Genomic DNA, 41,052 nt, shown 5'->3' on the forward strand with positions numbered 1-41,052 from the left:
GGCGGGCCGGCGGGCGTCGTCCGCCTCCGGGCCGCCGGCGGCGGCCTCCGGGCCGCCGTCGGTCGCGGCCGGAGCACCGTCCACCGCGGCCGGACCGCCCCGGCGCTGCGCCCGGCGCTCGCGCAGGGACTCCTTGGTGCGCTCCACCATGGTGTAGAGCGTCGGCACCAGCACCAGGGTCAGCAGCGTCGAGCTGAGCAGACCGCCGATGACCACGATCGCCAGCGGCTTCGAGATGAAACCACCCTCGCCGGTGAGCCCCAACGCCATCGGCAGCAGCGCGAAGATGGTGGCGACCGCGGTCATCAGGATCGGGCGCAGCCGGCGCCGGCCACCCTCGACCACCGCCTCGGCCACGCCCATCCCCTGCGCCCGGTACTGGTTGATCAGGTCCAGCAGCACGATCGCGTTGGTCACCACGATGCCGACCAGCATGAGCACGCCGATCAGCGCCGGCACGCCCAGCGGGGTGCCGGTGGCCAGCAGCAGCCCGATCGCGCCGGTGGCGGCGAACGGGATCGAGATCAGCAGGATCAGCGCCTGGGTGAGGCTCCGGAACGTCGCCACCATGATGAGGAAGACGATCGCGATCGCCGCCAGCACGGCCAGCCCCAGGTCACCGAAGGCCTCCTCCTGGTCGGCGCTGACGCCGCCCACCTCGAACGTCGCCCCCGCCACGTCGATGTCGTCCAGCCGCTTCTGCAGCTCCTGGGTCGTCGCGCCCAGGTTGGCGCCGGTGGCCGTGCCGGTCACCGAGACGCTGCGCTCGCCGTCGATCCGGGTGACCTGCTGCGGCCCCTCGGCCTGGACCACGTCCGCGATGTCGTCCAGCTTGACCGACCCGACCGGCAGGGCGCGCAGCTGCTCCACCGTCGTCGGCGGCGTCGCGGAGGTACGCAGCACCACGTCCCGCTGCCCGCCGTCGAGCGCCACCTGACCCAGCGGGGCACCCCGGTACGCCTGCGCCACCAGCTGCCCGACCGCGGCCTCGGTCAGCCCGGCCCGCGCGGCGGCGACCCGGTCGACGGTCACGTCCACCCGCGGCACCCGCGCGGCCAGGCTGGTGGAGACGTCCTCGACGTCCGGCGTGCCGGCCATCGCCGTACGGGCCGCCTCCGCGGCCCGGGCCAGCGCCTCGGGATCGGTGGCCTGGACGACCACCTCCAGCTGGTTGGCGGACGCGCCGCCCTCACCGCCGCCGAAGCTGAGCTCACCGGCCTCCGGGCCGAGGGTGTCGAACTCGCGGCGCAGGATCTCCCGCATCTCCTTGGCGTCGGTGTCGCCACCGAGCGCCACCGACCAGGTGGCGACGTTGTTGCCGCCGCCGCCCTGCCACGGGTTGTCGCCACCGCCGGCCGTGACCTGGTACGTCTCGACGCCGTCGGTGCGCTCCAGCACCGCCTCCACCCGGCGGGCCGCCTGGTCGGTGCCGGCCAGACCGGTGCCGGCCGGCAGCTCCTGGGTGATGTTCAGGGTGTCCTGGCCCGAGTCGTCCAGGAAGTTGGTCTTCAGCTGGCTGGCCAGCCCGAAGGTGCCGAGCAGCACCAGCACCCCGAGCCCCACGGTGATCCACCGGGTCGCCCGGGTACGGGTGGCGAACCCGATGGCCGGCAGGTACGCCCGCTGCAACGGGCTGCGCAGCTCCTTCTCCTCGGCGGCGCGGCGGGCCGCGGCGTCGTCCACCCCGCCCCGCGGCGGCTTGAGGAACCAGTACGCCAGCACCGGGATCACGGTCAGCGACACCAGCAGCGAGGCGAGCAGGGCCACCGTCACGGTGATCGCGAAGGGCGCGAAGAGCTGCCCGACGAAGCCGCCGACCAGCGCGATCGGGGCGAAGACGGCGACCGTGGTCAGGGTCGACGCGGTGACCGCGCCGGCCACCTCGCGGACCGCGCCGAGGATCGCGTCGCGCTTCGGCTCGCCGTACTCCAGGTGTCGTTTGATGTTCTCCAGCACGACGATCGAGTCGTCGACCACCCGGCCGACCGCGATGGTGAGCGCGCCGAGGGTGAGCAGGTTGAGCGAGTAGTCGCCGATCCAGAGAGCGATCAGCGCCACCACGACGGAGAGCGGGATGGAGACCGCGGTGACCACCGTCGAACGGATCGACAGCAGGAAGACGAGGATGACCACGACGGCCATGAGCAGGCCGAGCAGCCCCTCCGTGGTCAGGCTCTCGATCGACTTCTCGACGAACGGGGCCTGGTCGAAGACCACGGTCAGCTCGCTGCCCGAGGCGGACTTCAACTCGGCGAGCCGGTCCCGGATCTCGTGCGAGATCTGCACCGCGTTGCCGTCCGGGGCCGCGGTGACCGCGATGCCGAGGCTGTCCTGGCCGTTGGTCCGGGTGATCGCGGTGGCCGGGGCGAGCTGCTGCTCGACGGTGGCCACGTCGCCGAGCCGGACCGGCGCCGCCTTGGGCCCGGCCGGGGCGAGGACGATGCCGCGCAGGTCGTCGAGAGTGGCGATCGGCGTGCCGACCTGCACGGGCAGCGCCCGGGTGCCGTCGACGACCGTGCCGGCCGGCACCGCGACGCCGTTGGTCTTCAGCGCGGTGCCGATCGCGGTCGGCGAGAGCTTCGCCGCGGCCAGCTTGGCCACGTTCGGGGTGACCACCACGATGTCGTCCCGGGTGCCGGTCACCTCCACCGTCCGGACGCCCTCGATCGCCTCCAGCTCCGGTACGACCGTGTCCCGCAGCCGCTCGGCCAGCGCCCCCTGGTCGGACCCGCCGGCCGCGGCGAGCACCACCGCGGGCAGGTCGTCGGTGCTGCCGGCGAGGACCTGCGGGTCGACGTTCTCCGGCAGCTGCGCGTCGATCCGGCTCAGCGCGGTCTGCATCTTGTTGACCACGTCGTCCAGGTCGGTGCCGAACGCGTACTGCACCTGGATGGTGGTCAGTCCCTCCCGGGAGGTGGAGGTGAGCTTCTCCAGCCCCGGGATGCCCTGGAGGGCGTTCTCGATCGGCTCGGTGACCTGCGACTCGACGATCTCGGGGCCGGCGCCGGGGTAGGGGGCCACGATGAAGGCGGCCGGGAACTCCAGCGACGGCAGCAGCTGTTGCTTCAACGACGGTACGGCGAAGGCGCCGAACGCCGTGATCACCACCGCGACTAGTGCGACGAGCCCCCGATTGGCGAGGCTGAATCTGGCGAGCAGCGACATCAGCGTGGTCACTCCTGGGAGAGGGTGCGTGCGGGAGGGGTACGGGAAGTGTGCCCGACCCGACCCGCATCACCCGCAGCCGGGTCGCCGCCGGCGGGGGCGCCTCAGGCCAGGTCGAGGGAGCGCGCCGCGGCGAGGACGTCGTTGGCGATGGTGACCGGCGCGGGCGCGGTGGAGATGGCCCACTCCGGGTCCTTCAGACCGTGCCCGGTGACCGTGCAGACCACTGTGGAGCCGGCCGGGATCCGCCCCTGCGCCGCCTGCTGGAGCAGGCCGGCCACGCTGGCCGCGCTGCCCAGCTCGACGAAGGCACCCACCTCGCGGGCGAGCAGCCGGTACGCCGAGAGGATCTCCCGGTCGGTCACCGCGGCGATGAGTCCCTGCGAGGCGTCCCGGGCGTCCACGGCCTTGGTCCAGCTGGCCGGGTTGCCGATCCGGATGGCGGTGGCGATGGTGGAGGGCTCGTGCACCACCTGCCCGGTCACGATCGGCGCGGCCCCGGCGGCCTGGAAGCCGTACATCTTCGGGGTGCGGGTGGCGTTGCCGGCGGCCAGGTCCTCGCCGTAGCCCATCCAGTACGCGGAGATGTTGCCGGCGTTGCCCACCGGGAGACAGTGGATGTCGGGGGCGTCGCCGAGCGCCTCGACGATCTCGAAGGCGGCAGTCTTCTGGCCGTGCAGCCGGTCCGGGTTGACCGAGTTGACCAGCGCCACCGGGAAGTCCTGGGCGAGCTTCGCGGCCAGCGACAGGCAGTCGTCGAAGTTGCCCTGCACCTGGAGCAGCTTCGCCCCGTGCACGAGCGCCTGGGCCAGCTTGCCCAGCGCGATCTTGCCCTGCGGCACCAGCACCGCGCAGGTGATCCCGGCCCGGGCCGCGTACGCCGCGGCGGAGGCGCTGGTGTTGCCGGTGGAGGCGCAGATGATCGCCTTGTCACCGGCCTCGATCGCCTTGGAGACCGCCACGGTCATGCCGCGGTCCTTGAACGAGCCGGTCGGGTTGGCCCCCTCGATCTTGAGGTACACGTCGCAGCCGAGCCGGGCGGAGAGCACCGGCGCGGGCAGCAGCGGGGTGTTCCCCTCGTGCAGGGTGACGACGGGAGTGGCGTCGGTGACCGGCAGCCGGTCCCGGTACGTCTCAATCAGACCACGCCACATGTCGTTCTCCTCGCTCCCACCGCCGGCGTCCCGCCGGGGCCACGTCAAGCCTGGACCAGCCGCCCGGATCGGCTCCCGGCGCATCCGCCCCTAACCACAGGGCGGGACAGGATCACTGCCCGCCCTCGACCCGCAGCACGCTGGCCACCGAGCGGACGATGTCCAGGCCGCGCAGCTCCCGTACGGTCGCGGCCAGCGCGGCGTCCGGGGCGACATGGGTGACGATGACCAGGTCGGCGTCGGAGCCCTGCCCGGCCGGCCCGCCGCCCGCCGGCCCCTGCCGCACGGTGGCGATGGAGACGTCGTGCCGGGCGAACACCCCGGCCACCGCCTCCAGCACACCCGGGCGGTCGGCCACGTCGAGGCTGATGTGGTAGCGGGTCAGCGCCTCCCCCATCGGCCGCACCGCCAGGTCGGCGTACGCCGACTCGCTGGCCGCCCGCGCCCCGGCGAGCCGGTTGCGGGCCACCGCGACCACGTCGCCGAGCACGGCGCTGGCGGTCGGCGCGCCCCCGGCGCCGCGCCCGTAGAACATCAGCTGGCCGGCGGCCTCCGCCTCGACGAAGACGGCGTTGAACGCGTCGCCGACGCTGGCCAGCGGGTGGGCCAGCGGGATCATCGCCGGATGGACCCGGACGCTGACGGTCTCCCGACCGGCGGCGTCGGCGCCCCGGGCGGCGATGCAGAGCAGCTTGATGGTGCAGCCCATCGCCTTGGCGCTCGCCACGTCCGCGGCGGTCACCTCGGTGATCCCCTCGCGGTGCACGTCGGCCGCGCCGACCCGGGTGTGGAACGCCAGCGAGGCGAGGATCGCCGCCTTGGCCGCGGCGTCGAAGCCCTCCACGTCGGCGGTCGGGTCCGCCTCGGCGTAGCCCAGCTCGGTGGCCTCCTCGAGGGCCTCGGCGAAGCCGGCGCCGGTGGCGTCCATCGCGGAGAGGATGAAGTTGGTGGTGCCGTTGACGATGCCGGTGACCCGGTTGATCCGGTCCCCGTGCAGCGATTCGCGCAGCGGGCGCAGCAGCGGGATCGCCCCGGCGACCGACGCCTCGTAGTAGAGGTCGGCGCCCCCCTCGGCCGCGGCGTCGTGCAGCGCCGCGCCGTCCTCGGCGAGCAGCGCCTTGTTGGCGGTGACCACGCTCTTGCCGGCCCGCAGCGCCTCCACCAGCCAGGTGCGCGCCGGCTCGATGCCGCCGACCACCTCGACCACCACGTCCACGTCGTCGCGCTTGATCAGCCCGAGCGGGTCGGTGGTGAACAGGTCCGGGTCGACCGGCAGGTCGCCGCGGTCGCGGCCCACCCGGCGTACGGCGATGCCGGCGATCTCCAGCGGAGCGCCGATCCGGGCGGCGAGGTCGGCCGACTGCTCGTGCAGCAGCCGGATCACCTCGCTGCCCACGGTTCCGCAGCCGAGCAGCGCCAAACGCACAGGTGACGTCATCCCACATCCAAAGCGAGCAGGTCCTCTTCGGTCTCCCGCCGGACGATCAGCCGGGCGTGGCCGTCGCGCACCGCGACCACCGGGGGTCGGGGTACGTGGTTGTAGTTGCTGGCCATGCTCCGGCAGTAGGCACCCGTGCCGGGCACCGCGACAAGATCTCCCGGCTGCACATCGGCGGGCAGGAATTCATCCTTCACCACGATGTCCCCGGACTCACAGTGCTTTCCCACCACGCGGGCGAGCATCGGGGCGGCCACCGACGCCCGGTTCGCCATCGTGGCCGAGTACGAGGCGTCGTAGAGCGCGGTGCGGATGTTGTCGCTCATCCCGCCGTCGACGCTGACGTAGGTGCGGATGCCGTCCACGTCCTTGACCGTGCCGACCTCGTAGAGGGTGAACACGGCCGGCCCGACGATCGCCCGGCCCGGCTCGATCGACAGGTGCGGCACGGCCAGCCGCTCGGCGGCGCACTCCGAGTCGACGATCTTGCGCAGCCGCTTCGCCAGCTCCTGCGGCGCGGCCGGGTCGTCCTGGGTGGTGTACGCGATGCCGAAGCCGCCGCCGAGGTCCAGCTCGGGCAGCTCCACCCCGCGCGCGTCGCGGATCTGCGCCTGGAGGGAGAGCACCCGGCGGGCGGAGACCTCGAAGCCGTTGGCGTCGAAGATCTGCGAGCCGATGTGCGAGTGCAGGCCGCGCAGCTCCAGCACGCCCTCGTCGAGGATCTTGAAGGCGGCGGCCGCGGCCGCCCCGCCGGCGAGGGAGAAGCCGAACTTCTGGTCCTCGTGGGCGGTGGCGATGAACTCGTGGGTGTGCGCCTCGACGCCGACGGTGACCCGGACCATCACCTTCGGGCGGACGCCCCGCTCGCGGGCCAGCGCGGTGAGCCGGTCGATCTCGGTGAAGGAGTCGACGATGATCCGTCCCACCCCGGCGTCCAGCGCCCGGGTCAGCTCGCGCGTCGACTTGTTGTTGCCGTGGAAGCCGATCCGCTCCGCCGGCATTCCGGCCGACAGCGCGGTGGCCAGCTCGCCGCCGGTGCAGACGTCGAGGTGCAGCCCCTCCTCGGCGATCATCCGGACCACCGCCCGGCAGAGGAACGCCTTGCCGGCGTAGTAGATGTCCTCGGTCGGGAACGCGGCGCGGAAGTCCCGGCAGCGCGAGCGCAGGTCGTCCTCGTCGAGGACGTACACCGGGGTGCCGAACTCGGCCGCGATGTCGTGGACGCCGAGGCCGGCGACGGTGAGGGCACCGTCCGCCGCCCGGGCGACGTTGCGCGGCCAGAGCTCCGGCACCAGGGCGTTGACGTCGCCCGGCGGACGCAGCCAGGGCGGCCGGCTGCCGATGTCGCCGTGCAGGGCGCCGGCCTCGTGAGCCCGCATCACCGATCTCCGCTTCGCGACTCCGGGGCTCGCAAGCTCACTCCTCGCGCTCGCACGCGATCACATCCTCTCGGGGGCGGAGACGCCCAGCAGTCGCAGGCCGTTGGCGATCACCGTGCGGGTGGCGTCGTTGAGCCAGAGCCGGGTGCGGTGCAGGTCGGTGACCTCCTCCTCGCCACGCGGCAGGATCCGGCAGTTGTCGTAGAACCGGTGGTAGGCGCCGGCCAGCTCCTCCAGGTAGCGGGCGACCCGGTGCGGCTCGCGCAGCTCCGCCGCCGCGGCGACCACGGCGGGGAACTCGGCGAGCGCCTTGAGCAGCTCGTTCTCCTTCTCGTGGTCGAGCAGCTCGGGGCGGAAGCTGTCGGCGTCGCCCCGGGTCAGGCCGACCTCGGCGGCGTTGCGCCCGACGCTCGCCGTCCGGGCGGCCACGTACTGCACGTAGTAGACCGGGTTGTCGCGGGTGGCCCGGGTCCACAGCTCCACGTCGATGTCGATGGGCGAGTCGCTGGAGTAGCGGGCCAGCGCGTACCGGGAGGCGTCCACGCCGATCGCCTCGACCAGGTCCTCCAGCGTGACCACGGTGCCGGCCCGCTTGCTCATCCGCACCGGCACGCCGTCGCGGACCAGGTTGACCAGCTGGCCGATCAGGATCTCCAGGTTGCGCTCCGGGTCGTCGCCGAAGCACGCCGCCATCGCCTTCATCCGACCGATGTAGCCGTGGTGGTCGGCGCCCAGCATGATCACGACCCGTTCGAAGCCGCGCTCGCGCTTGTCGAGGTAGTAGGCGCAGTCGGCGGCGAAGTAGGTCCACTCGCCGTTGGACTTGCGCAGCACCCGGTCCTTGTCGTCCCCGAAGTCCGTGGTGCGCAGCCAGGTGGCGCCGTCGGCCTCGAAGAGGTGTCCCTGCTCACGCAGCCGGTTGAGCGCGTGGTCGAGCTCACCGCGGTCGTGCAGGTCCTTCTCGTTGAAGTAGGTGTCGAACTCGACACCGAAGCCGCGCAGCGAGGACTTGATCTCGGAGAACATCAGCGCGACACCCTCGACCCGGAAGACCTCCTGGGCGGTGGCGTCGTCCAGCTCCAGCAGGTCCGGCCGGACGCGCTGGACGGCCTCGGCGATCTCGTTGATGTACGCGCCGGCGTACCCGTCCTCGGGGGCCGGCTCGCCCTTGGCGGCGGCGAGCAGGGACCGGGCGAACCGGTCGATCTGGGAGCCGGCGTCGTTGAAGTAGTACTCCGTGCCGACCTCCGCGCCGGTGGCGCGCAGCAGCCGACCCAGCGCGTCGCCGACCGCGGCCCACCGGACCCCGCCGATGTGCACCGGGCCGGTCGGGTTCGCGGAGACGAACTCCAGGTTGATCTTCAGGCCGGCGAGCCGGTCGCTGCGGCCGTACTCCGGGCCGGCCTCGACGATCACCCGGGCGAGCTGCCCGGCGGCGGCCGCGTCCAGCCGGATGTTGAGGAAGCCCGGGCCGGCGATCTCCACCGACTTGACCCCCGCGGCGCGGCCGAGCTGCTCGGCGAGCGCGGCGGCCAGCTCGCGCGGCGGGACCCCCACCTTCTTGCTGAGCTGCAACGCCAGCGTCGAGGCGTAGTCGCCGTGCTCGGGGTTGCGCGGTCGCTCCACCGCCGTCCGCGCCGGGAGCGCGGCCGGGTCGAGGCCCCGGTCGGTGAAGACGGCGTGGGCTGCGGAGAGGACGACCTCAGCGAGTTCTGCAGGAGTCACTGATCCATGTTATCGGGGGTAGACTCGGGAACTCGGCGGCGACCCAGCGTGTCACCCGGCCCGCCAACTCCCCTGACCGACCGACCTGACGAGGAACGATGAGCATCAGCACCCCGGGCGGCCCCGAGCGCCGTCCGACCGTGGTCAGCACCGGCAAGAAGCCGGCGGCTGGCCGGCCCGCGTCCGGCGCCAAGCCCGGGGGCGGCAAGTCGACGGGCACCCCTCGCCCGACCTCGGGAGGCAAGGGCCCCCGTAAGCCGGTCACCCCGGTCAAGGTGAGCAGCGGCCGGGCCTGGGGGCCGATCGCCCTGTTCGTCGCCGTCGGCGTACTGGCCGTCGCGATCATCGGGTACGGCTCGTACGCGGCCTTCAAGGGCTCCCGCAGCTGGGAGGACCGGGCCGCCGACATCAGCGGGATCGTCAACTACCGCGAGAAGGACCCCGAGAGCCTCAAGTACGAGAGGCACACCTCCGGCCCGCTCCAGTACAAGTACAACCCGCCGGTCGGTGGCGCACACAACAACGCCTGGCAGAACTGCATGGGTGAGGTCTACGACGCCCCGATCGCCAACGAGCACGCGGTGCACAGCCTGGAGCACGGCGCGGTCTGGGTCACCTACCGGTCGGACCTGCCGAAGGACCAGGTGGAGAAGCTGGCCGACCGGGTGCGCGGCACCGAAAAGATGATGATGAGCCCGGTCGAGGGCCTCGACAAGCCGGTGTCGCTGCAGGCCTGGGGCTACCAGCTCAAGGTCGACGACGCGGGCGACGGGCGGATCGACGAGTTCATCAAGGCGCTGCGGGTGAACGCCTCCATCGAGGGCCCGACCGCCCTGTGCAACCAGGGCATCACGGCCACCGGCACCACTCCGCGCGACCTCCAGCCGACGCAGTAAGGGAACACCCCTGATGTCTGCTTCCGCCATGACGGAGGACGAGACCACCGCGACCCCGGCCGTCGACACCGACGGCCGGGGGACCACCCGCCGCACCGGCAGCCTCGCGCTGCTCGCCGCCGTCGTGGTCGGCCTGCTCCTCGGGTACGCCGGTGGCCTGCTCACGCCCGGGCTCGTCCGCCCCGGCGACACCTCCGTCGAGGCGGGCTTCGCCCGGGACATGACCACCCACCACACCCAGGCGGTGGAGATGGGCCTCACCGCGTACCGCTCGGCGACCCTGCCGGCGGTGCGTCAGATGGCGGTCGACATCGCGACCGGGCAGCAGGGCGAGATCGGCGCGATGCAGACCTGGCTGCGGCAGTGGGGGCTGGCCCCGACGGGCTCGGAGCCGCCGATGTCCTGGATGCCCGACGGCCGGGAGACGCTCCGCGACGGGCTGATGCCGGGGATGGCCTCCAGCGAGGAGATGAAGGCGCTGCGCGAGGCCCAGGGGATCGCGGTCGACCAGCAGTTCCTCAAGCTCATGATCGACCACCACCTGGGCGGCATCCACATGATCGACGCGGTGCTGGACGCCACGGACGACCGCGAGGTGGTCCGGCTCGCCACCACCATGAAGTCGACCCAGCAGAACGAGCTGAACAACCTGTTGGACCTGCAGAAGCAGGCGAAGGGCTGAGGCAACCGGCACCCGCGAGGGCCGTCCTCTCGCCGGTGGAGAGGGGGCGGCCCTCGTCGTCACGGCGCCCCTCCCGACCGCCGGTGGGTTCACCGGCGCAGCGGCACCCCCTGCGGTAGGAGGGTGCGGTGCCGGCCGGAGCCGGCCTCCTGCCACCAGGGTCCACCACTACCGTCCCGCCGCACCAGCAACAGCAGCCCCAGCAGCAGCCAGACGGCGGTGGCGCAGCGGTTCGCCGTCAGGGCGGGCAGCCCGAACGACGCGCCGATGACCACGAGGACCAGCCCGCCGGCCAGGCCCGACTCGGGGCGGCCGTTGCGGACGCCGGCCCAGCCGACGAGCAGCGCCGCCAGCAGCGCGGTGTGCAGGGCCACGCCGAACAGCCCGGCCATCACCAGCACCTCGACCCACCCGTTGTCGTAGGCCATCTGCAACCCGCCGAGACCCACCCCGAACGTCGGGGAGATGGCGAACATGATGTCGACGACGTCCTGCAGCGTGGACTGCCCCCCGAACCGGCCCGCGGTGTAGACCCCGACCTGGTCACTGCTGCCACTGCTGCCCGGGAGCAGGCGCAGCGCGAAGCTCTGCCCCTCCCACTGGTCGAGGTACCGGCTCGCGACGAGGTGGGCGGCGACCGTGGCCGCGCCGACCGCGGCCAGGCGGCGCCACCGGCCGGGGGCGAGCAGCGCGTACGCGATGGCGACCGGGACACCCACCAGCAGGAACACCTTCGACACCGACAGGACCCCGCCGACGGTCAACGCCAGCAGCGCCACCGTCAGGCGGCCGATGTGCTGCTGGTAGAGGTAGAGGGCGGCGAGGACGGCGACGGAGTACACCAGGCCGGCCTCGGCGGGCTGGTTGAAGATGCCCGAGTAGCGGCCGAGCTGTTCGGCCCGGTCGGCGACGCTCTCCGCCTCACCGAACAGCCGGAACGGGGCCAGCACCCGGGTGTCGTCGCTGGCGGCCGAGTGGATCGCGAGCAGCGCGTTGCCGGCCATCGCCCACACCACGGACGCGCAGACGGCGCGGAGCATGCGGCCCGGGTCCGCGCCGGCCCCGACCAGCATCCCGACGACGGCGACGACCGCGATCGGCAGGAGCACGTTGTCGAGGCCGGCGAGGATGCTGCCCGGGCGGTACAGAGTGTGGTTCGGCGGCGGGAGGAGCACCCCGGACGCGGCGACCGCGATGAGGGTCAGGTGCGCCGCGGCCACCCACTGCGCCGTGCCGGTGAGGCGGACGCGCATCCAGAGCCCGAACAGGAACAGGGCCGCGACCGCCCCGTAGACGCCAACCTGTTCCGTCCGCAGACCCGGCGCGAGGTACGGACCGAACGCGCCGAGGGTGAGCGTCACGACGCACAGCCGGGCCCAGCGGGTGGTTCTGGGGGACGCCGGGCCGGGGCGCGGCGGCAGATGGAACGTCACACAGGTGCAACGACAGGTCTCGCCCGCCGACACCGTGCGGCGAGCAGCCGCCGCTCCCGCCGAACCCACGCGGGCAGGCCGCTGCCGGTCCGATATGCACCTTCTAGGCCTCGCACCCCTTTAGGACGCTTCATCGCTTTAGGTGGACTTGATGAACCTTTTCAGCCATATAGCGTGACCGGTCGTGATTCGGGCTCGTTGCGCAGGACGTGGGGGTTGCACTCAGAGACGCGCGGCGCTCGGTCACCAGCTGGTGCCGGCGCCACACCATCGGCGGTGACGGAGCGGTGGCAGCCGTCCGTCGCGGACACCGGCAGGGCGAGTCCGGAACGCTCAGCCGCGACCAGGAACTGGAACTGATCGACGCCCTGCGGGGCGTCCATCCCGACGCGTTCGGGCTGGACGAGGAGCTCTGGACGCGACAGAGCCTCAGCCTGCTCATCCAGCGCCAGTTCGACCTGGCGATGGACTCCGGCATGGTCGGGGCGTACCTGCGGGCCTGGGGGTTGGGTCCGCGGGAGCCGCGGGAGCGGGCCTGCGGGCTCTGCGTCGGCGCGGTGGAGCGCTGGGTACGCAGCGAGTACCCGGCCATCACCCGGGCCGCCCAGGAGCACGCCGCCGAGGTCTACTGGATCGGCCGGGTACGCCTGCGGGGCACCATGCCGGCCGCCGACGTCATCTCGGCGGTGTCGTCCCGGGGCCGGGTCCGGTTCATGGTGACCACGCCCGGCGTCGACGCGCCGCTCCCCCGCGACTTCGTGCTGCGGCTCAGCGGCACCGAGGAGCGCACCGTGCACCTGATCGTGGACGGCTCCTGGCCTCGCAACGAGTGGCCCCGCCGCCTGCCCCGCCGCATCGCCCTGCACCCCCTGCCCAGCTGCGGCCGCGCCCAGGCCGCCGCCTGACCGGGCAGGTGGGCGACACGGAGAGAAGCAGCGGATACCGATTCGGCGATCGGTGGGGGCGTTTGCTAGTCTTTCCGAGTCGCTGAGCCCCCGTAGCTCAGGGGATAGAGCACCGCCCTCCGGAGGCGGGGGCGCAGGTTCGAATCCTGCCGGGGGCACCACAGATGCGAAGAAGCCCGGACCAGTTGGTCCGGGCTTCTTCGCGTTGGACGCTAGCCCCTCATTCCAGGTCATCCATGCTCAAGAGCCTGACGAGTGGACGGTTCGCCGACAACATGAACTCGATCGCCTCGTCGAGGGTGTCGCCCAGATGCCAGATCACGCCGGGTAACGCGGCTACCACCAGTCCGCTGGCGCCGAAGTAGACGTGCGACCGGCAGAGCCACCACCCCAGTGGACTGAAGGTCGTGCCGAACATCCTCTCCAGCCGCCGGCACTCGTCCCGGTTCCTCGTGCCGACTCCCAGCGGGTCGACGATGAACGGCTCATCGTTCTGGAAGTCCACGCCCCTCACCACGACCGGACCCACCCGCAGTCCGACGAGGGAGGCCAGAACCTCGATCGTCCTGTCATCCAGCCGGTAACCGAGACGGGAGAGTCGAGACGCGTGATCCGCGATGTCCACCCTCCGCTCACTCGACCACCCGCGCTCCGCCAGGGCGGCCCTGGCAGCCGGACCCAGCGACAGCTCCACCGATGCCCACTCCTCCTCCACGATCTGGAGCGACGTCGCCCGGGTCAGCCGCCGCCGGACTCGCGCCGGGCCCTCGCGCGCCGTTTCCCCTCGTGCATGGCCTGCACCCGGGCCACCGGGATGGTCCTGCCCTCGGCCACCAGGTCGTCCGGGAGCCGCTGCGGCGCCGGCATCGCCTCGGCCCACGGGTCCGTGTCGGCGAGCAGTGCCGGGACCGTCCGCACCGTGAAGTCCGCCGGGCTCACCGCGTCCAGGTCGTCCCAGGCCACCGGGAACGAGACCGGCAGGCCGGGCCGCACCCGGGGGCTGTACGTGGCCACCACGGTGGCCCCGCCGGCCCGGGTCGCGTCGACGAAGACCCGCCCGCCCCGGTCCTGGCGGATGAAGGCGGTGGTGGCGAGCGCCGGGTCGAGCCGTTCCGCGTGCCCGGCCAGCGCCCGGGTGGCGGCCGCCGCCTCCTCGGCGCTGGTGCCCGCCGCGACCGGCACGAAGACGTGCAGACCCTTCGCGCCACTGGTCTTCACCGCCCCGGCCAGCCCCACGTCGGCGAGCGCCCGCTGCACCAGGCGGGCCGCCCCGACGACCGCCGTGAAGGCGTCCCCCTCCGGCGGGTCCAGATCGAGCACCAGGTGGGTGGGGTGCTGGGAATCGGCGACGGTGCTCAGCGTCGGGTGGTACTCGATCGCCCGCTGGTTGGCGAACCAGAGCAGGGTCCGCCGGTCGTCGCAGAGCGCGTACGACACCTGCCGGTGCGACGCCTCGGCCCAGACCGAGGTGCGGCGCACCCACTCCGGGGTGTACTTCGGCAGGTTCTTCTGCATGAACGGGTCCTGGCCGCGCAGCAGCCGGATCACCGACAGCGGCCGGTCCCGCAGGCCGGGCAGGATCCGCTCGCGCACCGCGTCGAGGTAGTCGACCAGGTCCCGCTTGGTGACGTCCCCGCCGGCGAGCAGCGGCTGATTCAGACTGGTCAGCCCGACCCCGTCCCGTGTCTCCTCCGCCCCGCTCATCACGTCACCCTCCCCGCCGCAGCGGCCCCGGTCAACCGGACCGGCCGACGGATACCTCCGTGGAGCGATGCCCCGGCCGACGGCGCGGTCATAGCGTCACCGCATGTCCCGACCTCACGGTAGATCAATCCCGGTGCCCCGGCTGCTCGGCGCGGCGCTGGCTCTCTTCGGCGTCTTCGTCCTCTTCGGCGGGCTCTTCGTACCCCTGCACGTGATCCTCCGCGAGCCGGCCATGGTGCCGGCGCCGGAGTCCTGGGTGGCGGGGTGGCTGATCCTGCTCGGCCTGGCTCTCGCCGCATGGCCCCGGCGCGACCGGCCGGGGACGTGACCTCCCGCCGTCGCTTCCTCCGCCTGGCCGGCCTGGCCGGGCTGGCCACCGTGGTCCCCGCGGGCGCGCTGGCCGGGCACGTCTGGGTCACCGCCGGCCGCGGCAACGTCGGCCGGGTGCGGTTCGAGCGGCCGTTGGCCGTACCGCCGGTCGCCACGCCCCGCCGGGACGCCGCCGGTCGCACCGTCCACGAGCTGGCCCTGCGCGCCGGCACCACCGAACTGCTGCCCGGACGGAGCACCCCCACCTGGGGCGCCAACGGCAGCTACCTCGGCCCGACCCTGCGGATGCGCCGGGGCGACGTGGTGGCCCCCCGGGTCCGCAACGACCTGCCGGAGGCCACCACCCTGCACTGGCACGGGATGGAGCTGCCGGCCGTCGCCGACGGCGGCCCGCACCAGCTGGTCCCGCCCGGCGACACCTGGCAGCCGTCCTGGCGGATCGACCAACCGGCCGCCACGCTCTGGTACCACCCCCACCCACACGGCTCCACCCGGCACCACGTCCACCGGGGCCTGGCCGGGATGATCCTGGTCGACGACGACCGGGCGACGGGTCTACTCCCGGAGCGCTACGGCGTCGACGACATTCCCCTGGTCCTCCAGGACCGGACCGTGACCGACGACGGCGGTACGGACACCGACGGCATCGACTTCGGCGGCACCGACATCGTGGGACTGCTCGGCCGGGACGTCTTCGTCAACGGCACCTGGGGGCCGGTGCTCCGGGTGACCACGCAGCGGATCCGGTTGCGGGTGCTCAACGCCTCGAACGCGCGGGTGTACGACCTCGCCCTCGCCGACGGGCGCCCCTTCCACCTGGTCGGCTCCGACCAGGGGCTGCTGCCCGCGCCGGTGGAGACCGACCACGTCCGGGTGAGCCCCGGCGAACGCGTCGAGCTGGTGGTCGCCGTCCGGCCCGGGGAACGGCTGCTGCTGGTCAGCCGCCCGCCCGAGCTGGGGGCGAACGTGCTCTACGACCGGCTGGCCGGCGGCGACAACGAGTTCCACCTGCTCCTGCTCGCCGCCGACGGGCAGCTGGCGCCGTCGGCCCCGCTGCCGGCGCGCCTCCCGGCCGCCGCGCCGGTCGCGCCGCCGCCCCCGGGCCGCCCGGACCGACGGTTCGACCTGGGCGACTTCACCATCAACGGCCGGACGATGGACCTCGGCCGGATCGACTTCGCGGTGCCGCTCGGTACCACCGAGCGGTGGCGGATCCGGAACCGGCAGGGGGTGCCGCACAACTTCCACGTGCACAACGCCGCGTTCACCGTCAGCGGGGCGACCGCACCCGACATGCGCGGTCGCAAGGACACCGTCTTCGTCGCGCCGGGCGCCGAGGTGACCCTCCTGGTCAGCTTCGGACAGCACGCCGACCCGACCCGGCCGTACATGTTCCACTGTCACCTGTTGGCGCACGAGGACGCCGGCATGATGGGACAGTACGTCGTCGTAGCGCCCGGGACGGAGGACCAGGTGAACCCGACGAACCCGATCCCGCACCCGCACCCGCACCCGCACCCGTGAGGCTCCGGGACACGGCGGCGGCCGGCCTCGTCGCCGGGTCGGTCTGGCTGGCGGTGGACATCGCCGTCGAGCCGGCCAGCCGGTCGCCGGGGCTCGCCGGCTGGGCTCTCGGCGGGGTGCTGGGCGCCCTTCAGCTCGCCGGGCGGCGTCGGCCGGTGACGGTGCTGGCGCTCTCCGCCGCGGCGGTGGTCGCCTACCACCTGGCCGGCTACCCGGCGATCGGGCTGGGCTGGCCGTTGCTGGTGCCGTACGCCCGGGCCGCCACCGCCGGCCGGCTGCTCCCCGCCGCACTGGTCGCCGTCCTGATCAGCGTCGGCGACGTGGGGTGGCGGACCGGCGTCGAGGGCGAGGCGGCCCTGCCGGTCCTCGTCGGTGAGGCGCAGACGCTGATCGTCGTCGGCCTGGCGCTGGCGGTCGGCGAGGCCGCCTGGCAGCGGCGTCGCTGGGCGGGCGAGGTGCGGGACCGGCTCGCCCGGGCCGCCGAGGAGAACCGCCGGGTGGCCGCCCAGCGGATGACCGAGCAGCGCCTCGCCGTCGCGGCGGACCTGCACGACGTGGCGGCCCACAGCCTGGTGGTGATCGGGCTCCAGCTGCGGATCGCCGAGGAGACGGTGACCGTGGACCCGCCCGCCTGCCGGGCGGCGGTCGCCGCGGCGCTGGCCGCCCACGACGAGGCGCTGCGGGAGACGACGAGGACGGTCCGGCTGCTGCGCGGCGGGAGCGACGAGGACGGCGTGGCGCCGCTCGCCCCGGCGCCCGGCCTGGCCGACCTGGACCGTCTCCGCGCGGTGGCCGGGGCGGCGGGGGTGGAGCTGGAGGTGCGGGTCACCCCCGGATCCGAGCTGACCGGCTCGGTGGCGCTCGCGGTCTACCGGATCTGCCAGGAAGCGCTGACCAACACCATCCGGCACTCCGGCGCCCGGCGGGCCCGCCTGCTGGTGGAGAACGCCGGGGACGGGGTGCACCTGCGCTTCGACGACGACGGCCGCCCCGGCGCACTGCCCGCGCAGGGCGGCCACGGCCTCGCCGGGATGTCCGACCGGGCGCGCAGCGTCGGTGGTCGACTGCGGGCCGGGCCCGGCCCGGAGCGGGGATTCCTGGTGGAGGCGTGGCTGCCGGCCGAACCGAGGGTGTCCCGGTGACCGTCCGGGTGCTGCTCGCCGACGACCAGCAGGCGGTGCGGGACGCCCTGCGGTCGCTGCTGCACCGCACCGACGACCTCCTGGTGGTGGGCGAGGCCCGCGACGGCGCCGAGGCGGTGGCGCTGAGCGGGCACCTCCGGCCGGACGTGGTGCTGATGGACGTGCGGATGCCCGGCACGGACGGCATCGCGGCGACCCGGGAGATCGTGGGCCGCTCCGCCGAGCACCCCACCCGGGTGATCGTGCTGACCACGTTCGACCTGGACGAGTACGTCTTCGCCGCGCTCCGCGCCGGGGCGAGCGGGTTCCTGCTCAAGAACGCCCCACCGGACACGCTGCGCCAGTCGGTGCGGGTGGTCGCCGCGGGTCAGGCGCTGCTGGACCCGGCGGTCACCCGGCGGGTCATCGAGCGGTACGCCGAGCCGCCCCGGCCGGCCGAGGCCGAGGCCCTGGACCGGCTCACCGCGCGGGAGCGGGAGGTGGCGTTCCTCATCGCCGCCGGGCTCAACAACGAGGAGATCGCCGGCCACCTGGTGATCAGCGAGTGGACGGTGAAGACGCACGTCCGGCACATCCTCGACAAGCTCGGTGCCCGGGACCGGCTCCACGTCGCCATCGCGGTGCACCGGGCCGGTCGGGGCGTACCCGGGGTGGGGCCGGACCGGCCCGGGTGACGCGGCGCGTACGGACCGGGACGCGGGCGGCGGGCGCTCACGCTTTGTCACCGAGGGCGTGGTCTGTGACCATCGGGCCGAGCGGAAGGAGGCACTCTCGTGTCCCAGGGGAACAGCTGTGTGCCCGCCGGGCGGGAGCCGGCCCCCGCCTGCACCGTCCGGGAGGCGCTGGACCGGGTGGGCGGCAAGTGGAGCATCGGCATCCTGGTCGCCGCCTGCCGGGGACCGGTCCGCTTCACCGAGCTGGAACGGCAGGTCGAGGGGATCAGCCGCCGGATGCTCACCCTCACCCTGCGCAACCTTGAGCGCGACGGCCTGCTGCACCGGCGGGTGTACTCCACTGTGCCGCCGAAGGTCGAGTACACCGCCACGCCGATGGCGCTGGAGCTCTACGAGTCGCTGGTCGCGCTGACCGGGTGGGCCGAGCGGCACCGGGCGGCGATCAGCGCGGCCCGGGCGGCGTACGACCGGGAGCACGCCAACCCGGAATGAGGACGGCTGTGGCGAACGCCACCCCACGAGTCTGACCGATCGGTCAGGGCCTGACCGATCGGTCAGGCATGCTGGAACGCATGGTTCGAGCGGTACCCGAAACCCACGGCGAGATCCTCGCCGCGGCGGCGCGGCGCTTCGCGGTGACCGGCTACCGGGGCACCTCGTTGCAGGACATCGCCCGCGAGGTGGGCTGCTCCAAGGCGGCGGTGCTCTACCACTTCGCCAACAAGGAGGCGCTGCTCGCGGCGCTGATGGCGAAGCCGATCGAGGTGCTCGTCGAGCTGGACGAACGGGTCACCGGGCTCACCGGCGACCGCGCCCAGCGCGCGGCCGCCGAGGGCTTCGTCGACCTCGCCGTGCGCTTCCGCCGGGAGATCGCGCTGCTCCGCGGCGAGTTTCCCGAGCTGCTGGCGCAGCCGGCCTTCGCGCACGTCCAGCAGATCTCCGAACGGCTCCTCGACGCGCTCGCCGGCCACAGCGAACGGGTGGAAGCCCGGATCACCGCATTGGTCCTGCTCGCCGGGATCCCCGAGGCGTGCGCCGAGTTCGTCGACGTGCCCGACGACGAGCTGCGACCGGCCCTGCTGGCCATGGCCCGGCGGGCGCTGGCACCGATCGACCCACCCATCCCCGAGTGAGGACAAGGATCTGATGGCGACCCTGCTGTACCGGCTCGGCCGGGCCTCGTTGCGCCGCCGGCGACTCGTCGTCGCCGTGTGGCTCGTCGTACTCGTCGGCCTCGGCTTCGCCGCGGCGACCCTGCGCGGCCCCACGGCCAGCAACTTCACCATGCCCGGCACCGAGTCGCAGCGCGCGCTCGACCTGCTCGCCGACCGGTTCCCGGCGGCCAGCGGCGCCACCGGCACCATCGCGGTCAAGGCCCCCGCGGCCGGCCAGCTGGCCACCCCGGAGGGGCAGGCCGTGGTCAAGGGGATCGTGCAGCAGGCGGCCACGCTGCCCGGCGTGGTCGCCGCCGTCGACCCGTTCCAGGTGCAGGCCCTCTCCCCCGACGGCCGGTACGCCCTGGTCCAGGTGCAGTTCGCCACCGGCGCCGACGAGGTCACCGACGAGCAGCGCGAGGCGTACGAGAAGGTCGGCGCGCAGGCCGCGCCGGGCTGGCAGGTCGCGCCCGGCGGTGAGGTGCTCAACACCGAGCCCGAGGTCGGCTCCACCGAGGCGCTCGGCGTGGCGGTCGCCGCGATCGTCCTGATGGTCACCTTCGGCTCCCTGGTCGCGGCCGGGATGACCATGCTCAACGCGCTGATCGGCGTCGGCGTCGGCATGGCCGGCCTCTTCGCGCTGAGCGGCGCGGTCGAGCTGACCAGCACCGCGCCCATCCTGGCGCTGATGCTGGGCCTGGCCGTCGGCATCGACTACTCGCTCTTCATCACCTCCCGGCACCGGCAGAACCTGCTCGACGGGCTCCCGCCGGAGGAGGCCGTCGGCCGGGCCGTCGGCACCGCCGGCTCCGCCGTCCTCTTCGCCGGGGCCACCGTGGTCATCGCGCTGGCCGGCCTCGCCGTGGTCGACATCCCGTTCCTCACCGTGATGGGTCTGGCCGCCGCCGGCACCGTCACCGTCGCCGTACTGGTCGCGATCACCCTCCAGCCGGCGCTGCTCGGCTTCGCCGGCCGCCGGGTGCTCCCCCGCAAGCTGCGCGGACGGGAGGCGGTCGAGTCCGACGACACCGGCTCGGAGGACCGCTCCGGCTTCGGGTTCCGCTGGGCCCGGTGGACCACCCGCTTCCGGCTGCCGGTCATCCTGGCCGGCCTGCTCGGCCTCGGCCTGCTCGCGCTCCCCGCCCAGGACATGCGGCTGGCGCTGCCGGACGCCGGCACCGCCCCGGAGGGCAGCGCGGCGCGGGTCAGCAACGACCTCATCCGCGAGGGTTTCGGACCGGGCTTCACCGGCCGGCTCGCGGTCGTCGTCACCGCCGACTCGCCGCAGGCCACCTCGGCGGCCGTACCCCAGGTCACCGCGCTGATCCAGCGCACCGAGAACGTGCTGGCGGTGGCCCCGCCGCAGGTCGACCCCACCGGCCGGACGGCGCTGCTCGGCGTCATCCCGAAGACCGGGCCGACCGACGCGGCGACCGAGACGATGGTCAACGACATCCGGGCCCAGGTCGGCGGGATCGACAACGCCGAGGTGCTGCTGACCGGGGTCACCGCGATCGGGATCGACGTCTCCGAGAAGCTCACCGACGCGCTGCCGGTCTACCTGCTGCTCGTGGTCGGACTGTCGATCCTGCTGCTGATGCTGGTGTTCCGGTCGATCCTGGTGCCGGTGAAGGCGGCGCTGGGCTTCCTGCTCACCGTGGCGGCCACCTTCGGCATCACGGTCGCGGTGTTCCAGCAGGGCCACCTCGCCGAGCTGGTCGGCCTGGACACCCCCGGACCGCTGATCAGCTTCCTGCCCATCCTGCTGATCGGCATCCTGTTCGGCCTGGCCATGGATTACGAGGTCTTCCTGGTCTCCCGGATGCGGGAGGACTTCGTGCACGGCGACACCGCCCAACAGGCCACCATCAACGGGATGGGACACGGCGCCCGGGTGGTCACCGCCGCCGCCCTGATCATGATCTCGGTCTTCGGCGGCTTCGTCTTCCTCGACGACCCGGTGATCAAGTCGATGGGCTTCGCGCTCGCCGTCGGCGTCGCCATCGACGCCTTCGTCGTCCGGATGACCATCGTCCCCGCGGTCATGTCGCTGCTGAACACGAAGGCCTGGTGGCTGCCCCGGTGGCTCGACCGGGCACTGCCCAACGTGGACATCGAGGGCGAGGGGCTGCGCGCCCACCTCGACCGGCAGCCCGCCAAGGTCTGAGCCGGGACCGACCGGGCCCCTGCCGCCCCCGCGCCGCAGGGGGCCCGGTCAGACCCCCGCCGGGTACGTCTGCATCTCGCCGAGCGAGGTCGCCGCGGACAACGGGTGCAGAGCGGTGGTCTCGTCGCACCAGATGAAGGCGTCGTAGCGGTCGCAGAGCCGGGTCGGCACGTAGTTGCCCCAGGACTCGAAGCTCGGGTCGTACACCACCCCGATCGCCCGGTGGTCGGCGGTGCCGGTCACCCACTCCGGCTGGTCCGGCCCGCCGAAGACCAGCACCGCCCGCTCCGGCATCAGCTCGTGCAGCCGCTGCTCGACCGATCCCTCCCGGGCCGGCGGCACCACCATCGACTCCGCCGGGGAACCCCAGCGCGGCGCGGCGACTACCGTCCCCCGGTGACCGCCCATGCCGACCAGCACCACATCGTCCCGGCCGAGCCGCTCACGGCCCAGCTGACCGATGTTGACCAGCCCGTCGGCGGCCATGTCGGTGGCCCGCGCGTCGCCCACGTGGGTGTTGTGCGCCCACACGATTCCCCGCGCGTCCGGGCCGTACTCCGCCAGCAGCCGGTCCAGGGTGTCCGCCATGTGGGTGTCCCGGATGTTCCACGACTCCGGGCCGCCCCGCACCATCGCCCGGTAGTAGCGCTCCGCGCCCGCCACCACCTCGGCGTTCTGCCAGGCCGCGAAGGCCGCCGGGCCGTCCGACGCGGCGTGTTCCCGGGTACGCGCCAAGAGGCGCACCACCTCCTCCTCGCAGCGCGCGGAGACGAAGCGGGCGGCGGCGCCGTACTCCTCGACCCGCTTGCCGTACGGCTCGAAGCACTTGTACGCCTCCTGCGCGGCCTCCAGCGAACGCGGGTCCTCCTCGCCGAGGTAGTCGAAGATGGCCTGCATGGACTCCCAGAGGCTGTAGACGTCCAGGCCGTGGAAGCCGGCCCGCTCCCCCTCCGGCCGTGCCATGTTCCACGCCCGCAGCCAGTGGCAGAACCGGTCCACCTCGGTGTTCGCCCACATCCAGGTGGGCCAGCGCGCGAAGCCCTCCAGGGCGGTCCGTGGATCGGACGCGCCACCCGGCGCACCGGTGACCGAGCGGTTCACCCGGTCGCAGTCGGGCCAGTCCCCCTCCACCGCCACGAACGAGAAGCCCTGCTCGGCGATGAGCCGGCGGGTGAGCTGCTCGCGGAGGCGGTAGTAGTCGTGACTGCCGTGGGTCGCCTCGCCGATCATGACCACCCGGGCGTCCCGGACGCGCTCCAGCAAGGGGGCGAAGTCGCTCGGCGCGCCGAGCCGCTGAACCAGCATGTGCGCGGCTACCCGGCCGCCCCGCCGGGCAAACCGTGGGGTATCGGGGTGTGCCGACGGGCTGGGCGGGTAGCCGGCGGGCATGACGGTCACCGGGGTGCAGTTGCAGGAGTACCTGGCCGGGCTCGACTATCCGGTCTCCCGGGAGGACCTGGTCCGCTGGGGCCAGGAGAACGGGGCCAGCACCGAGATGCTCCAGATGCTGCGGGCGTTGCCGGCCGAACAGTTCGCCGACCCGGCGGAGCTGAACGAGGCCCTCGCCACGCTCGCCTGATCCACGGCGCGTCACCGGCGCGGACCGCGGGCGTGCAGCAGCCGGAACAGCATCAGCCACTGCTCCGGCCAGACCAGCCCGACGGGCGTGGCCGGGTCGAGCCGGGCGGCCCGCAGCGCCCCGTCGACCCGGGCGCGCGGGTACGCCGTCGACAGCGAGGCCGCGAGCGAGCCGCCGACCCCGCCGAACCCGATCTCCACCATCCTCCGGTACGCCGGCAGCGCCGCCGGTGGCAGCAGCGGTTCGGGCCGGCGGTCGATCCGCAGGATGCCGCCGTCGACGCCGGGAACCGGGCGGAACGCGGTGCGCGGCACCCGACCGACCAGCCGCCAGTGGTGCTCCGGCCAGGTGAGCACGGTGAGCCGGCTCCACCGGCCGTGGTCACCGCTGCGTTTGCGCGCGTACTCGAGCTGGGTGAGCAGGGTCGCCGCCCGCAGCCCGGGCGCGGCGAGACACCACCTGACCACGGCGGCGGTCAGCGACCAGGGAATGTTGCCGACCACGGAGAAGGGTTCGGCCGGCGGCCTCGCCGCCAGGAAGTCCGCCTGCCGGTGCTCCACCCGGGGCAGCCGCGCGCAGAGGGCCGCCAGGTCGGGGGCGACGAGCGGGTCGATCTCGTACGCGACGAGCCGGCCGCACCGGGCGGCGAGCGCCCGGGTCAGCTGACCCCGGCCGGCACCCACCTCGAGCAGCAGGTCGTCCGGGCCGGGACGGGCCGCCCGGACCAGCCGCGCGGTGGCGGCCGGGTCGGTGAGGAAGTTCTGGGACAGTACGCGACGGGACCGGTCGCGTGCGGTGGTGCGGGGTCGGCGGGGCGCCACGGGGATCGTCCTGTCTGTCGCCGGCTGGCGACGGTACGGACAGGCAGCGCACGGCGGGGCCTGTCCGAGCGGATCGGGACTCGGACGACCCTGGAGTTCGGCGTGGGACGCGACGCCCGCCCGCCCGAGCTGCGGATGGATCCGCGGATCAGGCGAGCAGCGGTGTGCCGTGGTGGACGCGGCGCACCGGCCGGCGGCGGTCGCCGGCCGGCTGCGGTACGCGGGTCAGGTCAGGCGCGCCGGAGGTCCCGGCCGGCCAGGGCCGGACGCCGGACTCGCGGACGGGCGACCTGGAGGAGGCCCCGCGCGGCCGACGTGACGGCCACGTCGATCAGGGCATGCGTGAACATGCCGCCAGGCTAGCCACGCGCCGATCACCCCGCGACACCTTTTCCGCCCGGCCAGGTACGCCCAGCAGGATTCCGGTGCGTGCTGCAGCACCCTGCTTGGCCAAAGCCGGCTCCACTCGGAGTGGCCCCGGGGGAACCGCATGTCTGGTTGGGCGTGATGACGCCGAGGCATATTGATGCCTCAGCGTCATCAGACCCAACCTGTAACAGCCAACCGGGACGAACACGCCCGAGTCCACCCACTCACCAACCTGGCCCGCAGGCCGGACGCGGGGGTCAGACTTCGACGGTGCGGCCCTGGGCGCGGGCGGTCTCGGCGGCGGCCAGCACCGCCACCACCTCCCGGCCGAACCGCACGTCGCAGCGGTGGTCCCGGGTACCGGCGTCGATCTCCTCCAGCAGCTGGTCGATCGCGGTGCCGAAGGCCGCGAGCGCGCTGCCGTCGCCGGGCGGGACGGTTTCGGTGCCGTTCTCGCCGAAGAAGACGAAGTCCCGGGTCATCGCCTCGGTCGGCGCGTCCAGGGTGAGGGAGAGCGAGCTGGTGGCGCCGCCGTCGTGCGTCAGCAGCAGGTGGACCAGGCCGCTCGGCCCGTCCATCGCCGCCACCCGGGTCACCCGGCCGAGCACCGGCAGGATCAACGACAGGGCGTGCGGGCCGATGTCCCACAGCGCGCCCCGGTCCCGCCGCCACTGCGAGTCGCCGTACGGGCTGCCCGGCTGGTAGATCGAGGCGAACATGGTCGCCCGCGCGTGCTGCCAGCCGCCGGCCGCGGCGGTGGCGGCGAGGAAGCCGGTGACGTTCGGGTGGAACCGCTGGGTGAAGAAGACCACCGAGGCCACCCCGGCGTTCCCGGCCGCGGCGACCACCCGGTCGGCGTCGGCGAGGCTGAGCGCGAGGGGCTTGTCCAGCAGCAGGTGCCGGCCGGCGATGGCGGCCCGGACGGCGATGTCCGCCTGGACGTCCGGCGGGAGCGCCACGGCGATCGCGTCGCACGCGTCCAGCAGGGCGTCGACGTCGTCGAACGCCGGCACCCCGTGCCGGTCGGCCAGCTCGCCGGCCCGCTGCGCGTTGCGCCCCCAGACCCCGACCAGATCGGCGCGCGGGTGCGCGTCGATCGCGGCGGCGTGCGTCTCCGCCGCCCAGTGACCGGTGCCGAACAAGCCGAACCGCAGCACGAGTACCCCCGGAGTCGTCGTCCGCCACGGCGGTGCCGTGGCCGTGATCCACGCTAGTCGCCCGGCCCGGCGGGTGCAGCCGACGCGGCCGACCGACCGGGACGCCGGGGATTACTACGACGCTTAGTAGGCTGTGCCGGTGACCGAGACTCCGATCGGATGTCGCCGATGACCAGCGCCGCCGCGGCCGGGTCCCCGGTGGACGGCATCCTCGCGACGGCGACGATCGTGCTGTCGCTCGTACTCGCGCTCTGGAGCCTGGTGGCGGCGGTCCGCCACCGGCCGCCGGACCGGCTCCAGTTCGTCGGCCTGGCCGCCCTGGAGGTCGCGCTGCTCGCGCTGGCCGTGGTGGCGCTGGTCGCGCTCGGCGGCGGCGAGCGGCCGGGCGAACCCGGCGCCTTCTTCGGCTACCTGGTGACGCTGGTCTGCCTGCCACCGCTGGCCTGGGTGCTGGCGAAGATGGAACCGACCCGCTGGGGCTCCGCGATCGTCTGCGCGATCTGCCTGGTAACCCCGGTGGTGGTGGTCCGGCTCCAGCAGACCTGGGCGGTCCTCGGTGGTTGAGACCGGTACGCCGGAACGGACCACCAACAAGGGGCCGGGGCGGCTGCTGATCGCCGTCTACCTGCTCTTCGCCATCGCCGCCACCTCGCGGGCCGGGCTCCAGCTCGCCACGAAGTTCGACGAGGCGCCGGTGGCGTACCTGCTCTCCGGGCTGGCCGCGGCGATCTACATCGTGGCCGCGGTGGGGCTGGCCCGGGCCGGTCACGCCGGCCGGCGCGTCGCGCTCGCCTGCTGCTCCGTGGAGCTGATCGGGGTCGTCGGGGTGGGCGTGCTCAGCCTGGTCGACGAGGAGCTCTTCCCGGACGAGACGGTCTGGTCGGAGTTCGGCAGCGGCTACGGCTACATCCCGCTGGTCCTGCCCGTCCTCGGCCTGCTCTGGCTCTGGCGCACCCGCCACGACACCGACTGACGCGTCCCGCCCGGCAGCGCACCGGGCGGGACGCGACGGGGTCAGTCCTTGGGGCCACCGGCGACGTAGATGACCTGGCCGGAGACGAAGGACGCGCCCTCACTGGCCAGGAACGAGATGGTGTGCGCGACGTCCTCCGGCCGGCCGGGACGGCGGACCGGGATCTCCGCGGCGGCGTGCTGTTGCAGCGCCTCGAAGTCGACCTTCATCCGGGCGGCGGTCGCGGCGGTCATGTCGGTGACGATGAAGCCCGGGGCGACCGCGTTGACCGTCACGCCGAACGGGCCCAGCTCGATGGCGAGGGTCTTGGTGAAGCCCTGCAACCCGGCCTTGGCCGCGGAGTAGTTCGCCTGGCCCCGGTTGCCCAACGCCGAGGTGCTGGAGAGGTTGACGATCCGGCCCCACTTCCGCTCGACCATGTGCTGCTGGGCGGCCTGGCTGAACAGGAACGCGCCCCGCAGGTGCACGCCCATGACCGTGTCCCAGTCCGCGTCGGACATCTTGAACAGCAGGTTGTCGCGGAGCACGCCGGCGTTGTTGACCAGCACCGTCGGTGCGCCCAGCTCGGCGGCGACCCGCTCTACCGCCGCCTCCACCTGAGCCCGGTCCGACACGTCCGCGCCGACGCCGACAGCCCGGCCGCCGGCGCCGGCGATCGCGTCCACCGTCTCCTTGGTCGCCGACTCCTCGATGTCGACCACGGCGACGGCCATGCCGTCGGCGGCCAGCCGGCGGGCGGTCGCCGCGCCGATACCGCGCGCGGCTCCGGTGACGATGGCGACGCGGGGCTCTTCCGACATGATTACCTCCGGGTAACTTGGCTCGATCGATGGAGCTTAACCCCCACCCACCGCCGGTCGGCAGGCCCGGAGACCAGCGCCGTCCCGCAACTCGGTCGACCAGATGGTCAGCCCCGGCAGAGCCGGATCCACCGGTAGCCGTAGCCGGCCAGCTTGAGCCGGTCGAGCTTGCCCACCTCGCCGTACCCCCGGTCGGCGAGGACGTCGGTCGGCAGGTCCGCCTCGGCGGCGAGGCTGCTCAGGTCGACCTCCACGTCCTCGGTCCCCAGGTTGTGCAGGAAGACCATCGTCCCGGTCGGGCCGTCGGCGCGGTGCGCCAGCACCCCGGCCGGCACGGACACGTCGATGTGGGTGGTGGAGCCGGAACCGATCTCCGGCGCCTCCCGGAGGGTACCGATCATCCGCTCGAACCAGGACAGCAGCGACTTCGGGTCGCCACGCTGGGCGGTCACGTTGACCTTCTGGTAGCTGAAGTCACCCTTGTCGATCACCGGCCGGACGAGCTTCTCCGGGTCGGCGGTGGAGAACCCGGCGTTCTCCTTGTACGACCACTGCATCGGGGTACGGATCGCCTCCCGGCCGGGCAGCGACAGGTCCTCGCCCATCCCGATCTCCTCGCCGTACCGCAGCACCGGCGTGCCGCGCAGCGAGAACTGCAACGCGTACGCCAGCTCGACGCGCCGCCGGTCGTTGCCGAGCATCGGCGCCAGCCGCCGCCGGATGCCCCGGTCGTAGATGCGCATGTCCTCGTCCGGACCGAACTCCGCGTACACCTGGTTGCGCTGTTCGGCGGTGAGCCGGGAGAGGTCGATCTCGTCGTGGTTGCGCAGGAAGGTGGCCCACTGGCCACCGACGGGCAGCAGCGGGGTGTCCCGCAGCGCCTCGATCACCGGCTCCGGGTCCTGCCGGGCCAGGGCCAGCATGAGCCGGCCGTTGAGCATGAAGTCGAAGAGCATGTGGATCCGGTTGCCGGAGCCGCCGCCGTCACCGAAGAACATCGGCAACTGGTCGGGCTCCACGTTCGCCTCGGCCAGCAGGACCGCGTCGCCGCGCCGCCACTGCACGTGCTGGCGCATCTCGGTGAGGAACTCGAAGTCCTTGGGGGAGTTCGGGTTGCCCGGCTCGGTCAGCTCGATGATGAACGGCACCGCGTCCATCCGGAAACCGGAGACGCCGAGCTGGAGCCAGAACGACATGACCTTCTTGATCTCGGCGCGGACCTTCGCGTTGGCGAAGTTGAGGTCCGGCTGGAACTTGTAGAACCGGTGGTAGAACCACGCCTTGGCGGTCCGGTCGTAGCTCCAGGTCTCGTTCTGCTCGCCCGGGAAGACCATGCCCTGGCGCCGGTCGTCCGGCTCGGTGTCGGACCAGACGTACCAGTCCCGGTACGGCGAGTCGGGTGAGGAGCGGGCCGACTGGAACCAGGGGTGCTCGTCCGAGGTGTGGTTGACCACCAGGTCGATGATCACCCGGATGCCCCGGTTCTGCGCCTGGTGCAGCAGCTCGGCGAAGTCGCCGAGAGTGCCGAAGCGGGGGTCCACGTTGTAGAAGTCCGTGGCGTCATAGCCGTCGTCCCGGTTGGGCGACGGGTGGATCGGGTGCAGCCAGAGGCAGGTCACCCCCAACCGGGCCAGATAGTCCAGCCGGCCGATCAGCCCTCTGATGTCACCGACCCCGTCGCCGTCGGAGTCCGCGTACGTGTCGATGTCGAGGCAGTAGACGACGGCCTCGGAGTACCACCTGTCACCCATGCCGGATGAACTTCTCCGATCGATCACCGCGGCAAACCCGGCCGGCACGCGGTCGGGCCTCGCGGTCGCGCTCCGGCCGGTACCGTTCCGATCATGGAGACCGGACTGGTACCGCCGAGCGAACCGTTGGACTGGGCCCGGGGCGCCTGGCTGCATCCACCGGTGCGCGCCGAACACGGTCCGGCGGGCGAGCTGGTGGTCGAGCCGGCCGCGGAGAGCGACTTCTGGCGGCGGACCAGCTACGGCTTCGTGCACGACAACGGGCCGGCCCTGCTCGCGCCCCTGCCGGTCGGCAGTGCCATGGAGGTGAGCTTCGCCCTCGACCTCACCGGACAGTTCGACCAGGCCGGCGCGCTGGTCCGGGTGGACGAGCGCACCTGGGTGAAGACCGGCGTCGAGCTGAGCGACGGCGAGCTCCAGCTCGGTGCGGTGGTGACCCGGGAGTTCTCGGACTGGTCGCTGGCGCCGGTGCCGGAGTGGGCGGGGCGGGAGGTGACCGTCCGGGTCAGCCGGGCCGGGGACGCGCTGACCGTCCGGGCCCGGGTGGACGACGAGCCGTGGCGACTGGTCCGGCTCGCCCCACTGGACCCGGCGGCCGAGGCCACGGCCGGGCCGTTCTGCTGCTCGCCGGTGCGGGCCGGGCTGACCGTCCGGTTCACCGGGTGGCGTCAGGGGCCCGCCGACCGGGAGTTGCACCCCTCGACCTGACCGCAGCGCGGAGTGGGTCGGGTCACCGGCAGGTGTGAGGGGCCGGAACGCGGGTACCACCGTCCGATCCGGCAGCTCTCGGAAGGACGCCCATGGCTCTCGCCCAGAACGTCGACCCGAACCAGTTCACCGGGCTGACCGGGTGGGTGGCGAGCGTCATCGACTCGTTCGGCGCGGTCGGGGTGGCGCTGCTGGTGGCCCTGGAGAGCATCGTCCCGCCGATCCCCAGCGAGGTGGTGCTGGCGATGGCCGGCTACCTGGCCAGCGAGGGCCGGTTCCACCTGGTGGTGATCGTGCTGGCCGCGACGGCGGGCTCGCTGCTGGGCGCGCTGGTGCTCTACTGGCTCGGCGCGGCGCTCGGCGAGGAGCGGTTGAAGCGCTGGCTGGACCACCTCCCGCTGGTGGACTCCGACGACCTGGAGAAGGCCGACCGGTGGTTCGAGCGGTACGGCCGGTGGGCGGTGCTGATCGGCCGGGTGGTGCCGGTGGTGCGCAGCCTGGTGTCGGTCCCGGCCGGGGCGAACCGGATGCCGATGGGTGAGTTCGTCCTGTTGACCACGCTGGGCAGCGGGGTGTGGAACACCCTGATCGTGGGGTTGGGTTTCGCGCTCGGGTCACGCTGGGAGGACGTGGACCGGTACAGCAGCTGGTTCAACTACGCCATCTTCGCCGTCTTCGCCGTCATGATCGCCACCTGGGTGACCAAGAAGGTCCGCAAGCGGCGGGCGCGGCGCGACCGGCAGTCGGTGACCGCCGGTCGCTGACCGCGACGCCGCTCAGTACCGCGCGGTGATCGAGGTGTACTCCCAGGTGTTCTGGGCGATGCCGGAGCAGTGCGAGACCACGCCGCCGCCCGGGCAGGGGCGGTCCCGGTTGACCGACCAGAAGGTGAACCGGGACAGGCCGCGGGCCCTGGCCCAGTCCCGGATCTGCGTCCAGGTGGCCGGCGAGGTCAGCTCCTGCTGGTCGGAAAGGCCGTTCATGCCGGAGATGCCCATGTGCGCGTACGCGGTGGCGTCCGACCAGCCGAACGCGGTCTTCAGGGTGTTCTTCAACCCCTCGGAGGCGTTGACCGTGCTCTGGTACATGTTCGCCCCGCCGCCGAAGTTGAACGGCATGATGGTGAAGGTGTCGATGTCCGCGCCGAGCGCGGCGGCCTGGTTGATCAGGCGGGTGCCCCAGTAGTTCGGCCCGGTGGTCGAGGTGCCGAAGGTGATGATGGTCTTCAGGCCCGGGTTGTTCTGCTTGACGATCTTCAGCGCGCCGAGGATCCGGTCCTGCACCACCTCGTTCTCGAACTCGTCGCTGTTCTCGATGTCGATGTCGATCGCCTTCAGCCCGAACGCGTTGATCACCTGCTGGTACGCCCCGGCGAGCGCGGCCGCCGAGGAGCAGTTCGGGCCGAGCTTGTTGCCGCTCCACCCGCCGATGGACGGGATGACGTCACCGCCGGCGGCCCGGATCGCGGCGATCGTGTTGGCGTGCACGCCGCCGGTGAGCGGGCCGCCGCCGTCCCAGGCCGGGGTGCAGCCGCCGCCGGAGAGGACGAACGCGATGGTGAACCACTTGATCCCGGTCGCCGACATGACGGTCGACGGCGCGGGCGGGTCGCCCCAGCCGGGGTAGAGGTAGGGCGCGGCGGCCATCGGGGCGGTGCCACCGGTGCAGCCGGTGGTGCTGGCGGAGACCGGCGCGGACTTCGCCGACTCCCCGGAGGAGTTGTACGCGGCCACCGTGTAGCTGTGCGCCGAGCAGGCGGCCAGTCCACTCAGGGTGGTGGCGGTGCCGGTGAGGGTGGCCCGGACGGTCGAGCCCTCGTACACCCGGTAGCCGGTGACCGTGCCGCCGACGGCGTTCCACGCCAGGGCGACGGAGGAGGCGGTGGTGCCGGTGACCCGCAGGCCACCGGGGGTGGCCGGGGCGGACGGGTCGCCGCCGCCTCCGCCGGTGCAGGCGCCACCGTTGACCGTGCAGTTGGTCGGGTCGCCGGTGCCGCTGACCACGAAACCGAACGAGGTGCTGGCGCCCGGGGCGAGGGTGCCGTTCCAGGACTGGTTGACCGCGGTGACGTGCTGGCCGGAGGTGGTCAGCCGGGCGTCCCAGAAGGTGCCGAGCGAGCTGCCGGCGGGCAGGTCGAACTGCACGTTCCACGAGCTGATGCTGGTCGAACTGTCGTTGGTGACGGTGAACTTCGCCTCGTACCCGCTGCCCCAGCTGGCGGTGCGGACGAAGGCGGCGGTGGCGGCGGACGCGGCCGGTGGGGCCACGACGGTGGCCGCGACCAGGGCGGCGGCGAGGGCGACGGCGAACGTCACCACGCGTGGGGAGCGGAGTTTCACGGTGGCCTCCAGGGACCTGTGGTGGGGGTCCGCCCGGCGGGTGGGCGGGATCGCCGGCCCGCGCGGGCGGGTCGGCGGCGCGGGAGGGGCCGGCCCGCGGGGGTGGCGGGCCGGCCACGCGGGTCAGGGCAGGGTGGCCAGGTGCGGCTTGACCGTGCGGGCGAAGCCGTTGCCGTTGCTGACGTCCCAGTTCACCGACCAGGTCATCGCGCCCCGGATGCCCGGGTAGGTGCGCGGCGGCCGGAAGCTGCCGCAGTTGGTGCCCCGGGCCAGGCAGTCCAGGGCCGCGTTGACCACGCTGGGGGCGACGATGCCGCCGCCGGCCGCGCCCGGCCCGGCGGGCAGGCCCAGGCCGACCTGGTCGGGCCGGAGCCCGGCCTCCAGCTGGATGCAGGCCAGCGCGACGATGAAGTTCACCGTGCCCTGGGCGTACGCCGCGTTCTGGTCGCAGCCGAGCATCGCCCCGGAGTTGTAGAACTGGGTGTTGACGACGGTGAGGATGTCCTTGATGTCCAGCGCCAGCTTGAAGTAGCCGCCGGCCGGTGACTGCATGTCGATGGTCTGCGGGGCCATCGTGATGATCAGCCCGGCGCCCACCTTCCCCCGCAGGGCACGCAGCGCCTGCGCCATGTACGTGGGGTTGAGGCCGTTCTCCAGGTCGATGTCGACGCCGTCGAAGCCGTACCGCTGGATCAGGGCGTGGGTGGTGTCGGCGAACGCGGTGGCGGAGGCGGCGTCGTTGACCGCGACCCGGCCGGTCTCGCCGCCCACGGAGAGGATCACCTTCTGGCCGCGCGAGCGCAGGGTCTGCACGTCGGCGGTGAACTGCGCGTCGGTGTAGCCACCGAGCGCGGCCGACAGGCCGGGGTCGACGGCGAAGGCGACCGCGCCGGGGGTGGCGGTGGCGTCGCCGAAGGCGACCGCGACGATGTCGTACTCGGCCGGCACGTCGCGCAGCCGCAGCTCGACGGCGGGGTTGTCGAAGTTGTGCCAGTAGCCGGTGAGCAGGTGCCGGGGCAGCCCGCCGGTGGGCGGCGGCGGGGTGGGCGTCGGCGAGGGGTTGGTGGGGGTCGGGGTCGGGGTGGGGGGTGTCGGGCTCGGGGTGCCGGGCCCGCCGCCACAGGGTGCGCCGTTGAGCAGGCAGTTGGTGGGCAGGCCGGAGCCGCTGGCGAGGAAGCCGAAGGAGACCGACGCGCCGGGGGCGACGCTGCCGTTCCAGGACCGGTTGGTGAAGGTGTGCCGCTGGCCGGAGCTGGTGAGCAGGGCGTCCCAGTAGGTGCCCAGGGTGGTGCCGGCGGGCAGGTCGAAGGAGAGGGTCCAGCCGTTGATGGTCGACCCGCCGCCGTTGGTGATCGTGTACTTCCCCTCCCAGCCGGTCTGCCAGTCGGCGGTCCTGGTGAAGCCGGCGGTGGCCCCGGCCGCGTACGCCGGCAGCGCCACCCAGGCCGCGCCGAGGGTCGCCGCCAGCGCGGTGACCAGGGACAGGAGCAGTGTTCTGGAACGCGTCACGGGACCCCTCCGAGCAGGCATTTATCCATGGGTGTCGACGTCTGCGCCCATTATTAAGACTGTTAACTGTTTCTGTCCAGAGCTGCGGTACGGATCGGCCCGCGCCGCCGTGGGCGACGCGGGCCGGGACCGCGGTGGGTCAGCGCCGGAAGGTGAACCAGTTGATGTTGACGAAGTCGGCCGGCTGGCCGCTGGTGAAGGTGAGGTGGACCGTGCGCCGGCCGGTCGCCGCGGCGACGTTGCCCGGCACCGAGCGCCAGCTCTGCCAGCCACCCGTGTTGGCGAGCGCGAAGCTGCCGATCGGTGGGCTGGTCGGGCTGTCCAGACGCACCTCGACCAGGCCGCTCACCCCGGCGGACGCGCCCGAGGCCACCCGGGCCACGAAGTCGCGCGGTGGCGTGGCGCTCTCCGAGAGCGCTTCCTACGCCCCTCCCCGAGAGGTGTCAACGTTTGTCGATGGCTCGCGACGCAGCACCAGCTGCTCGCCCACCGTCCACGCCGTCGTGGTCACCAGGTAGACCACCGCCGCCAGCGGCACCACCAGCGCCACCAGCACGGTCGCGTACGGCAGCAGCGGAACGATCCGGCCCAGGGTGGCCGCGCCCGGCCCCTCCGCCGGCGCGCCGGCCACCGTCCCGGTGGCCGCCGCCAACCGCCGCGCCCGCCTCGACTGGGCCCAGGCCAGGCCGGTCAGCGCCGCCAGCAGCAGACCGAACACCAGCACCACCGGGCCGGAGAGGCCGTCGCCGAGGTGCCAGCCCAGCGGCACCCCGGCCAGCCGCTCGTCGAGCAGCCCGCCGCCGCCCTCCCCGGTGGCGAAGAGCCGGTACATGACGAGGAAGAACGGCGCCTGGAGCAGCGCCGGCAGGCAGCCGGCGACCGGGGACGCGCCGGCGCGGCGGTAGAGCCCGAACAGCTCCGACTGCAACCGGGCCGGGTCGTCGGCGTACCGCCGCTGGAGCTCGCGGACCTCGGGAGCGAGCGCCGCGCGGCGCCGCTCCCCGCGGACCTGCGCCATGGTCAACGGTGAGATCAGCAGGCGGACGCCGATGGTGAACAGGACGATGGCGGCGGCGGTCGCCGCCCCGCCGGTCAGCGGGGCGAGCAGGTCGGAGAGCCAGGTGACGGCGGCGCCGGCGGCGCCGACCGCGTCGTGCAACGGTGCGAAGGCGAGCATGGGTGAACCCCTCGGTCCGATTCCGGACGTCCCCCGGGGCGGCGCCCCGCCGGGACGGATGACGACGGAACCGGCGGGCGGCGGCGCGGAGTCAGACCGCGGCCGGGCACCCGACCGGCGGGCTCCACCCCGGCGCCCGCGGTCGGGGCCGGCCCGCCGCGTCCGGGTCGACCTGCCGGGGCACCCGCCGGCGTCGGGCCCGCTCCCGCAGGCCGAGGCCCCACCGTCCGCCCCGGGCCGGTCGCTCGGCCGGCCTGGGCCGAGCCGCCAGCAGCGCCGCGAGCAGCAGCGCGGCCACCACCGCCGCGCCCGCGAGGAGTTCGACCGGGCCCTGGCCGAGCAGCGTCAGCTCGGTGAGCGCGTACGCCCACAGACCCGTCACCGCCACCAGCAGACCCGGCACGGCCCCAGCCTAGAACCGGGCGGCAAGCACCCGCCCCGGTTCAGGCCCGCGGACACCTCGACGGGCGCGGCACGCCGGCCGACACGCGGGGCGGCGTTTTCCCGGCCCACCACCCTGGGTAATGGCCGGTCGACGTTGCGGCGCAGCGCTGCGACCGGTACGGAACGGACGGTGATGGCGATGGGCAGCCAGGCGGTGGAGGCGACGGCGCGGACGCCGGAGGGCACCGACCTGCTCACCGTCGGCGTGGAGGAGGAGTTCCTTCTCGTCGACCCGCACACCGGGGCCGCGGTGCCCGCCGTGGACCTGGTGATGGAGCAGGTGCCCGCCGAGCTGCGCGGCCAGGTGGAGCGGGAGTTCCAGACCAGCCAGATTGAGATCGGCAGCCCGCCCGGCCTGGAGCTGAGCTCGATCCGGCACTCGCTGGGCATGCTGCGCGCCGCGCTCGCCGACGCCGCCGAGCGGGCCGGCGTACGGCTGCTGGCCATCGGCACCGGCCCGGTGGAGGGCCCGGTCCCGCCGGTGGTCGACAAGCCCCGCTTCGACCGGATGATCGAGCGGTTCCGGCTGCTGGTGCCCGGTCCCGGCAACAACGGCATGCACGTCCACGTCGGCGTCCCCGACCCGGAGACCGGCGTGCAGGTGCTCAACCACGTCCGGCCCTGGCTGCCGGTGTTGCAGGCGGTCACCACCAACTCGCCCTTCGCCCGGGGCGCGGACACCGGCTACGCGAGCTGGCGCTCGGTCGAGTGGGAGCACTGGCCGTCGGTGGCGCCGACCCCCTGGCTGGAGTCGCACGAGCACTACCAGCGGCTCATCCGGCAGCTGATCGCCACCGGCGTGATGCTCGACGAGGGAATGCTCTACTGGTACGCCCGGCTGTCGGCGAAGTACCCGACGGTGGAGCTCCGGATCGGCGACGTCTGCCCCTCGGTGGACGACTCGGTGCTGGTCGCCGCCCTGGTGCGGGCCCTCGTGGCGACCGCGATGACGGACATCGCCGCCGGTCGCCCGGCGGTGAACACCGACCACCACCTGCTGGTCGCCGCCCACTGGCGGGCCGCCCACGACGGGCTGGAGGGCGAGGGCGTCGACTTCACCAACGGTGAGCTGCGGCCGGCCTGGGAGCTGCTGGACCGGATGGTGGACCGGGTCCGTCCGGCGCTGGCGGAGCACGGCGACCTCGACGAGGTGACCGACCTGCTCGGCGGGCTGCGCCGGCACGGCTCCGGGGCCGCCCGGCAGCGGGCCGTGTACGCCCGCACCGGCCGGTTGCAGGATGTGGTCGCCGACGTGGCGCGACAGACCCGCGGCTGATCCGCACATGGGAGACTGGACATCGTGACCCAACGGCTGATCGTCATCGGCGGGGACGCGGGCGGCATGGCGGCGGCGTCCCAGGCCCGTCGCCGCCGCGGCCGCGACGACCTGGAGATCGTCGCGTTCGACCGGGGGCACTTCACCTCCTACTCGGCCTGCGGCATCCCGTACTGGATCAGCGGGGTGGTCCCGGAGCGGGACCAGCTCATCGCCCGCGACCCGGCCACCTTCCGCGACGACTTCGCCATCGACGTGCGGCTGCGCACCGAGGTCACCGGCATCGACCTGGAGCGCCGCGAGGTCGTCGCCCGGGAGGTCGACGGTGGCCGCCAGGTCCGCGAGCGGTTCGACACCCTGGTGTACGCGACCGGCGCCGTCCCGGTGCAGCCGTCCTGGGCCACCGGCACCGCGGGCATCTTCGGCATGCAGACCCTCGACGACGGCGCCGCGCTGCGGGAGTGGCTGAACGGGGATCCGGCGCCCCGCCGGGCGGTGGTGGTCGGCGGCGGCTACATCGGGGTGGAGATGGCCGAGGCGATGATCGAGTGCGGGCTCTCGGTCACCCTCGTCGAGCAGGCCGAACAGCCGATGTCCACGGTCGATCCTGACATGGCCGCGCTGGTGGTGGAGGCGATACGCGGACTGGGCGTCGAGGTCCGTACCGGCACGACCGTGACCGGCGTCGAGGAACGCGACGGCCGGGTGTCCGCCGTGGTCACCCCGGACGGCCCGCTGCCGGCCGACGTCGTGGTCCTGGGCCTGGGGGTACGCCCCAACACCGCGCTCGCCGAGGCCGCCGGCCTGCCGCTCGGACCCACCGGCGGGATCCGGGTGGACCGGCGGATGCGGGTGCCCGGGGTATCCGACGTCTGGGCGGCCGGTGACTGCGTGGAGACCCTGCACCTGGTCAGCGGCATGCCGGTGCACATCCCGCTCGGCACCCACGCCAACAAGCAGGGCCGGGTCGCCGGGATCAACATCGGCGGCGGGTACGCCACCTTCCCCGGCGTGATCGGCACCTCGGTCACCAAGGTCTGCGACCTGGAGGTGGGGCGGACCGGGCTGCGCGAGCGGGACGCCACGGCGGCCGGCTTCGAGTTCGTCACCGTCATCGTCGAGTCCACCAGCCGGGCCGGCTACTACCCGGGGGCCCAACCGATGATGGTGAAGCTGATCGCCGAGCGTCCCACCGGCCGGCTGCTCGGCGCCCAGATCGTCGGCCGATCCGAGGCGGCGAAGCGGATCGACGCGCTGGCGGTGGCGCTCTGGAACGGCATGACCGTGGACGACATGACCGGGCTCGACCTCGGCTACGCCCCGCCGTTCTCGCCGGTCTGGGACCCGGTGCTGATCGCCGCCCGCAAGGCCGTCGACACCCTGGCCGGGTCGGGCCGCTGACCCCGGTCGGCTTTGAGTGCGGTTCTTGTCGCCCGGACGACAACCACCGCACCCGAATTCCAGTGGGATGGCGGGGTGCGGATGCCGGCGGACGACGCGTCAGGGTTGGACTGGCTGCTGTTCACCCAGTCGGGGGTGCTCACGTGGGGGCAGGCGACCAGGGAGTTGGGTCCGTCGGCGGTGCGGCACCGCCTCGCCACGGGACGCTGGCACCGGCTCTGCCGAGGGCTGCTCCGGGTGGGCGACCCGCGCGCGACGTTCCACCGGGAACAGCAGTGGTGGGTGGCGGTGCTCGCCGCGGGGCAGGGCGCTGTCCTCGCCGGACTGGCCGCGGCGCAGGCGGCGGGGCTGCGTGGCAACTGGCGGTACGAGGTCGTCGACGTGCTCGTGCCGCATGGTCGGCGGGCCGCGGATCTGCTGCGGCGGCTTCCACCAGGGCTGCCGGCCGTCCGGGTCCGCCGCACCCGTGACCTCCCGGCCGAGGACCGCCAGCGCGGCCACCCTGACCGGACCGGCATGGCACGCTCCCTGGTGGACGCCGCCGGGTGGGCCCGCACGGACGACCAGGCGCAGGAAATTCTGACGGCCGGCTGCCAGCAGCGCCGGGTGACGCCGGACGAGATCGGCGTGGTGCTGGAGCGGATGCCACGGGTCCATCGCCGGCTCCTGATCCGGCAGACCCTGCGGGACATCGCCGGCGGAGCCGAGGCGCTGTCGGAGATCGACCTGGTCCGGCTCTGCCGGCGGCATGGCCTACCCGTTCCCGAGGGACAGGAAAGGCGGCGCGACGCCAACGGACGGGTGCGCTACCTGGACGCCTACTGGCGACGTTGGGGCCTGCACGTCGAGGTCGACGGCGGCACCACATGGACGTCCGGCACTGGGCGGCAGACCTGCGGCGGCAGAACCAGATCTGGATTGAGGGGGACCGCATCCTTCGGTTCACCGCCTTCGACGTTCGCCGCCGGCCCGACGAGGTGGCGGCCCAACTACGCGCCGCGTTGATGGCCGCTGGTTGGCGCCCCTGACCCTTGCGGGCTCCGGGTGCGTCTGTTGCCGCTACGGCGACAAGAAACGCACCCGGAGCGAGGCATCGCGTGGCCGGGCAAGGCGCGGTCGCCACCGGGAAGGTGAGTCCGGCACGGCCGTGGCGGGCAGGATGGCCGGGTGGAGATCCCGGCGGGGTTGGGGTGGGTACGGCGGGTGCCCGCCGGGCGGGCCTGGCTGGCGACGCTGCCCCGGCTGCGGGACGAGTGCGCCGACCGCTGGTCGCTGCGGCTCGGACCACCGTTCCCGTACGCCTTCGCCTCCCTCGCGATGCCGGCCGAGTTGCCCGACGGCACCGCCGCGGTGCTGAAACTCCAGTACCCCGAGCCGGACAGCCGGCACGAGGGTGACGCGCTGGCGCGTTGGGACGGCGACGGGGCGGTCCGGCTGCTCGCCCGCGATCCCGAGCGGCGGGCGCTGCTGGTGGAGCGCTGCCGGCCGGGTTCGCCGCTGCACCAGGTCCCGCCCGACGAGGCGCTGGACGTGGTCGCCGGCCTGCTGCCCCGGCTGTGGCGGCCGGCCGGCGTGCCGTTCACCCCGCTGGCCGAGGAGGCCGCGGGCTGGCTGACGCGCGCGCCGCTGAACTGGGAGCGGGCCGGCCGGCCGTACGAGCGGCGGCTGCTCGACGCGGCGCTCGGGCGGCTCGCCGAGCTGGTCGGCAGCCAGGGCGAGCAGGTGCTGGTCAACCAGGACCTGCACGCCGGCAACGTGCTGCGGGCGACCCGGGAGCCCTGGCTGGTGATCGACCCGAAGCCGCTCGCCGGTGAGCGGGAGTTCTCCGTGGCGCCGGTCGTACGCGGCCCCGAGCTGGGTCACTCGCCCGCCGCGGTGCGCCGCCGGCTCGACCGGATCACCGGCGCGCTGGGGCTGGACCGGGAGCGGGTGCGCGGCTGGACCATCGGGCAGACGTTGGCCTGGAGCACGGACGGGGAGACCGTCTTCACCAACCAGGTCGAGGTGGTCCGCTGGCTCGTCGACGACGCCTGACCGCCCCGATCCCGGTCAGGAGGTCTGGCAGGTGGGGCACCAGTAGAGGTTGCGGCCGGCCAGCTCGCCCCGGCTGACCGCCGTGCCGCAGACGTGGCAGGGGTCGCCGGGGCGGCGGTAGACGTACACCTCGCCGCCGTGCCGGTCGACGCGGGCGGCGCGGCCCATCGCCTCGGGCAGGTGGGCGTCCCGCACGGTGTCGATCCGGCCGCGCAGGACGGCCCGGGTCATCAGCTCGACCAGGTCGGCCCAGAGCGCGTCCCAGCCGGCCGGGGTGAGCTGCCGGCCGGGGAGGGTGGGCGGCAGTCCGCCCCGGAACAGCGCCTCGGTCACGAAGATCAGGCCGGTGCCGGCCACCACCGACTGGTCCAGCAGCAGCGCGGCCAGCGGCGTGGGGCTGCGCCGGATCCGGGCGTACGCGCGGGCCGGGTCGGCGTCGCCGCGCAGCGGGTCCGGGCCGAGCCGGTCCCGCAGCGCCGCCACCTCGGCCGGGGTGAGCAGCTCGCAGGCGGTGGGGCCGCGCAGGTCGAGCCAGTGCCGGTCACTGGCCAGCCGCAACCGGACCTGCCCCACCGGGTGCGGCGGCTCCCCCGGCCCGTCGGTGAACTTTCCGTACAGCCCGAGGTGGACGTGCAGGGTCAGCTCGTCGGCGTAGTGGTGCAGCAGGTGCTTGCCGTACGCCTCGGTGCCGTCGAGGACGGTGCCGGAGAGCCGGGCGGCGCCCTCGGCGAAGCGGCCCTGCGGGCTGGCGGCGGTCAGCTTGTCGCCGGCGAAGAGCTCGGCGTGCCGGGCCGCCAGGCGATGGATGGTGTGTCCCTCTGGCACCGGTCAACGGTAGCGCCGGGCCGGAGTGTGACGAACGGACGCACGGGGTACTTCACGGTGCGTAACCCGCGTGGCTGCCACCGACGATACGAGGCCTCCACGCACGGACCAGGAGGTGTCAGGGTGAACATTCCTTCTCTGTCGCGGCGGCGCAGCGTGCCGGCGCAGGACAGCAACGATGACGGGCGGATCGACGGGCGTGACGGGACGCCAGGCGACGCCCGGCCGGTGGTCACCGACCGCGACGCGGACCGGACCACGTACCGCAGCAACGCCGCCGCCGGCGACGGGCCGGACGCCGACGCGGAGCGCCGCGCGGCCGACCGGGCCGCGCTGGCCCGCGCCGCCACCGCCCGACCCGCCGCCACGCGGGGAGGACCAGCCCGAGTCCAGGTGACCGGGGTGCGCCCGGCCACT

General features: G+C 73.5%; 36 protein-coding genes, 1 tRNA gene and 3 pseudogenes. 21 read left to right on the top strand and 19 right to left on the bottom strand.

Features of this window, described 5'->3' with window-relative positions; genetic code table 11:
* The 5 genes from V6U79_RS27975 to argS form a co-directional block, all read right to left on the bottom strand.
* On the bottom strand, window positions 1-3,165 hold a 3,165-nt coding region (locus V6U79_RS27975; RefSeq protein WP_334616507.1), incomplete at its 3' end, for an efflux RND transporter permease subunit.
* A gap of 104 nt (window positions 3,166-3,269) precedes the next feature.
* Window positions 3,270-4,319, bottom strand: a complete 1,050-nt coding sequence (gene thrC, locus V6U79_RS27980; protein WP_334616480.1) for a threonine synthase — start codon at window positions 4,317-4,319, stop codon at window positions 3,270-3,272.
* A gap of 112 nt (window positions 4,320-4,431) precedes the next feature.
* Window positions 4,432-5,745: a homoserine dehydrogenase gene (locus V6U79_RS27985; RefSeq protein WP_334616508.1), complete on the bottom strand. Its 1,314-nt coding sequence runs from the start codon at window positions 5,743-5,745 to the stop codon at window positions 4,432-4,434.
* 8 nt (window positions 5,746-5,753) lie between these two features.
* The gene (gene lysA / locus V6U79_RS27990) at window positions 5,754-7,136 is read right to left on the bottom strand and encodes a diaminopimelate decarboxylase (RefSeq protein ID WP_334616481.1); all 1,383 of its coding nucleotides are present in this window, start codon (window positions 7,134-7,136) and stop codon (window positions 5,754-5,756) included.
* Between the two features lie 60 nt (window positions 7,137-7,196).
* Entirely contained in the window at window positions 7,197-8,861 is a 1,665-nt protein-coding gene (gene argS / locus V6U79_RS27995; RefSeq protein WP_334616482.1) for an arginine--tRNA ligase, read from the bottom strand.
* Window positions 8,862-8,959: 98 nt separating this feature from the next.
* On the opposite strand from argS, the gene V6U79_RS28000 reads away from it, so the two are divergent.
* Both V6U79_RS28000 and V6U79_RS28005 read left to right on the top strand, forming a co-directional pair.
* A complete protein-coding gene (locus V6U79_RS28000) occupies window positions 8,960-9,757 on the top strand; it encodes a thioredoxin-like domain-containing protein (protein WP_334533389.1) in 798 nt (265 codons plus the stop codon).
* Window positions 9,758-9,770: 13 nt separating this feature from the next.
* On the top strand, window positions 9,771-10,439 hold the full coding sequence (locus V6U79_RS28005) for a DUF305 domain-containing protein (RefSeq protein ID WP_334533386.1): 669 nt from the start codon (window positions 9,771-9,773) through the stop codon (window positions 10,437-10,439).
* A gap of 89 nt (window positions 10,440-10,528) precedes the next feature.
* Here V6U79_RS28005 and V6U79_RS28010 read toward each other — a convergent pair whose 3' ends face one another.
* A complete protein-coding gene (locus tag V6U79_RS28010) occupies window positions 10,529-11,800 on the bottom strand; it encodes a hypothetical protein (RefSeq protein WP_334616483.1) in 1,272 nt (423 codons plus the stop codon).
* Window positions 11,801-12,081: 281 nt separating this feature from the next.
* Between V6U79_RS28010 and V6U79_RS28015 the strand changes: the two genes are divergently transcribed.
* Together V6U79_RS28015 and V6U79_RS28020 are read left to right on the top strand one after the other, a co-directional pair.
* Window positions 12,082-12,777, top strand: a complete 696-nt coding sequence (locus V6U79_RS28015) for a winged helix-turn-helix domain-containing protein (protein WP_334616484.1) — start codon at window positions 12,082-12,084, stop codon at window positions 12,775-12,777.
* 86 nt (window positions 12,778-12,863) lie between these two features.
* Window positions 12,864-12,938: transfer RNA gene (locus V6U79_RS28020), tRNA-Arg, on the top strand.
* 59 nt (window positions 12,939-12,997) lie between these two features.
* On the opposite strand, the gene V6U79_RS28025 is transcribed toward V6U79_RS28020, so the two are convergent.
* Window positions 12,998-13,471 carry an SUKH-3 domain-containing protein gene (locus tag V6U79_RS28025; protein ID WP_334616485.1) on the bottom strand — a complete coding sequence of 158 codons (474 nt, stop codon included), beginning with the start codon at window positions 13,469-13,471 and terminating at the stop codon, window positions 12,998-13,000.
* A gap of 44 nt (window positions 13,472-13,515) precedes the next feature.
* Window positions 13,516-14,481: a DNA polymerase domain-containing protein gene (locus V6U79_RS28030; protein ID WP_334616486.1), complete on the bottom strand. Its 966-nt coding sequence runs from the start codon at window positions 14,479-14,481 to the stop codon at window positions 13,516-13,518.
* Window positions 14,482-14,584: 103 nt separating this feature from the next.
* On the opposite strand from V6U79_RS28030, the gene V6U79_RS28035 reads away from it, so the two are divergent.
* The 7 genes from V6U79_RS28035 to V6U79_RS28065 all read left to right on the top strand — a co-directional run bounded on the left by V6U79_RS28035 (window position 14,585) and on the right by V6U79_RS28065 (window position 21,472).
* Window positions 14,585-14,809, top strand: a complete 225-nt coding sequence (locus tag V6U79_RS28035) for a hypothetical protein (protein ID WP_334616487.1) — start codon at window positions 14,585-14,587, stop codon at window positions 14,807-14,809.
* Entirely contained in the window at window positions 14,806-16,335 is a 1,530-nt protein-coding gene (locus tag V6U79_RS28040) for a multicopper oxidase family protein (RefSeq protein WP_334616488.1), read from the top strand. The genes V6U79_RS28035 and V6U79_RS28040 overlap by 4 nt, the downstream gene beginning before the upstream one ends.
* Window positions 16,332-17,477: a sensor histidine kinase gene (locus V6U79_RS28045; RefSeq protein WP_334616489.1), complete on the top strand. Its 1,146-nt coding sequence runs from the start codon at window positions 16,332-16,334 to the stop codon at window positions 17,475-17,477. Before V6U79_RS28040 ends, V6U79_RS28045 begins: the two co-directional genes overlap by 4 nt.
* A complete protein-coding gene (locus V6U79_RS28050; RefSeq protein WP_334533363.1) occupies window positions 17,474-18,151 on the top strand; it encodes a response regulator in 678 nt (225 codons plus the stop codon). Before V6U79_RS28045 ends, V6U79_RS28050 begins: the two co-directional genes overlap by 4 nt.
* A gap of 99 nt (window positions 18,152-18,250) precedes the next feature.
* A complete protein-coding gene (locus tag V6U79_RS28055) occupies window positions 18,251-18,643 on the top strand; it encodes a winged helix-turn-helix transcriptional regulator (protein WP_334616490.1) in 393 nt (130 codons plus the stop codon).
* An 80-nt stretch (window positions 18,644-18,723) separates the two neighbouring features.
* Window positions 18,724-19,284, top strand: coding sequence for a TetR/AcrR family transcriptional regulator (locus V6U79_RS28060; RefSeq protein WP_334616491.1), 561 nt, complete (start codon window positions 18,724-18,726; stop codon window positions 19,282-19,284).
* Between the two features lie 13 nt (window positions 19,285-19,297).
* Entirely contained in the window at window positions 19,298-21,472 is a 2,175-nt protein-coding gene (locus V6U79_RS28065; protein ID WP_334616492.1) for an MMPL family transporter, read from the top strand.
* A gap of 48 nt (window positions 21,473-21,520) precedes the next feature.
* Here V6U79_RS28065 and V6U79_RS28070 read toward each other — a convergent pair whose 3' ends face one another.
* The gene (locus V6U79_RS28070) at window positions 21,521-22,777 is read right to left on the bottom strand and encodes an erythromycin esterase family protein (protein ID WP_334616493.1); all 1,257 of its coding nucleotides are present in this window, start codon (window positions 22,775-22,777) and stop codon (window positions 21,521-21,523) included.
* An 82-nt stretch (window positions 22,778-22,859) separates the two neighbouring features.
* Between V6U79_RS28070 and V6U79_RS28075 the strand changes: the two genes are divergently transcribed.
* Window positions 22,860-23,051 carry a DUF2795 domain-containing protein gene (locus V6U79_RS28075; protein WP_334533348.1) on the top strand — a complete coding sequence of 64 codons (192 nt, stop codon included), beginning with the start codon at window positions 22,860-22,862 and terminating at the stop codon, window positions 23,049-23,051.
* Window positions 23,052-23,062: 11 nt separating this feature from the next.
* On the opposite strand, the gene erm is transcribed toward V6U79_RS28075, so the two are convergent.
* Both erm and V6U79_RS28085 read right to left on the bottom strand, forming a co-directional pair.
* The gene (erm, locus tag V6U79_RS28080; protein WP_334616494.1) at window positions 23,063-23,872 is read right to left on the bottom strand and encodes an ErmE/ErmH/ErmO/ErmR family 23S rRNA (adenine(2058)-N(6))-methyltransferase; all 810 of its coding nucleotides are present in this window, start codon (window positions 23,870-23,872) and stop codon (window positions 23,063-23,065) included.
* A 626-nt stretch (window positions 23,873-24,498) separates the two neighbouring features.
* A complete protein-coding gene (locus V6U79_RS28085; RefSeq protein ID WP_334533342.1) occupies window positions 24,499-25,398 on the bottom strand; it encodes a Gfo/Idh/MocA family protein in 900 nt (299 codons plus the stop codon).
* 159 nt (window positions 25,399-25,557) lie between these two features.
* On the opposite strand from V6U79_RS28085, the gene V6U79_RS28090 reads away from it, so the two are divergent.
* Both V6U79_RS28090 and V6U79_RS28095 read left to right on the top strand, forming a co-directional pair.
* Complete coding sequence (locus V6U79_RS28090; RefSeq protein WP_442933395.1) at window positions 25,558-25,962, top strand: hypothetical protein; 405 nt, start codon at window positions 25,558-25,560, stop codon at window positions 25,960-25,962.
* A pseudogene (locus tag V6U79_RS28095) lies at window positions 25,955-26,368 on the top strand (hypothetical protein); the annotation flags it as partial. The gene V6U79_RS28090 and the pseudogene V6U79_RS28095, both read left to right, overlap by 8 nt.
* A 44-nt stretch (window positions 26,369-26,412) precedes the next feature.
* Here the strand turns inward: V6U79_RS28095 and fabG are convergent.
* Together fabG and V6U79_RS28105 are read right to left on the bottom strand one after the other, a co-directional pair.
* Window positions 26,413-27,171: a 3-oxoacyl-ACP reductase FabG gene (gene fabG, locus V6U79_RS28100; RefSeq protein WP_334533334.1), complete on the bottom strand. Its 759-nt coding sequence runs from the start codon at window positions 27,169-27,171 to the stop codon at window positions 26,413-26,415.
* 107 nt (window positions 27,172-27,278) lie between these two features.
* Complete coding sequence (locus V6U79_RS28105) at window positions 27,279-28,922, bottom strand: alpha-amylase family protein (protein WP_334616496.1); 1,644 nt, start codon at window positions 28,920-28,922, stop codon at window positions 27,279-27,281.
* A 93-nt stretch (window positions 28,923-29,015) separates the two neighbouring features.
* Here V6U79_RS28105 and V6U79_RS28110 point away from each other — a divergent pair, with 93 nt between their 5' ends.
* Complete coding sequence (locus V6U79_RS28110) at window positions 29,016-29,630, top strand: DUF1349 domain-containing protein (protein WP_334533328.1); 615 nt, start codon at window positions 29,016-29,018, stop codon at window positions 29,628-29,630.
* Between the two features lie 92 nt (window positions 29,631-29,722).
* On the top strand, window positions 29,723-30,394 hold the full coding sequence (locus tag V6U79_RS28115) for a DedA family protein (RefSeq protein ID WP_334533326.1): 672 nt from the start codon (window positions 29,723-29,725) through the stop codon (window positions 30,392-30,394).
* A gap of 12 nt (window positions 30,395-30,406) precedes the next feature.
* Here the strand turns inward: V6U79_RS28115 and V6U79_RS28120 are convergent, their stop codons facing one another.
* From V6U79_RS28120 to V6U79_RS28140, 5 genes and pseudogenes are all read right to left on the bottom strand, one after another.
* Window positions 30,407-31,969 carry a cellulose binding domain-containing protein gene (locus V6U79_RS28120; RefSeq protein ID WP_334616497.1) on the bottom strand — a complete coding sequence of 521 codons (1,563 nt, stop codon included), beginning with the start codon at window positions 31,967-31,969 and terminating at the stop codon, window positions 30,407-30,409.
* Between the two features lie 123 nt (window positions 31,970-32,092).
* The gene (locus V6U79_RS28125) at window positions 32,093-33,478 is read right to left on the bottom strand and encodes a chitinase (protein ID WP_334616499.1); all 1,386 of its coding nucleotides are present in this window, start codon (window positions 33,476-33,478) and stop codon (window positions 32,093-32,095) included.
* 139 nt (window positions 33,479-33,617) lie between these two features.
* Window positions 33,618-33,881 (bottom strand): annotated as a pseudogene (locus V6U79_RS28130) (carbohydrate-binding protein); the annotation flags it as partial.
* A gap of 18 nt (window positions 33,882-33,899) precedes the next feature.
* Complete coding sequence (locus V6U79_RS28135; protein ID WP_334616500.1) at window positions 33,900-34,655, bottom strand: YidC/Oxa1 family membrane protein insertase; 756 nt, start codon at window positions 34,653-34,655, stop codon at window positions 33,900-33,902.
* 91 nt (window positions 34,656-34,746) lie between these two features.
* A complete protein-coding gene (locus V6U79_RS28140; protein ID WP_334616501.1) occupies window positions 34,747-35,058 on the bottom strand; it encodes a DUF6412 domain-containing protein in 312 nt (103 codons plus the stop codon).
* A 180-nt stretch (window positions 35,059-35,238) separates the two neighbouring features.
* On the opposite strand from V6U79_RS28140, the gene V6U79_RS28145 reads away from it, so the two are divergent.
* The 4 genes from V6U79_RS28145 (at window position 35,239) to V6U79_RS28160 (ending at window position 39,810) form a co-directional block, all read left to right on the top strand.
* Window positions 35,239-36,375, top strand: coding sequence for a carboxylate-amine ligase (locus V6U79_RS28145; protein WP_334616502.1), 1,137 nt, complete (start codon window positions 35,239-35,241; stop codon window positions 36,373-36,375).
* A gap of 24 nt (window positions 36,376-36,399) precedes the next feature.
* Window positions 36,400-37,776, top strand: coding sequence for an FAD-dependent oxidoreductase (locus tag V6U79_RS28150; protein WP_334534491.1), 1,377 nt, complete (start codon window positions 36,400-36,402; stop codon window positions 37,774-37,776).
* 81 nt (window positions 37,777-37,857) lie between these two features.
* Window positions 37,858-38,781, top strand: a complete 924-nt coding sequence (locus V6U79_RS28155) for a hypothetical protein (protein ID WP_334616504.1) — start codon at window positions 37,858-37,860, stop codon at window positions 38,779-38,781.
* Window positions 38,782-38,943: 162 nt separating this feature from the next.
* The gene (locus V6U79_RS28160; RefSeq protein WP_334534485.1) at window positions 38,944-39,810 is read left to right on the top strand and encodes an aminoglycoside phosphotransferase family protein; all 867 of its coding nucleotides are present in this window, start codon (window positions 38,944-38,946) and stop codon (window positions 39,808-39,810) included.
* A gap of 15 nt (window positions 39,811-39,825) precedes the next feature.
* On the opposite strand, the gene V6U79_RS28165 is transcribed toward V6U79_RS28160, so the two are convergent.
* The gene (locus tag V6U79_RS28165; protein WP_334616506.1) at window positions 39,826-40,635 is read right to left on the bottom strand and encodes an Fpg/Nei family DNA glycosylase; all 810 of its coding nucleotides are present in this window, start codon (window positions 40,633-40,635) and stop codon (window positions 39,826-39,828) included.
* Window positions 40,636-40,758: 123 nt separating this feature from the next.
* On the opposite strand from V6U79_RS28165, the pseudogene V6U79_RS28170 reads away from it, so the two are divergent.
* Window positions 40,759-41,052: pseudogene (locus V6U79_RS28170) on the top strand (thrombospondin); the annotation flags it as partial.

This window comes from Micromonospora psammae (assembly GCF_036902725.1).
In the GTDB taxonomy this organism is placed as follows: Bacteria; Actinomycetota; Actinomycetes; order Mycobacteriales; family Micromonosporaceae; genus Micromonospora.

Bases quoted from the DNA above. Each gene is read 5' to 3' on its own strand.
- V6U79_RS28070 (WP_334616493.1), bottom strand. From the start codon at position 22,777: ATGCTGGTTCAGCGGCTCGGCGCGCCGAGCGACTTCGCCCCCTTGCTG.
- V6U79_RS28065 (WP_334616492.1), top strand. From the start codon at position 19,298: ATGGCGACCCTGCTGTACCGGCTCGGCCGGGCCTCGTTGCGCCGCCGG.
- V6U79_RS28135 (WP_334616500.1), bottom strand. From the start codon at position 34,655: ATGCTCGCCTTCGCACCGTTGCACGACGCGGTCGGCGCCGCCGGCGCC.
- V6U79_RS28155 (WP_334616504.1), top strand. From the start codon at position 37,858: ATGCCGGCGGACGACGCGTCAGGGTTGGACTGGCTGCTGTTCACCCAG.
- V6U79_RS28145 (WP_334616502.1), top strand. From the start codon at position 35,239: ATGGGCAGCCAGGCGGTGGAGGCGACGGCGCGGACGCCGGAGGGCACC.
- V6U79_RS28115 (WP_334533326.1), top strand. From the start codon at position 29,723: ATGGCTCTCGCCCAGAACGTCGACCCGAACCAGTTCACCGGGCTGACC.
- V6U79_RS28000 (WP_334533389.1), top strand. From the start codon at position 8,960: ATGAGCATCAGCACCCCGGGCGGCCCCGAGCGCCGTCCGACCGTGGTC.
- V6U79_RS28090 (WP_442933395.1), top strand. From the start codon at position 25,558: ATGTCGCCGATGACCAGCGCCGCCGCGGCCGGGTCCCCGGTGGACGGC.
- V6U79_RS28005 (WP_334533386.1), top strand. From the start codon at position 9,771: ATGTCTGCTTCCGCCATGACGGAGGACGAGACCACCGCGACCCCGGCC.
- V6U79_RS28060 (WP_334616491.1), top strand. From the start codon at position 18,724: ATGGTTCGAGCGGTACCCGAAACCCACGGCGAGATCCTCGCCGCGGCG.
- V6U79_RS28110 (WP_334533328.1), top strand. From the start codon at position 29,016: ATGGAGACCGGACTGGTACCGCCGAGCGAACCGTTGGACTGGGCCCGG.
- V6U79_RS28105 (WP_334616496.1), bottom strand. From the start codon at position 28,922: ATGGGTGACAGGTGGTACTCCGAGGCCGTCGTCTACTGCCTCGACATC.
- lysA (WP_334616481.1), bottom strand. From the start codon at position 7,136: ATGCGGGCTCACGAGGCCGGCGCCCTGCACGGCGACATCGGCAGCCGG.
- fabG (WP_334533334.1), bottom strand. From the start codon at position 27,171: ATGTCGGAAGAGCCCCGCGTCGCCATCGTCACCGGAGCCGCGCGCGGT.
- V6U79_RS28075 (WP_334533348.1), top strand. From the start codon at position 22,860: ATGACGGTCACCGGGGTGCAGTTGCAGGAGTACCTGGCCGGGCTCGAC.
- thrC (WP_334616480.1), bottom strand. From the start codon at position 4,319: ATGTGGCGTGGTCTGATTGAGACGTACCGGGACCGGCTGCCGGTCACC.
- V6U79_RS28035 (WP_334616487.1), top strand. From the start codon at position 14,585: ATGTCCCGACCTCACGGTAGATCAATCCCGGTGCCCCGGCTGCTCGGC.
- V6U79_RS28030 (WP_334616486.1), bottom strand. From the start codon at position 14,481: ATGAGCGGGGCGGAGGAGACACGGGACGGGGTCGGGCTGACCAGTCTG.